We start from the raw sequence: 57,671 nt of genomic DNA on the forward strand, positions 1-57,671 counted from the left end.
GCGTTGGCGCCCAGATTGTGAAAGGCGGGCCCGTCGACGGTGATCGCACGCACGCCGGTGTGCTCGGCCGCCCGCTTGGCGACGGCGACCACGTCCTCGATCCTCGGCGCGGGCCGGCCGCTGTGCGCCGCTGTCAGCGGGTCACCGCCCAGGTCGATCGACACGGTGGCGCGCTGGTCGGGTTCCACCCCGTCGGCCAGCGCCAGCGCCACGTCGCTGGCCGCCGCGTAGTCGGCGCCGGCCTCGAGGATCAGCGGCGCCATGCTCAGGTAGACGCCCTGCAGCGCGTCGGCCAGCTGGTCGGGCGCCACGCCCGACTCCCCGATCCGCAGCACCAGGGCGCTGGCTCCGTTGCCGAGCGCGTCGAGCACCGCGGAGTTGACGTCCTTTGCGTCGACGCCCGGCACCGGGGTGGCCGGGAACGCCTCGGCGACCCGCCAGCCGGTCTTGACGTCGCGCAGCGCGTCGCCGCCCCGCACGTAGGGCCACTCACCGGGCAGCGGCGGTTCGGGCAGCTCGTCGAGGGCGGTGTAGAGCGCGCGGATCGCGATCCCGTCGTACGTCGGGGTTTCCAGCAGCCGCTCCGGCGCGTCCCCCAACTCCTCAGGGTCCTTCCGGGTGCTCTTGGCCAGCACTCCGGCGACCGCACTGCGCCAACGCCCGCGAACCTGTTCTAGGCCGGCGAGCTCGGGTACATCAATGGACACCGATTGCTCCCTTTTCCCAGCATTTGGGCTACCGCTTTGGGGATACCACTTAGCTATTGAGGCTAATTGATGGGAGCTCTGCGCTAAAAACCGCCAGGTGCCGCCAGCGGAGCAGGCTCGGGACGAAACGCCAGGCGCGGGAAACGCCCAATTCATCTGCGCCCCGTAACCTTGGATGCCGTGACGGGTTCCGCCACCAGCAAAATCACCGCGACGCTTCGCGATCTCGGCTGCGCCATCGGCGCGGCGGCGCGCAGCGTGTCTCGGTCGCGGGTCGTCTGGACAGTGGTGGGCATCACAGCGCTGCTGGTGCTGGCGTCGTTGCTTCCGCTGCCCTCGCCGGTTCAGATGCGCGACTGGGCGCAGTCGCTCGGGCCGTGGTTCCCGCTGGCGTTCCTGCTGGCGCACATCGTCGTGACGGTGGTGCCCATCCCGCGTACCGCGTTCACGCTGGCGGCCGGGCTGCTCTTCGGCCCGCTGCTGGGCGTCGCGCTCGCGGTGGTTGCCAGCACCGCGAGCGCGATGATCGCCATGCTGCTGGTGCGCGCGGCCGGGTGGCGGTTGACCCGGCTGGTGCGCCACCGATCGATCCATACGGTGGAGCAACGGCTGCGGCGGCGGGGCTGGCTGGCCATCGTGTCGCTGCGACTGATTCCCGCGGTGCCGTTCTCGGCGCTCAACTATGCCGCCGGTGCGTCGAGCGTGCGGGCGCTGCCGTACGGCCTGGCGACGCTTGCCGGATTGCTACCCGGCACCACCGCCGTCGTCGTCCTCGGCGACGCGCTGGCCGGCCACCCCAACTCGCTGCTGTACCTGGTGTCGGCGATCACCAGCGCGCTTGGCCTGGCGGGCTTGATCATCGAGGTCCGCCAGTTCCGTCGGCACCACCGCCTCGCACACCGCCGCCTCGACGACAAGCCCTCGCCCGAGCCGGCCACGATCAGCTGATCCACCAACTCCGTTGAGAGCGCCGCGCGAGGCGGCAAAGATCGATCTAATGGGGGGCGTGTACGCGCTGGAGTTCGCCAGCTGGGGGTCGCCATATTCGCCGGCTCGTACCGTCGCGCTCCCGCTCAGCGCCGTGGTGTTGGCGGTGCTCGCCGTCTTGGGCTTCCTGCCCAGCCGCGACCAGCGGCGGCGCAAGCCGAAAACCCGCACGCTCGCCGACGTGCTGCCGCGGCGCGCCAAACTCCACACCACGCTGCTCATCCTCGCGGCGGTGTGCAGCACCGCCGCCCTGGTGGCGGCCGTCTGCCTGTACCCCAGGGCCGCCTCCCCGGCGCAGCAGCCTCCCGCACCGCCGCCGCCGACGCTGGCGCCGATCGATCTGCCCGCGGCCAGCGCCATCGGCCCGGGCGCCGGAATTTACGTCCAGTATGGCGACGGATCCGGTGGAATGGGTTGCACCGCAGGGTTTTTGGTGCATACCAGCGACGGCCAGGGCGGGATCCTCACCGCCGGTCACTGCAATCGTCCCGGCGGGCCGAGCAAGGTCACGATGAACCTGGGCGGGGTCCTTCCCTACACGGCGCTGGGCACGTTCACCCAGACGATCAGCGAGGGGGTCCACGGCGAACAGCACGACATCGGTCTGATCACGCTGGACGGTGACAACGTTCCCCAGTCGTCGGCGGTCGCCGCGTCGCTGCCGGTCACCGGCGTCGCCACCAATCTTCAAGTCGGACAACAGTTGTGCAAGTTCGGCATGGGCTCCGGCGCGGACTCCTGCGGGCAGATCGTCGAGATCACCGACAGCAAGGTCGTGTTCCTGGCGAGCGGCCAATGCGGCGATTCGGGCGGCCCGGTATACCTCTACGAACGCGACGGCACCGTCAGCGCCGTCGGCATCCTCATCCGCGGCGGTGACCCCTACACCCCCAAGGCCGGATGCGCGGCCCGCGCCAAATTCTCCGTCGCCGAGTTGGTGCGGCCGTGGCTGGACAAGTGGAACCTGACCGCGATCACCGCGCCGTCGTCGCCGCGCTGAGCACTGTGGCCCCGTCCTTCTTCAGGTCAGCTTCAGGCTGACTTCCTAACCTCGCGGCAAGCGGTGCGAGAAGGACGATTTCGCGTCGCCGGGTAGGGAAACGACGATTGGAAGGATGGATGGGCCGAGTGAAGTTCAAGAAACTCATCGCTGGTTCGTTGCTCGCGGGGACGCTCGGAGCCGCAGTGGCCGGCATCGGTGCCGGGGTGGCGAGTGCGGATCCCCCGCCACCGCCGCCGCCTCCGGGCCAGCCGGGACCGCCTCCGCCGGGTGGACCATTCGGCGGACCACCGCCTGGGCCGGGCGGACCGCTGGGACCGCCGCCGCCGGGACAGGGGCCGGGCGGACCGTTGGGGCCGCAGGGATGGTGAGAGCGGCGATGCGCTAGCCGCGTCGAGGTGTGGCCGTCTCGGTTTCCGGGGCGGCCATCACCGTTTACACCGCACAACGCCCCGCATAACGCCTAAGGACTGTGATAATGCCGGGGATTCGTCGCACGACCTCTTGTAGAACTTCGCGGTTGAGACCGGAGCATCGGCGCCGCGGTCGCCATCAGCCACTTCATCGAGGCTGAAACCGGTTGGAGCATCAAGACATTCGCGCGCACCGCCCACCGATACCGCACCGTCAAGATCAAGGTCGGCAACCAAGACCTGACCACTGCCGAGCCGCTACCCCCAAAGGATCTCCGCGAGGCGATCACCGCGATCCGCTTCGACAATGCCGCTTCTGACCTCCCGCCATCTGCGGTACTCCGAAGGCGTCATTTCCTGCCCCCACGCGGTGCTGATTGGGACGTTTCGGTCCAGATAGTCGGATTCTGCAGCCCTCCATGCCTTTACGTACAGGTAAAAAGGAATCGCAGTATGGATGTGATGAACTACGTGATAGTTCTGATACATCAACAACAGACACAGAGCACGCTCCCAGCCAACCCGAGCGCGGGTGACCCGGAATCGGTCGGTCTTTTTCGCCACGAGGCCGTGATGAGGCAGCCAGTCAAACCACCACGCGAGGATGACCATGCCGATCCGCTGCGGGAGGAAATAGATGAGCACCAGCTCGCGCCCGTAGCCGAGAATCAGGATGGCGGTTACGAAGGCGAGGGCCAGAGTGACGTGTATGGCAAACCCCACCGCTTCCTTGCGGGGGCGCCGGCGCAGGCGCATCAGGTAAAAGCGGCAATACCAGGCATCGATCGTCAACCAGCGCAATGGCAGCTGCCAACGCGGACCCGTGATACTCCACGCATCCGGATCCTCATGGATACCTTCGTTGGTGTTGCGGTGGTGTGCGAGATGCGTATACGCGAGCAGTGGAAATGTTGCGAACAACGAGACGAACGGTATCGACAAGCGACCGAACACCTGGTTGATCCACTTTGGCCGGCCGACGGTGTGGTGAATCGCTTCGTGCAGCACGGAGAACATGGAAAACGTTACGAGACCCTGAACGACGATGGTGACCGCCAACCACCAACCACTCACTCCGCAGAGAACGGCTGCCGTCGCCGCGCACCACGCAACGAGCGACCCAAGCCAGACCAGCACGGTCGGCACCGCAATGGTCGGCCGCACGAACCTGGGAGCTGGGAAGCCTCGCGGGATTGCGGCCGCCTCGCAGGCGCCCGGTGATCTTTGCTCTGTGGCGGCAAGCATTTCGACCCCTGTCACCAAGACCCCCGGCTAGGAACACGCCGCCGACGAACTGCGTAGAAAACCATGTGGCACCACCTTGTTTCGACTTTGCCCGTCATGCTTATTCGCGCAATAAACTATGTGCCGATTTCGTCAACCGGGTGAGCACAATAAATGCGCGGTCATGCGTAAGTCCGCGCGAATCCACGCGGTTAAGCGTGGGTACATTCTCGAACTTCGTGCAGCGCAGATCCAATCGAGTCTCCCCCTGTCCATGGGAAATGTGATGTCGCGGAATGTTCACCTGATAAACCGGAATGTTCACCAGCGTAAATATTTGTTACCTAGTCGCCGAAAAGCAACGTCACCACTGCCGGAAGGCTGCGTTCGTTGTTGTTTTCCAGATGTAGTCGCCCCGCGCTCCCCTCGAGTCGAAGTAAGCTTTCCTGCCCCCAACGTTGATCACTTCAGATAGAGGGGCATTCCCGCCTGTCGTCAGTCCGGGTGCTCGCAAGCTCACGCATTTTGCATTTCCTCCGATATCGCGGGCTCGGGACTCCACGCATGCGCGTAGGTCTTTCCGCTTTTCATGACGACCGTGAGGTCTCCGGCCAAATCGGCTGATACCGATCTGACGGAGGAAAGTCGAACATGATTCATGAGATTCGCCAGGGCAGTCAGCTTATAGTGCGGTTGCAGCTGCGGGTTTATCGCGGCAGGACGTATTTCGATAGGTATCGTTTCGTTATACTTCATGCCCAGCACGAACGCCGACTTGGAATCGGCGCTCACCATGAACGGTTCATCGCCCTTGTCGAGATTCCTGAGCATAAGAAGTGGAATATCGCTCACCCAAAGGGGCTCGACAGGCTTATCGCGATCTGTGTGGGTACCGAGTGGATTTTTCGGATGCGTCCACGCAATCGTCAGACCAGCAGCTATGAGCTCAAGTCTCAATTTCTGCCGCCACACTTCACCCTGGGCGGCGACCGCTTCCAAGAAGTTTTCGACATTCTGGTACGCCACCCCGACAACCAAATAACGATCAGAATGTCTAGCGTGAAATTCACGCATCTCCGCTATAGCCCGGAAAAATTCCTCCTCATCCAGGAGAAAATTACTCGTATCATAGTAGAATTGGCGTTTTCCGAGCATCGTTTCGGTAAATGGGCAATGAGCTTTTCGGCCGTCGCCTCGGACCAGAAAGTCAAGGTATTGTTGGATTACCGGAACGCAGTCGTCCGTGTGGTAGCTGAGTTCAGTGAAGACATAGTCCGATCGTCGGTTCATTGACGCCCCTCCCAATGGCGAAACTCAACACCCACGTCCTACCGGTGCCTGCGCTCCACGTTGATCGCCCGAGATCAGGTGCATCGCCGGCGGTAAATCCCCCGAATCGAAGGGAGTTTAACCGCGGTCCGCCGCGCGCGTTGGCAAAATCGCCGATCCGCGGCGACACTGTTACCTCCCGGCACGGTTGGCAACCGTTAGACCGATCCGGAAACAAGACGCGCGTCGGGCTCTCGGGGCCATGTGGCGCCCAAGTCCGGCCGCCCGATCAGCTGATCGTTCACCCCGCGCCACCGCCAGACGCCTGGCCACGCCAAGGCGCATACCTGTTCGATCACCAGCTCGTGTTCGGCCGGTCCGCGCTTCGGTCTCGATCCCAATTCGCTGGCCCTTCAACCGGATTCACGCATCACGACGGCCGCCTGAGAACCTCGTCCAATGAGGTGTCCCCGCCACTGGGCGCGCGGCCTGTGGCCGGCCGTCGGCGGTGTTCCAGTTGGGTGGCGGATGGTCGCCGCGGGAGCCGACGCGCGCGTGCCTGCATCACATCGAACAAAAATTGGCCGGACATTCGGCCGAAATCTCTGCGCGACGGGCAGACGACGGGCAGGATTTTGACCGATAACCACTCGGGTAAGCGGGGCGAGTGGGTGGAGCTCTGGGGGAGTCGATGGGGCGTGATGGCCTGGCGTTACCGCTGACACGCGGACAACTAGACATCTGGCTCTCGCAGGAATCGGGCCATGCCGGTACAGATTGGCAGCTCGGCCTGTTGATAAAGATCGAGGGCACGACACGCCGTGATGTCCTCGAGCGGGCGATCCGCCAAGCGGTGGCGGAAGCCGAGCCAATCCGGGTTTCATTCTTCGAGATCGATGGGCAGGTCCTCCAAAGGCCGATCGACTGCCCGCACATCGAGCTCGAGTTTCATGACCTGACCGGCTCATTCGATCCCCTGCAGGACGTCCGCCGGAGGGCTTCCTCCATCCAGCGCACGCCGATGGCGTTGAACGGCCAGCTGCTCAGATTCGTCCTGTTCCAGACGCAGGCCGAGGAGTTTTATTTGTTCGGCTGCTGCCACCACATCGTGTTAGACGGATTGGGCATGGCGCTGGTGTCGCGCCGGGTTGCCACCATCTATTCGGCGATCGTGGCTGGAATGCCTGTCCCCGACGCCTATTTCGGCTCGGCGCAAGATTTGGTTGATCTCGAGTCGGGATACGAAGCATCCACCGACTATCTGGAAGACGAAGCGTACTGGCGCAAGAACCTTCCGTCGGAGAGCGGACAGGACTATCAGCTCCCCCAAACCAACGCCGTCAGGGACTCGTGTTCGCCGTCGGCGTCAGTTCAATTTGATGCGACCGCCGTCGGCCGCATGCAAGAGCTGTCCAAGAAGCTGCGCATCCGTCGCTACTCGGTCATCACAGCGGCATGCGCGCTCGTGGTGCATGCATGGTCGGGAAGCGGTTCGGAGGTGGCACTGGATTTCCCGGTCAGCCGGCGGGTACGTCCCGAGTCGAAGACGCTCCCGGGGATGCTCGCCGGAGTTGTGCCCCTGGTCTTGCAGACGTCACCGGAGACAACGGTCGCCGATTTCTGTCAGCACGTTGACATACAGATCCGGGAATTGCTGAAGCATCAGCGGTTTCCGGTGCACCGGCTCGACGGTGAAGACGGCTCTCGCAGCCTGAGAGAGCCAGCGCACAGGGTCGGCGTCAATTTCATCCCGTCTCGATTGACCCTGGAGCTCGGAGGCGCTCCAGCAACCGCCACATACACCAACAACGGCCCCGCCGGGCACTTCGGACTGTTCTTCATCGGGGCCAGTGATCAACTGTTTCTCAGCACGGCGGGCGCCGGACAGCCCTATTCGAGCTTCGGCGTTCCCTACCTGGCGGCACGCCTCCAGCAGGTGCTGATGGAAATGACCGCCGATCCGCAACGGCCGATCTCCTCGATCGAAATCCTCGATGAGGAAGAAAACGGCCGGCTCGATACGTGGTCGCATCGCGCGGCGTTAACCCAGCCGGTCACCGCGCCGGTGTCGATTCCGGTGGTGTTCACCGAGCACGCCGAGCGCACCCCCGAGGCGATAGCGGTGACCTTCGACGGCCGCGCCATGACGTATCGGGAACTCGATGAGGCCGCGAACCGGCTGGCGCATCTTCTGGCCGCTCGTGGGGTTGGCCCAGGGCAGTGTGTAGCGCTGCTATTCCCCCGGTGCACTGACGCGGTCGTGGCGATGCTGGCCGTGCTCAAGGCCGGGGCGGCGTATCTGCCGGTCGACCCGGCGCATGCGTCGGCGCGGTTGGAGTTCGTGCTTGCCGATGCCGCACCGACCGCCGTGATCACCACCGCCGAGCTGCGCTCACGGCTGGACAAATCCGACCTGCCGGTCATCGATGCCCACGATCCCGCCATCGAGGCCCAGCCCGGCACCCCACTTCCGAATCCCGCCCCCGAAAATGTCGCCTACATCATCTACACCTCCGGTACCACCGGAACACCCAAAGGCGTTGCCATCACGCACCACAACGTCACTTGGCTGATCGAGGCGCTCGACGAACGCCTGCCGCCCGGTGGGGTGTGGGCGCAGTGCTACTCCTCGGCCTTCGACTTATCGGTATGGGATATCTGGGGTGCGCTGCTGCGGGGTAGACGGCTGCTGGTGGTGCCGGAGTCAGTCGCCGGCTCCCCGGAAGATCTCCACGCGTTGCTGGTCGCGGAACAAGTCAGCGTGCTGGCGCAGATTCCGTCGTCAGTGGCGCTGCTGTCACCGGAGGGGTTGGAGTCGACGGCGTTGGTGGTGGGCGGTGAGGCCTGCCCGACCGACGTCGTGGATCGTTGGGCGACACCCGGGCGGGTGATGATCAACGCCTACGGCCCAACCGAGGCGACGGTGTGTGCGTCGATGAGTACGCCGCTGACACCGGGACCGGGTCTGGTGCCGATCGGGTCGCCGATACCCGGGGCGGCAATGTTCGTGCTCGACAAGTGGCTGCAGCCGGTGCCGGCCGGGGTGGTCGGTGAGCTGTACCTGGCCGGGCGCGGCGTGGGACTCGGATATGTGCGGCGTGCCGGTTTGACCGCGTCGCGGTTTGTGGCGTGCCCGTTCGGGGCCCCCGGGACACGCATGTATCGCACCGGCGATCTGGTCTCCTGGGGTACGGACGGGCAGCTGCGACACCTGGGCCGCGCCGACGAGCAGGTCAAGATCCGCGGGTACCGCGTCGAAGTCGGCGAAATCCAGGTAGCCCTGGCCGCGCTCGATGGAGTGGACCAGGCGGCGGTCATCGCCCGCGAGGACCGCCCCGGCATCAGGCAGCTGGTGGGTTACATCACCGGCACCGCCGACCCGACCGAGATCCGCGCAGCACTGGCTGAACGCCTCCCCGCCTACATGGTTCCCGCCGCAGTGGTCGTGCTGCCGGCAATCCCGTTGACGGCCAACGGCAAACTCGACAAGCGCGCCTTGCCCGCACCCGAATTCACCGCCGGTGAGTACCGGGCGCCGGCCGACGCGGTCGAGGGAATCCTGGCCGACATCTACGCCCAAGTCCTCGGGATGCAGCGGGTAGGGGTCGATGACTCGTTCTTCGACCTCGGCGGCGACAGCATCCTGTCGATGCAGGTCGTGGCCCGCGCGCGGGCAGCCGGCGTAATGTGCCGCCCGCGTGACGTTTTCGTCGAACAGACGGTGGCGCGACTGGCGCGGGTCGCGACGGTGGCCGATGGCGAAGCCGGCGTCGTCGACGAGGGCATCGGCCCGGTGGTGGCCACCCCGATCATGTGCTGCCTGCGCGGCGTCGAGGGCCCGATCGACGAGTTCAACCAGACCATGGTCGTCGCCGCTCCGGCGGGTGTGACCGAAGCCGACGTGTCGGTTGTCCTTCAGGCGTTGCTCGATCGGCATGCGATGTTGCGGCTGCGCATCGACGATGACGGCGCCGGCGGCTGGTCGCTGGAGGTACCCGAAGCCGGGTCGGTGGACGCGGGCGGATGCCTGCATACCGTCGATGCGTTGTCGAATGAGGCGCTGGCACAGGCCCGGTCGCGGTTGAACCCTGGCGCGGGACTGATGCTCCGCGCGGTGTGGGCGACGTCCACCGGCCAGCTGGCATTGATCGTTCATCACCTGGCCGTGGACGGAGTGTCGTGGCGAATCCTGTTGGAAGACCTCAACATCGCCTGGGCACAGCATCACGGTGGCCGGCCCGTGGCATTGCCCGAAGGCGGGACGTCGTTCGCGCGGTGGTCGGCGCTGCTTGCCGAGCATGCGCGCCGCGCCGAGGTGGTGGCGCAGGCCGAGACGTGGCGACAGGTGGCGGCAACACCGGCCGCGCTCCCGGCGGTGCAACCCGAGGTGGACACCTACCAGTCCGCGGGCCAGCTGTCGGCGTCGCTGGATGTCGAGACAACCCGTCTGCTGCTGGGCGAGGTGCCGGCGGCGTTCCACGCCGGGGTCGGCGATATCTTGCTGATCGCCTTCGGGCTGGCGTTCGCGGAGTTTCTCGGCACCGGCGCGGCCGTGCCGATCGGTGTCGACGTCGAGGGTCACGGGCGCCAGGAGGAGCTGGCTTCCTCTGTGGACCTGTCGCGCACGGTGGGCTGGTTCACCACCAAATATCCGGTCGCGGTGACGACCGGTGGCCTGTCGTGGGCACAGGTGGTCACCGGTGAGGACGCGCTGGGCGCTCTGATCAAGGACGCCAAGGAGCAGCTGCGCGCCCTGCCCGATCCCCTGACCTATGGTCTGCTGCGCTACCTGAACCCTGAGGTTGAGCTCGGTGGGTCTGACCCGACGATCGGGTTCAACTACCTTGGCCGTCTCGGTGCGGGTGCCGACCTGCCCGGCGAGTTGTGGCGGGTCAACGCGGACAGTCTGTCGTTCGCGGGCGTGGCTGCGGCGGTGCCCCTGCCGTTAGAGCACACGGTCGAGCTCAATGCCGGCACCGTCGACACCGAGGCCGGGCCGCAGCTGCAGGCGAACTGGACGTGGGCGCGCTCGGCGCTGAATGACGATCAGGTCAGCCGGCTGAGCCAGTTGTGGTTTGAGGCCCTGGCCGGTATCTGCGCGCACGTCAAAGCCGGGGGCGGCGGCCTTACCCCGTCCGATATCGCTCCTGCCCGCCTCAGCCAGCAGCAGATCGATGAACTCTGCTCGCACGGCGACGTCGTGGACGTGCTGCCGCTGACCCCGGTGCAGCAGGGTCTGCTGTTCCACACCAGCTTCGCGCCCGGTCTGCACGACCTGTACACCGTGCAGCTCGGCATGACGGTCAACGGCCCCCTCGATGCGCACCGCCTGCGCGAGGCCGTTCAGGCGGTGGTCAACCGCCATCCCAACCTGGTGGCCCGGTTCCGCGAAGACTTCGGCGAGCCGGTGCAGGTCATCCCGGCCAACCCGGTGATCGCATGGCAGGACGTCGAGCTGGACCCCGCGGGCGGGATCGCCGATCGGCAGGTCGAACGCCTATGTGCCGCTGAGCGCGCCGCGGTCTGCGACCTGGCTGACAAGCCGACGTTCCGCGCGGCGTTGATCCGCATCGCAGAAGACCAATACCGGTTGGTGCTCACCATTCACCACATCGTGGCGGATGGCTGGTCGCTGCCGATCCTGATGCGGGAGGTGTTCGGGCGCTACTACGGCGAGCGACTGCCCGCGGCCCCGTCGTACCGCAGCTTCGTCAGCTGGCTGGATCGGCAGGATCGCAGTGCCGCGCAGGGGGCTTGGCGCGACGTGATGGCGGGTTTCGAGACCCCGACATTGGTGAGCACGCCCGGCCAGGTAGGGCGCCACGACGTCGCATCCTTCCGGATGTCCGCCGAGACCACCGCCGCCCTGACCGAGTTGGCCCGCGTGTGCCACACCACCGTGAGCACCGTGTTGCAGGGCGCATGGGCGCAGCTGCTGATGTGGCTCACCGGTCAGCATGATGTGGCGTTCGGCACCGCGGTCTCCGGTAGGCCGACCGAGCTGATCGGCTCGGAATCCATTGTGGGCCTGATGATCAACACGGTGCCGGTGCGGGCCAACGCCACCACCCGGACCACAGTCGCCGATCTGCTGGAGCAGCTGCAGCGCGTCCACAACGAAACCCTCGAGTACGAGTATCTGGCTCTCCCTGAGATCCACCGCGCCACCGGCCACGATCAGCTATTCGACACGCTGTTCCTGTACGAGAACTATCCGATCGACGCCAGTGCCCTGTTGGGCGCCGACGACCTGGCCGTTACCGCGTTCGACAGCCGCGAATTCAACCACTATCCGCTTTCGGTGGTGGCGACGCCGGGCCACGAACTGAGTGTTCGCGTCGAATTCGACACGGACGCATTTAGCCGTGCGGCCATCGACACGCTGATCGACCGGCTGCGGCGGGCGCTGGTGGCGATGATCGCCGATCCCGCCCGGCGGTTGTCGTCGATCGACCTGCTCGACCGGGGCGAGCACGACCGCCTCGACGAGTGGGGAAATCGGGCGGTGCTGGCCGAGCCGGAGATGTCCGCGGTCTCGATCCCCGAATTGTTCGCCGCTCAGGCGGCGGTCCGCGACCCGGAGGCGGTGGCGATCAGCTATGGGGATCGGTCATGGACTTACCGCGAGGTGGAGAAGTCCGCTAATCGGTTGGCGCACTTGCTGATTTCGCAGGGTGCGGCCCCGGGAACGGCTGTGGCCCTGTTGCTTCCGCGCACGCCTGAGGCGGTGGTGGCGATGCTGGCTGTGCTCAAAACCGGTGCCGCGTATGTGCCGATCGATCCGACGGTGCCGGCGGCGCGGATGGAGTTCGTGTTGGGCGACTCTGCGCCTATCGCGGTGGTCACCAACGCGGACATGCGGTCACGGCTGGAGGGATCGGGCCTGGCGCTCATCGACATCGACGACCCTGCGGTGAGCGCCCAGCCCGAGACGCCGTTGGCGGCGCCGGCCGCGGACAATATCGCCTACATCATTTACACCTCAGGCACGACCGGAACACCCAAAGGTGTTGCGGTGCCTCATCACAACGTCACCCAGTTGCTGGATTCACTAGACACCCAGTTGACGTTGGGGCAGGTGTGGACACAGTGTCATTCGCTGGCGTTTGACTTCGCGGTGTGGGAGATCTTCGGATCGCTGTTGTACGGCGGGCGGTTGGTGATGGTGCCCGATTCGGTAGTGCGTTCGCCAGAAGAGTTGCACGCCTTGCTGGTTCGTGAACAGGTCAACGTGTTGAGCCAGACGCCGTCCGCGTTTTATGCGCTGCAGACCGCTGATGGGCTCGCCCCGGAGCTGGGTCAACAGCTGAAGTTGCAGGCGGTGGTGTTCGGTGGCGAGGCGCTCGAACCCCAGCGTCTGCAGACATGGCTGAACCACCATCCCGGACTGCCGCGTCTGATCAATCTGTATGGCATCACCGAGACGACCGTGCACGCCTCGTTCCGCGAGATCGTCGACGGCGACGTCGACAGCAATGCCAGCCCCATCGGCCTGCCGTTGACCCACCTTGCCTTCTTCGTACTCGACGGGTGGATGCGTCCGGTCCCCGCCGGTGTGGTCGGCGAGCTGTACGTGGCCGGTGCCGGGTTGGCCGCCGGGTATGTGGGCAGGCCGGGGTTGAGCTCGACGCGGTTTGTGGCGTGCCCGTTCGGGGCGCCGGGGACCCGCATGTATCGCACCGGGGATCTGGTGGCGTGGGGTGCCGATGGTCAACTGCGTTACATCGGTCGCGCTGATGAGCAGGTCAAGATCCGCGGGTACCGCATCGAGCTTGGTGAGATCCGGGCGGCCCTCGCCGGTTTGGACGGGGTCGGTCATGTGGCGGTGGTCGCGCGCGAGGACCGCCCCGGCGACAAGCGGCTGGTGGGCTACATCACCGGGGCCGCCGACCCGGCTGAGATCCGTACTCAATTGGGTGAACGGTTGCCGACCTACATGGTGCCGACCGCGATCGTCGTGCTCGAGGCGCTGCCGTTGACGGTCAACGGCAAACTCGATGCCGGCGCCCTGCCGGCACCCGAATACTCCGATGTCGACCGTTACCGGGCTCCATCCAGCGCGGTCGAGGAAATCCTGGCCGGCATTTATGCCCAGGTGTTGGGTGTGCAACGGGTCGGTGTCGATGACTCGTTCTTCGATCTGGGCGGCGACAGCATCCTGTCAATGCAAGTCGTGTCGCGTGCCCGCGCGGCCGGCGTAATGTGCCGTCCGCGTGACGTTTTCGTCGAACAGACGGCGGCGCGGCTCGCGCAGGTCGCCACGGTGGTGGCCGACGGCGAGGGCGGCGTCGCCGACGAGGGCATCGGGTCGGTGGTCGCCACCCCGATCATGCGCTGGCTGCACAGCGTCGAGGGTCCGGTCGAACAGTTCAACCAGACGATGGTGTTGCAAGCTCCCGCGGGCGTCGCACAGGCCGACGCGACGGTGGTCCTGCAGGCGTTGCTGGACCACCATGCGACGTTGCGGCTGCGCGTCGACGACGACGACGGCGCCGGCGGCTGGTCGTTGTGGGTGCCCGAAGCCGGGACGATAGATGCCGCGGGCTGCGTGGACACCGTCGACGCGCTGTCGGCTGAGGCGTTGGTGACGGCCCGGTCACGCCTGCACCCGGAGACCGGGGCATTGGTGCGCGCGGTGTGGGCCGAGTCGACCAATCAGTTGGCGCTGATCATTCACCACCTGGCCGTCGATGGCGTGTCGTGGCGAATCCTGTTGGAAGACATCAACATTGCGTGGGCCCAGCACCGCAGTGGCCAGCCGGTGGCGCTGCCGGCAACCGGGACGTCGTTTGCCCGGTGGTCGTCGCTGTTGGCTGAGTACGCGCAGTCCGCGGACGTGATGGCCCAGGCCGAGGCGTGGCGTCAGGTGGCGGCGATTCCGGCCGCGCTGCCGCCGGTACAGGCGGAGGACACCTACGTCAGCGCCGGCCAACTGTCGGTGTCGCTGGATGTCGAGACGACGCGCCTGCTGCTCGGTGAGGCCCCGGCGGCGTTTCATGCCGGGGTTCAGGACATCCTGCTGATCGCGTTCGGGCTGGCGTGGACCCAATTCTTGAGCGTCACCGCCCCGATCGGCATCGAGGTGGAGGTCCACGGCCGCCAGGAGGAGCTCGCCCCGCACGTCGACTTGTCGCGGGCGGTGGGCTGGTTCACCGCCAAGTACCCGGTGGCCCTGAACTTCGGGGGTCCGGTCGGCGGCCTGTCCTGGGGACAGGTGATAGCCGGTGAGGATGCACTGGGCGCTGCGATCAAGGACGCCAAGGAGCAGCTGCGCGCCCTGCCCGACGGCGTGACCTACGGCCTGCTGCGCTACCTCACCCCCGAGGTCGATCTGGGTGGGTCCGACCCCGTGATCGGCTTCAACTACCTGGGTCGCCTGGGTGGTGCGGCCGAGCTCTCCAGTGAGCTATGGCGGCTCAGCGAGAACAGTTTCTCGCTGGGCGGCGCCGTGGGCGCAGTGGAGATGCCGCTGGCGCACACCGTGGAGCTCAACGCCTTCACGATGGACACCGAGGCCGGCCCGCAGCTGCAGGCCAACTGGACCTGGGCGCGTTCGGCGCTGCATGACAAGCAGGTCAGCCGGCTCGCCGAGCTGTGGTTCGACGCGCTGGCCGGCATCTGCGCGCACGTGCGCGGCGGTGGGAGCGGCTTGACCCCGTCCGACATCGCGCCAGCCCGTCTCACCCAGCGGGACATCGACAAGCTGGCGCAGCGGTACCGGATCGGCGATGTGTTGCCGCTAACCCCGCTGCAGCAGGGCCTGCTGTACTACGCCGGCAGCGAGCAGGGCAGTGACGTCTTGTATGCGGTGCAGCTCGATATCACCGTCAGTGGTGCCCTTGATCCGCAGCGCTTGCGCGAGGCGGTGCAGGCCGTCGTCGCCCGCCACCCGAACCTGGTGGCCGGTTTCCGCGAAGACTTCGGCGAACCGGTGCAGGTCCTGCCCGCCGATCCGGAGCTGGCCTGGCAGTACGTCGAGCTGAACTCGGGAGGTACCGATGTCGAGGAACAGGTCCAGCAGCTGTGTACCGCCGAACGCGTCGCGGTCTGCGATCTGGCCGGCCAGCCGCCCTTCCGGGCTGCCTTGATCCGCACCGCAGACGATCTGTATAGGTTCGTGCTCACCAACCACCACATCGTGCTCGACGGTTGGTCGAAGCCGATCCTGCTGCAGGAAATCTTCGCCGGCTATTACGGCGTGCGGTTGCCCGCCGCCCCGTCGTATCGCAGCTTCGTCACCTGGCTGTCCGAACAGGATCGTGGCGCGGCTCAGACAGCATGGCGTGAGGTTCTCGACGGGTTCGGCGCTCCCAGCCTGGTGGGACCCCCGGGGCGCCCAGCGCTCGGTGCGCGCGGTGCGGAGTCGTTCCAAGTGTCCGCGGAGACCACGACGGCGTTGGGCGAGCTGGCGCGCTCGTTCCACACCACGGTGAGCACCGTTTTGCAGGCCGCGTGGGCGCTGCTGCTGACGTGGCTGACCGGCCAGCACGACGTGGTGTTCGGCACCGCGGTGTCCGGGCGGCCGACCGACCTGGCCGGCGCGGAATCGATGGTCGGTCTGTTGATCAACACGGTCCCGGTCCGAGCGACCATCGGCGCGGAGACGACCACCGCCAACCTGCTCGAGCAGCTGCAAAGCGCCTACACGAAGACTCTTGACCACCAGCACCTGGCCCTTAGCGAAATACACCGCATAACGGGACACGACCAGTTGTTCGACACGATGTTCGTGTACGAGAACTATCCGATCGACACCGCCGCGCTGTCGGCCGTCGACGAGTTGAAGATCAATGGCTTCACGAACCGCGAATACAACCACTACCCGCTTTCGGTGCAAGTCGCGCCAGGCCACGAACTGGGTCTTCGCGTCGAATTCGATACCGACGTGTTCACCGCGGACAAAATCGAAACGCTGGTCGAACGGTTCAAGCGCGTGCTGGTGGCCATGACCGCAGATGTGAAGGAGCAATCATGACCGTCCGTGCGGGACGATTTGCTCCCAGCATCGGCAAGCCCTGACCAGCTATCCCGAGCGCCGGGCGTTGATCGGCAGGCTGAGCCGGAATTGAGCGCCGCCCTCGTGGGGCAGGCACACCAGTTCGCCGCCGTGGGCGCGGGCCAGCGCCCGCGCGATCGCCAGCCCCAGCCCGGCACCGCCGTGGTCGCGGGCGCGCCCGGCGTCGAGGCGCACCAGTCGCTCGAAGACGCGATCCCGCTCCCCCGCCGGGATGCCCGGGCCGGTGTCGGTGACGGTGACCTCCGCGGCGTCATCGTCGGCGCGCAGGTCGACGGTGATGGCGCCGCCGGCCGGCGTGTACCGGCGGGCGTTGTCGAGCAGGTTGGACACGATCTGCGACAGGCGGGTCGCGTCGGCCTGGAGCGTCAGCGTCGGTAATCCGGTGCGGCGCACCGTGATCTGCGGTGCCAGCATGGCGGCTCGGTCGACTTCGCCAGCCAGCACGGCTGCTACGTCGACGTTCTCGCGCTCGAGCGCGAGCCCGGCGTCGATGCGGCTCAGGTCCAGCATGTCGGACACGAGCCGGCCGGCGCGGCGCGCGTCGGAGAACAGCAGCGTCGCCCGGCGATACTGGCCCTCGTCGTGCTGTTCGGAGGCGCTGTTGGCGAGTTGTTCGGCGGCAACCTGGATGCCGGCGATCGGGGTGCGCAGCTCGTGGGCGGCGTCGACGAGGAATCGCCGGGTCGCCGTCTCCGCGCGCTGTGCGGTGTCGGCGGCGTTCCGGGCCCGGCGCTCGGAGGTTTCCAACGCGTCCAGCATCCCGTCGAAAGCGCTTGCGGCGCGGCCGAGTTCGGTATCGGTGCGCTCGGGATGCAGGCGACGGCCGCGGTCCCCGGTGGTGATGGCGTTGGCCAGCGCCGTGAGCCGATCCAGCGGCCGCAGCGCCGCCCGGCTGACCGCGATCAGCAACAGCGCCGCGATCAGTAGGGTCACCAGGCCCGCCGCGATCAGCAGCCCACGCAGCTGGTGAGTGACCTGCGTCGTCTGCGTGGTGTCGGCGACGAGGATTACCCGGGAGCCGGCGGGCAACGGGTGCACCACGGCCGTCGCGGTGGCATCCGGCGGAGGGCCGGGCCATGGCGGCGGAAATGCATGGGGCGGAGGCGGATACGGCGGGAGCGGAGGCGGAGGCGGTGGATATGGCGGCGGCGGAACGGGCGGCGGATACAGTGGCGGAACGGGCGGCGGTGGCCCGACCGGCCCGGCGGTCAGGTCGGGGGCGATCCCGCGGTCCCCGTAGGCGGCGCCGTCGGCGGTGACGACGAGCGCGCGAATCCCGCCGCCGTTGAGTTCGGCCGCGATCAGACCGGGTGAGGTGTGCGCGGCGCTCAGCGCGTCGGCGCGCGATGTCGCGGCGAGCAGCCGGTCGTGCAGGTTGCGGCGGGTGAGGACGCCCATCGTGACGTCGATGGTCACCCCGAGCACCACCAGCAGGACCGCCAGCAGCGCCAGCACCACGAGCGTCACTCGCCGTTGCAGCGACGGAGTCGGCGTCGTCGATGCGCCCGTCATGACCGCTCGGGTTGCAGGCGGTAGCCGATGCCGCGAACGGTGTGCAGGATCCGCGGCCCGTGCGCCTCGAGCTTGCGCCGCAACCCGCTGACGTGCACCTGCACCAGGTTGGGGTCGTAGGCGTCATAGCCCCACACCCCGTTCAGGATCTGGCCGGCGCTGACGATGCGGCCCCGCTGCTCCACGAGATAGGCCAGCACGCGCAGCTCGGTGGCGGTCAGGTCGAGCCGGTGGCCGTCGCGCGCGGCGACTCCGGCGCCGAGGTCCAGCGTCACGTCGCCGACCTGAACCACCTGCGGCAGGCGCCCGCGCCGGCGCAGCACCGCGCCGACCCGCGAGACCAGCTCGGCCAACTCGAACGGCTTGATGACGTAGTCGTCGGCCCCGCCGTCGAGGCCGCGCAGCCGGTCCGGCAGCCCGTCGCGAGCGGTGATCATGACGATCCCGACGTCGCCCCATTCGCGGATGACGTCGATGAGCGCGAACCCGTCGCGGCCGGGCAGCATCACGTCGAGCACCACCAGGTCGGGCCGCATGCCGTCGAGAATCTCTTCGAGGCCGTCGCCGTCGCAGCGGGCGTCGGTGTGGTAGCCGACCTCGGTGAGCGCCTCGCTGACCATCTCCCGGATGGTCTCGGAGTCTTCGACGACCAGCACCCGCGGCGTGCCGACGCTGAAGTGGCCGCCGTGGCCGGCGGCCGGGCGGAGGCAATCGGTCATGACCACCATTGTCGGCGCCGGTGCTGAAACCAACCTGAAGGCGCGGGCCTGGTCGCTTCCGTCACGGCAGCCTCGTTCGTCACCGCAGGCCGGCGATGTGTTTGTTGCCCACCTCCGAGCGACAATCTCGTGCTCGGCGCGGCATCGTCGCCGTGGTCGCGCAGAGGTGGGCACAACACCACGTCCTTCCGCTGGTGACGGCAGTGGCGGATGGGACTCCTAAGGGGCCGGTTCTTCAGGCCCAGTTCAGATCCGGCTCCTAGCGTCCGTGGCATGACCACGAACGACGACATCGAGACCCCGCCCCCCAATCCGCCACAGCCGCCTCCCGCCCAGCGACCGCACGAGCGACGCCGTCACTCCACCGGCGTGGTGATCGGCGCCGGGGTGGCGGGCGCGCTGGTGGGCGCGTTCGGCACGATCGCGGCCATCGCCTTCGCCTGGATCGTCAGCGTCGGCCCGCCCGGGCCGCCGCCTCCCCCCGGGCCGCCGCCGATGCTGTTCCACGCGCCGCCGATGGCCGGTCCGGGATTCGCGCCGCCGCCCGGCCCGCCCGGCCCGCCGGGACCGCCGCACGCCGCCCCGCCGGGACCGCCACACGAGGGTTTCCCGGCGCCGCCCCCGCCGCCCCCGTCCCCGGCGCAGCCGCCGCGCCCCTGAGTGCAGGATGGGGAGCGTGCCACGCGATCAATCGTCTCCGCTCCCCGCCAAGCTCGCCGCACGGCTGCTGCGGTCGCGCCACCTGATGCGCGCACCGATCTGGATCTACAAGGCCCGGGCGGGCGCGCTGTTCGGCTCGCGCATCCTGTTGCTCGAACACATCGGCCGCAAATCCGGAGCGCCGCGCTACGCGGTGCTGGAGGTCATCGACCATCCGTCCCCCGGCACCTACGTCGTGGCCTCCGAATTTGGGCGAAAAGCCCAGTGGTTCCGCAACATTGCGGCCAACCCGCGGGTGCGGGTGTACGCCGGCAGCCACGGGCCCAGGCCCGCCGCCGCGCGCATCCTCGACCAACACGAGGCCGACCGCACGCTGGCCGACTACCGAACCCGCCACCCCAAAACGTGGGAGCGGATGCGCCCGGTGCTCGAGGACACGCTCGGCGCGCCGATCACCGACACGAACACCCCGCTGCCGCTGGTCGAGTTGACGCTGGACTAACCGCGGTCCGGGCCCTTGACCGTCATCGCCGCGAACAAGGCCAAAAACAGCGCCGCCGGAAGGCCGTTGACGACCTTGTCGCGCACTCGGACGTGCGCGCCGAGCGCCAACACGAAGTACAGCGTCAGCATCGCCGTCGTCAACCTCGCCAGGACGGGGAAACGGGTGACCGACAGCAGGCCGACTGCGGCGGCGGCCTTCACCACCGGCAGCACGGGCCGGATGTTCTCCGGGACGCCCACGTCGTCGAGGGTCTTCCTGATGGGAGCCACCTGCACGCCGCACGCCACCGCGTCGACGGCGTGGAACGCGGCGAGCGCCGCGTAGGTCTTCGGTGAAGTCAACGCACTCATGTCGCAATCCTATTGAGTCAACTCGCCGGGGCCTTCCGCCGGCTGACGGGCGATCGCCTCCGCCTTGGCCACCGCCTGCGCGATCGCGGGGTCGGTTTCGGTGGAGAACCAGTCCGCGACGTCGGCGTCGTCGTCGGCGTGCTTGGGCGCGTCCTCGACGGGCGAGGGCTCGAAGCGGAACACCCCGTCCTGGCCCGGGGTGCCCAGGAGTTTGGTGAATCCCTGCAACGCCGCGTTGAAGTCGCTGGGCACCACCCACACCTTGTTGGCGTCGCCGCGGGCCATCTCCGGCAGCGTCTGCAGGTACTGGTAGGCCAGCATCTCCGGGGTGGGCCGGCCCGCCTTGATCGCGGCGAAGGTCTTCTCGATGGCCTTGGCCTGCCCCTGCGCCTGCAGGTAGGCCGCGGCGCGCTCCCCCTGGGCGCGCAGCATCCGGGACTGCCGCTCCGCCTCGGCGCCCAGGATCGCCGCCTGCTTGGCGCCCTCGGCGGCCAGGATCTGCGCCTGCTTCTGACCCTCGGCCTCCTTGATCGCCGCCTCGCGCATGCCTTCGGCGGTCAGGATCATCGCCCGCTTCTCGCGGTCGGCCTTCATCTGCTTTTCCATCGACGCCTGGATCGACGGCGGCGGGTCGATGCTGCGCAACTCGACCCGGGCGACCCGCAGCCCCCAGCGGTTGGTGGCCTCGTCGAGCACGCCGCGCAGCTGCCCGTTGATCTGGTCGCGCGACGTCAGCGTCTGCTCCAGCGTCATGCCGCCGACCACGTTGCGCAGCGTGGTGGTGGTGAGCTGCTCGACGCCGACGATGTAGTTGCTGATCTCGTAGACGGCCGCCTGGGGAACCGTGACCTGGAAGTAGACGACGGTGTCGATGTTGAGGGTCAGGTTGTCCTCGGTGATCACCGGCTGCGGCGGGAACGACACCACCCGCTCACGCAGGTCCACCCGGGCCCGGATGCGGTCGATGAACGGCACCAACAACGTCAGTTGCCCGCTGACGGTACGGCTGTAGCGGCCCAGCCGCTCGATCACCGCCGCCTCGGCCTGCGGTATCAGCGCCACCGACTTGGCCACCACGACGATGGCGAAAATCACCAGCACCGCCAGCAGCACCAGACCAGCAACCGCACCCTGCATGGGAGTTCCCTTCTTTCGCAGCCGTTCTCGCGGCCCTACAGGCCGGCCCTGAAGACCACCGCGGTGGCGCCGTCGATCTGCATCACGGTGACCGGCTCGCCCGGTTCGTAGACGTCGTTCTCGTCGAGCGGACGCGCGGTCCACACCTGGCCGTCGAGCTTCACCTGGCCGTTGTCCCGGGCCACGCGCTCGAGCACCAGCGCGGTTTTGCCCTCCAGCGCCTCGATTCCCAAGCGCGGCACGTTCGACGGTGTCAGCCGTCGCCGCAGCGGCGGGCGAACCAGCACCAGCAGCAGCACCGAGACGACCAGGAACACCGCGCCGTCCACCCACACCGGAGAATCCAGCAACCAACTGGTGAGCGCCGCGGCCAGCGCGCCGCCACCGAGCATCACCAAAAACATATGACCGGTGAGCGCCTCCGCACCGGCCAGCACCAGCGCGAATATTAGCCAAAGCAGCGCGGCGTGCATGCGGCAAGGATACGCGTGATCGGCCTTTGCGGGGCAAAACAACTACACTGCGTCTGGTGTGGTGTCCCAGTGTTTCGCTGTCCCTGTGGGCCAATGCCTGGCTCGCGGGAAAGGCCGCGCCCGACGACGTCCTGGACGCGTTATCCGTTTGGGCGCCAAAGCAATCGGTGACCGCGTATGATGCCGTCGCGGCGGGTCATACCGGGCTGCCATGGCCCGATGTGAACGACGCCGGGACGGTCACGCTGCTGCAGACTCTGCGCGCCGCGGTGGGTCGCCCGACGTCGACGCCGGGGCTGCCTCCGCCGATGCGCGGGACGATCAACGTGGTTTTGCCGGTACCGGGCGATGTGCGCGGTCTGACCCCGGGGACGCAGTTCGAGCGCGACGCGCTGGCCGCCGGTGAGGCGATCATCATCGCCAATCCCCGCAACCCCGCGACTGCCATCGGCCTGGTCCCCGAATTCTCCTATCAGGACGACGACGACGCGCCCGACGACTACGAGACGGGCCTGGCGGAACTGTGCGCGCTGACGTGGACGGTGTACTCGCTACCCGGCGCGCCGATACTCGACCACTACGAACTCGGCGACGCCGAGTACACGCTGCGGTCCGCCGTGCGCTCGGCCGCCGACGCGCTGGGCACCATCGGGCTGGGATCGGCCGCGGCCGACGTCGACGATCCGCGGGGACTGGTCGAGCAATTGCTGGAATCGGCACGGCAACACCGCATTCCGGATCACGCACCCTCACGCGCGTTGCGGGTGCTGGAAAACGCCGCGCATGTCGACGCCATCATCGCGGTCAGCTCGGGGTTGAGCCGGTCCGACTCACCGGACCGTTTCGCCGCGCCCATCGCGGCCGGCCTCGAACCGCTCGGCACGCAATCGTCTTCGGAGGCCCGCATCGCCAGCGACGCGCTGCGACCGCTGACCGCCGTGGTGCGCTCGGCGCGGATGGCCGCCGTGACCGCGATCCTGCACTCGGCCTGGGCCGACTAGTTCTGATAGCGGGCCGCGCAGTGCGGCGGCCCGCATGGCGCGCCGTCGACGCTCGCGAGGCACCCGGGTACCGGATCGGGACCAGTCACCCGTTCCGGCGCCCGGCCGTAACGCAATTCGTCGATCAGGTCGACGACCATTTGCGCAAAACGCGGGTGCGCGTTGGGCGTTGACGCCCGCACCATGGTCATCCCCGCCGCCTCGGCCTGCAACGCCAACTCGTGGTCGAGGTCCCACACCACTTCGATGTGGTCGGCCACAAACCCGATCGGGCACACGAGGACGGCCGTGGTGCCCGCCTGGGCCAGGTTCGCCAGGTGATCGGCGACGTCGGGCTCAAGCCACGGAACCTGGGGCGGCCCCGACCGCGACTGCCACACCAGGTCGTAGTCGGCGTATCCGGCGGCGGTCGCCACAAGCCTTGCGGCGTAGTCGACTTGGCGGCTGTACAGTCGCGGGCCCAGCCGCTCGTCGGCGGCGACCGGGATCGAATGCGCGGTGAACACCAGCCGCGCGCCGGGAGCCTTTTTGGCCGCGGCGCCGATCGCCCCGGCGAACATCTCGACGAACAGCGGATGGTCGAAATACGGGCGCAGCTTGACCAATTCGGGCGCGCCCGGCCCGGCGGCCCGCCGCGCGCGGGCGATGTCCTCGACGTATTGGGTGCAGCTGGAATAGCCGCTCCACGCCGACGTGGTGAACACCGCCGCCCGGCGAATCCCGTTGTCGCGCATGCTCACGACGGTGTCCTCGACGTAGGGCTCCCAGTTGCGGTTGCCGAAATAGACCGGCACGTCCAGGCCGCGGTTGGCCAGTTCGGCGCGCAACTGCTCGATCAGCGCCAGGTTGATCCGATTGATCGGCGACACCCCGCCGAAATGCAGGTAGTGCTCGGCGACGTCGTCGAGCCGTTCCGGCGGCACGTTTCGGCCCCGGGTGACGTTCTCCAAGAACGGCCGAACCTGCTCGGGACCCTCCGGCCCACCGAAGGACAGCAGCAGGACGGCGTCGAATTCCATTAGGCTTTAAAGCAATTGGGTGCTTGCGCCACCGTCGGCGTAGATGATCGTCCCCGTCGTCGCCGGCAGCCAGTCCGACAGCAGCGCGCACACCGTCTTGGCGACCGGCGTCGGGTCCTTCATGTTCCAGCCGATCGGGGCGCGCTGGTCCCAGCCCTCCTCGAGCAGCTGCATCTGCGCGCCGGCCTCCTCGCCGAGCGCGCCACCGACGATCGCGCTCATGGCCAGGGTCCGGATCGGGCCCGCGGCAACGAGATTGGAGCGCACGCCGAACTTGCCCGCCTCACGCGCGACAAACCGGTTCACCGATTCCAGCGCGCTCTTGGCGACCGTCATCCAGTTGTAGGCGGGCATCGCGCGGCTCGGATCGAAGTCCATGCCGACGATGGAACCGCCCGGGTTCATGATGGGCAGGGCCGCCTTGGCCAGCGAGGCGTACGAATACGCCGAAATGTGAATGCCTTTCGAGACGTCCTCGTAGGGCGCGTCGAAGAACGGGTTGACGCCCATTCCCGTCTGCGGCATGAAGCCGATCGAGTGCACCACGCCGTCGAGCTTGTTGCCCTCGCCGATCTCGGCGGTCACCCGCTCGGCGAGCGAGTTCAGGTGCTCCTCGTTCTGCACGTCGAGCTCGATCAGCGGCGCCTTCTCCGGCAGCCGGTCGGCGATGCGCTGAATCAGGCGCAACCGGTCGAAACCGGTCAGCACCAGCTGCGCCCCGGCCTCCTGGGCCGCCTTGGCGATGTGAAACGCAATCGACGAGTCGGTGATGATCCCCGAGATCAGGATCCTTTTGCCGTCGAGCAGTCCAGCCATGTCCGTCCTTAAAGTCGTTGTGTCGTCGTTGAACTCAGTGGCCCATGCCCATGCCGCCGTCGACCGGGATGACCGCGCCGGCGATGTAGCTGGCATCCTCGGACGCCAGGAAGCTGACCGCCCCGGCGACCTCGGCGGCGGTGCCGACCCGCTTGGCCGGGATGAAGTCGAGCGCACCCTCCTGGATGCGCTCGTCCAAGGCGCGGGTCATCTCGGTGTCGATGTAGCCCGGCGCCACCACATTCGCGGTCACGTTGGCCTTGGACAGCTCCCGGGAGATCGAGCGGGCCATGCCGATCAGGCCGGCCTTGGCGGCCGCGTAGTTGGCCTGGTTGCCGATGCCCCAACTGCCGGACACCGAGCCGATGAAGATGATCCGGCCGAAACGCTTGCGCTGCATGCTGCGAGAGGCGCGCTGGGCCACCCGGAAGGCCCCGGTGAGGTTGGCGTTGATGACCTCCTCGAACCGCTCCTCGGTCATCCGAATGAGGAATGCATCCTTGGATATGCCGGCATTGGACACCAGCACCTCGACCGGGCCCTGGTGCTCCTCGACCTCCTTGAACGCGCGGTCGACGGCCTCGTTGTCGGTGACGTCGCACACGACGCCGAACAACCCCTCGGGCGCCCCGGATCCGCGGTGCGTGATTGCCACCTTGTGCCCGTCGGCGGCCAGCCGCTGCGCGATCGCCAGACCGATGCCCCGGTTTCCTCCGGTAACCAGGACGGAGCGGGCTACGAATGCGGGTCTGCCGTAGTCGGCAGCACTTTCGGTGGTGTTCTCGGTGGCCGTGTCAGTCACCCCGTCAACCTATCGCTTCGGCTCACGCTGGCCGAAACCTCCCCCGTTTCCCACATCCTCCTTTTGCCGACCGGACGTAACGCCAGGGCGAAGAATCGAGCCGAATTCCGCCGTGGCGTTACACGCGCGGTCCAGTGTCGGTGTGACTCAGCACACTCTCGTCATGACCGACCCGTTCCTGGGCAGCGAAGCCCTGGCCGCGCGACTGATGTCGCGGCATGAGCTGCGAAGTCGTTACGTCGCCCTGCATCGCGATGTGTACCTGCCGAAGGATGCCGAACTGACGGCGGTGCTGCGGGCCAAGGCGTGCTGGCTGCGATCGCGCCGACGGGGCATCCTGGCGGGGTTCTCCGCCTCCGCCGTGCATGGTGCTCGGTGGATCGACCCGTCCCGACCCGCCGAGATCATCGATACCAATCGACGTCCGGCCTCGGGCGTGCACGTCTGGGAGGAACGCATCGAACCGGACGAGATCGCGGTCGTGAATCACATGCGCGTCACCACGCCGGCGCGGACGGCGCTCGACCTCGCGAGGCGGTACCCCAAGCGCACCGCGGTCGCCGCGATCGATGCGCTGGTGCAAGCGACTGAGCTGAAGATGGCCGACGTCGAGGTGCTCACGGACCGCTACCGCGGCCGTCACGGTATGAGGGCCGCCAGGGCGGTTCTCGAACTGGTCGACGGCGGTGCCCAGTCCCCGAAGGAAACGTGGCTGCGTCTGTTGCTGATCGATGCCGGCTTCCCGCGGCCGCAGACGCAGATCGCCGTACGCAACGAATGGGGTTGGGCCGAGGCGTATCTGGACTTGGGGTGGGAGGACATCAAGGTCGCCGTCGAGTATGACGGCGACCACCACCGGTCTCTTCGCTCCCAATACGCCAAGGACATCGCCCGGCTCGAGATGCTCGAACGTTACGGATGGATCGTCGTCCGCGTCATTGCCGAGCACCATCCCGCCGACATCATTCGCCGGGTGCGCGACGCCCGAGCCCGCCGCTTGTAACGCCAGGGCGAAGAATCGAGCCTCAAAGTCAAGTGGCTAATGCATTTTTGTTAGGCGGCTTGGTCGAGGAGAGCGGCCAGGCGTTGGGCGGGGGTGTCGAGGTCAAGGGTTGGGCGGGGTCGTCGGTTGAGGGTGTCTTGGATGCGTTTGAGGTCAGCCGGAGTGTGACCGCTGAGGTCGCTGCCCTTCTCGAACCAGAACCGCAGGAGGCGGTTGGTGTTTTCGTTGGTACCGCGTTGCCAGGGCGAGTGCGGATTGCAGAAATAGACCGGGGTGTTGAGCTGCAGCTGAATGTCGCGCCAGCGGGCCATTTCACTGCCCCGGTCCCAGGTAATCGATCGCCGAAGGTGTTCGGGTAACTGGCGCATGGCTTCGATCATCGCGCTGGCCACCGTCTCGGCGGTGTGATCGCTGGGCAAATGCAACAGCATCGTAAAGCGGGTGGACCGCTCGACCAGGGTGCCGATCGCGCTGTTCGGGCCGACGATCAGGTCACCCTCCCAATGGCCGGGCACAGCGCGGTCGGCGGCCTCGGCGGGCCGGTCACTGATGGTGAACACATCGTGGAATTTCCCCCGCCGTTCGGTGTGGCCCCGGGATTTGCGGGCCGTGCGTTTCGTCGACAAGCGCTTGCTCAGATCGGCCCGCAGTTGACCACGAGTTTGGACGTAGAGGCACTGGTAGATGGTTTCGTGGCTCACCCGTGCCAGCCTGTCACCGGGGTGACCGCGCGCCAAGACATCGGCGATCAGTTTTGGACTCCATCCCTGATCCATCCAGTCCTCGATGGCCTCGCATAGCGCGCGGTCTTCGAGCTTGAATGCTTTGGGACGCTTGGCTTTCTGGGCGGCACGGGCATGGGCCAGACCAGCGTGATAATCCCCGTCGAGATTGCGATTGCGCTTGAGCTCACGGGAGATGACGCTGGCATTGCGGTCGAGCTGACCGGCGATCTCAACCTGAGTGAGGCCCTTGTCCAGACCCCGCATAATGACCAGGCGTTCTTCGAAACCGAGCCGATGTCCCCGCGCGCCAGGCCGGGTCAGATCACCCGGTTCGGCCAGGCCGGTATCAGAGCCCGTACCACTTCGTAATTGCATTGATCCAGCGTCATGCCACCAGCTCCATCCGGTCTGGATCGACACACCGACCTGACGGCCGGCTTCACGCAATGATTCCCCGGCACACACCCGATCAAAGAACTCTCGCCGCATCGAACGCGGATAAGCACCTGGCACCTGCAACCTCCCTAAACATGGAAATTGCATTGACCGTATGAATCTGCCAGCGGAATTCCGCCGTGGCGTTACGGGCGAGGGTTTGCAGCGCGGGCGCGGGCTTGGGTCGCGGGCGAAAACTACGTCGGCAGCCTGCGGTTGATGAGCAGCGCCGCCAGCGCGGCCAACGCCAACACCAGCGCTCCGAGCCGCACCCAGCCCACGCTCGCGTCGCCCTTGATCGTCTCGTAGCCGATCTGCTGCTGCAGTGTCGCGTAGACGGATTTCAGCTCCTGCAACGACGCTGCGTTGTAGGCGTTTCCGCCCGAGAGCTGGGCCACCTTCTTGAGCGTCTCGTCGTCGACCGGCACCGGCTGGCGCTGGTCGTTGATCTCGACGAAGCCGTACGGGGTGCCGAACGAGATCGTCGAGATCGGCACGCCCTGGTCCTTGGCGGTGCGCGCGGCGGTGAAGGCACCCTTCGGGTTGTCCGGGTTGGTCGGCATCGTCTCCTTGCCGTCGGAGAACAACACGATGCGCGCCGGCGGCGGCTTGTCGCCGCCGCCGATCACCGCGCCCACCGTCGCGATGGCCTGCAGCGCGGTGAAGATGCCCTCCCCGGTGGCGGTGCGGTCGGCGAACTGCAGCTTGTCCAGCGCAGCCTTGGTCGAGTCCCGGTTGGTCGTCGGCGACACCAGCACCGTCGCGGTCCCGGCATAGGCGATCAGCCCCAGGTTGATGCCCGGGGTCAGCTCGTCGGCGAACTGCTTGGCGGCCTCTTGCGCGGCCGCCATCCGGTTGGGTTGCACGTCGGTGGCGCGCATCGACTGCGACACGTCGATCACCAGCATCACGACCGCACGGTTGCGGGGAATGCGGACGTCGTTCGTCGGGCCCGCCATCGCGATCGTGAACAACACCAGCGACGCGACGAGCAGGAGCGCCGGCACATGCCGCCACGTCGACGGCCGTTTGGGCGCAACGCTTTCCAGCAGCTCCATGTTGGCGAACCGCAGCATGCGCCGCTGCCGCGCCAACTGCATCAGGATGTAGAGCGCGGCCAGCCCGAAGACGACCAACAGGAACAGGAAGAACCACGAATGTTCGAAGCCCGACAACGACATCGGGCCCAGGAGCGGCAAGCTCATATCCGAGTCACTGCCGCCCCGCCATTGCCCCGCGCCGGCGGGATTCCACGAACCGCACGATGTCGGCGATCCAGTCGCGGTCGGTGCGCAGCGTCAGGACCGGAGCGCCGCAGCTGCGGATGGTGCGCGCCACGTCGGCGCGGTGCGCCGCGGCGGCCTTGGCGAAGTCGTCGCGCAGCTGGGCGTCGATGGTGAACTCGCGGGTGACGCCCGACTCGGCGTCCTGCAGCACCACGTCGCCGATGTCGGGCAGTTCGACGTCGCGGGGGTCGAGCACCTCGATGGCCAGCACCTCGTGCCGGGCCGCGACCGCGCGCAACGGGCGCATCCAGTTGATCGGCCCCAGGAAGTCGCTGATGATCACCGCCATGCCGCGGCGGCGTTCCGGGCGGCGCAGCGCGTCGATCGCCGTCGCCAGGTCGCCGCGCACCCCCACCGGCGCGCGGGGCGTGGTGGCGATGGTGCGCAACAGGGTCTGTTCATGCTGGCGCCCCGAGCGGGCGGGCACCCGGGTGATGTTCGCGCCGGTCGAGACGATCGCGCCGAGCCGGTTGCCGCCGCCGCTGTTGAGGAAGGTGATCGCGGCCGCGGCCGCCACCGCCAGGTCCCGCTTCTCGCACACGGTGGTGCCGAAGTCCAGGCTGGCCGACATGTCCACCACCAACCAGGTTTCCAGCTCGCGGTCGGCGATCATCTGCCGAACGTGGGGATGGGTGGTGCGCGCGGTGACGGCCCAGTCCATGCGGCGGACGTCGTCGCCGGGCTGATACTCGCGCGACTCCCCCGGCTCGGAGCCCGGGCCCGGGATCAGCCCGAGGTGATCGCCGTGCAGCACGCCGTCGAGCTTGCGCTTGACGGTGAGCTCGAGGGTGCGCAGCGCCGCCGACAGCTTCGGGTCATCGATCTGCCCGCGCTGCATCGACGGCGGATGGACCACCGCCGGGCGCTTGGGGTCCGTCACCGACCGCTGGCCGCGCCGGCGGGTTGCATCACCGGGGGCACCGAATGCCCTTGCTGCGGAACGGCATTCACCTGAGGCAGGGCAACCGTCTGCAGCACCCGGTTGATGACGATCTCCGGCGAGATCTCGTCGGCCAGCGCGTCATAGGTCAGCACCAGCCGGTGCCGCAGGACGTCGGGAATGACGTCGACGACATCTTGCGGAATCACGTAGTCGCGGCCGCGGACCAGCGCCAGCGACCGGGAGGCGGCGATGATGCCCAGCGAGGCGCGCGGGGACGCACCGAAAGAGATCCACGTCTTGACGTCGTTCATGCCGAGCTGTTCGGGATGACGGGTGGCGGTCACCACGCGCACCACGTAGTCCACCAGCGCGTGGTGTACGAAGACGTTGGCCGCGATGTCCTGCAGCCGCAGCAGGTCCCCGGTGTTGAGGATCTGCTTGGGCTCCGGCGGCCGCACGCCCATCCGGTAGATGATCTCGCGCTCCTCTTCCGGCGACGGGTAGCCGACGTTGATCTTGAACAGGAAGCGGTCGCGCTGCGCCTCGGGCAGCGGGTACACGCCCTCGTGCTCGATCGGGTTTTGGGTGGCCATCACCAGGAACGGGTTGGGCAGCGAGAAGGTCTTGCCGCCGATGGACACGTGGCGTTCCTGCATGACCTCCAGCAGCGCCGACTGCACCTTGGCGGGCGCGCGGTTGATCTCGTCGGCGAGCAGGAAGTTGACCACCACCGGGCCGAGTTCGGTGTCGAACTCCTCCTTGCCCTGACGGTAGATGCGGGTACCGATGATGTCGGTGGGCACCAGGTCGGGCGTGAACTGGATGCGCGCGAACGTCCCGCCGACCACCTTGGCGAACGTCTCGACGGCCAGCGTCTTGGCCACGCCGGGCACGCCCTCGAGCAGCACGTGGCCCTTGGACAACAGCCCGACCAGCATCCGCTCCACCAGCTGGTCCTGGCCGACGATGATGCGCTTGACCTCGAAGATGGCCCGCTCCAGGGTCTGGACCTCGGCGGCGAGCCCGTTACCCCCACCCGTCGGCGCTTCGTGAGCCGGCGAACCTGATTGCCCGCCCGGGCCCGAGTAACCACTGGCGCCTGGCGGCGGCCCACCTGCTGCTGTCATCAAGAACCCTCCACGCTCAAACGGACACGACTGCCGGGCAGCGACGTGCCCTCGTCCAACTATTCCAGGCCCGCCGAATTCCGTCGACGGCGCGGGTTCGCCGGCCTGCGATCAGTACTCGATGATCCTGGTCAAAAACGGCGTCATGCCGGGCTTACGAACGGGGCTGACCGTCACCTTTCCGGCGCTGCCGGAGGCCTCCAGCATCTGGCCGTTGCCCAGGTACATGGTCACGTGCTGGCCGCCGTTCGGGCCGTAGAAGATCAGGTCGCCGCGCCGGGCCTGATCCGGCGGGATGTGGCGCCCGGCGTTGTACTGGTCACCGGAGAACCGCGGGATCAGCACCCCGACGCCGGCGAAGCCGTAGCGCATCAGCCCTGAGCAGTCGAAGCCGGTGATGTTGGCGCCGTCGCCGACGCCCTTGCTGGGGCCGTCCAGCGAGCCGCCGCCCCACGAGTAGGGCACGCCCATCTGCGACCCCATGCGCTTGATGACGTACTCGATGGCCTGCCGGCCGTAGACCCGCGGGATCTTGCCGCCGGGGTTCGACGGGGTCGCCGCGCTGGGAGGGGGATCGCCGCCGATGTTGATCCCGAGCCCGCCCAGGAACTGCTTGCCCAAGTTGAACGTGGTCTGGGTGGCCTGGGCGGTGGCCTGCAGCGAGGCGTTGGCGACGGCGAGCGGATCGCCCGGGGCGCCGGCGCTGATCTGGGCCGGCAGGGTGGGATCCCACGCGCCGGGGTCGGCCGTGGCCACCGGAGCCGGGGCGGCCACAGAAAGCAACAGCCCGGTCACCACGGCGGTGATCCAGGCGAAGTTGATGAGACGAAACCGCTTGCGGCGCATGACTTCCCGTTCAGTTCTCACTCGATCACCATTCGATGTAGCGGACCACGTAGGGGGTCATGCCGCTGGTGCGGACCGGGGCGACGCGAACCTTCAACCCGATGTCGGGAGCCTCGAGCATCTGGCCGTCGCCGAGGTAGATCGTCACGTGCTGGCTGCCGCCCGGGCCGTAGAAGATGACGTCGCCGCGGCGCATCTGCGAGGACGGGATCTTTCGGCCCAGGTTGTACTGCGAGCCCGAGTAGTGCGGCAGCTTGATGCCCACCCCGGCGAACGAATACAGAACCAGACCCGAACAGTCGAAGCCGGTGATGCCGGCCCCGGAGTCGATTCCCTTGCTCGGGCCGGCCGCGTTGCCGCCACCCCAGGAGTAGGGCACACCGATCTGCGACATGCCGCGCCGGATCACGTACTCGGTGGCCTGCCGCCCGTAGACCCGGGGGATCCGCCCCCCGACCCCGCCCGGCGTCGCGTTGGTGATGCCGGTGTCGTCGGGCTTGAGGATGCCCATCTGCTGCAGGAAATTGCGGCCGAGGCCGGCGGTGACCTGTGTCGAGGTGGCCGAGATGCCCAGCACCTGGTTGATCACCGCGATCGGGTCGCCGGGGATGTTGGCGCTCGGGACCATCGGCAACGTGGGGTCCCAGGCGCCGTCCCACTTGCGGGCCCCGCCCGACGGCGCCGCCGCGCCGGGCGTTCCCGTCTCCCACCGATCGCCCGACGCGCCCGGGCCGGTCGACCCTTGCCGGGCGGCGGCCTCGCGCTTGGCCGCCTCGAGCTTGGCCTGCGCCTGGTTCCGCTCGGCGGCCAGCCGCATCATGTCCTCGCGCTGCTCGTCGAACTTCTGCCTGGAGTTGGTCAGCGCCGCGACGGCGGCATCCTGGCTGGACTTGGCGTCGGCGGCGGCCTTGTCGGCGTTCTGCTTGGCCAGCCGCGCCGCCGATTCCTTGTTCAGCTGCTCGGTGCGGGCCTGCTGCAGCTTGGCCATCACGGTCTGCGAACTGGCGGTCAGGTTCTTGGCCGCGGCTTCGGTGGCGATGATGTCGTCGGGGCTGCTGGCGGTCAGGTAGCTGCTCGACGGTCCATTCATATAGGTGGCCGCGGCGAAGGTGTTGAAGCGCTGCTGCGCCCCGGCGATCGCCGCGTTGGCGTCCTTGACCGCCTGCTGGCTGGTCTCCAGATCGTGTTGGGCGGTGGCCGCATTGTCCCGCGCGGTCTCCACGTCGACCAAGGCCTTGTTGACGCTTTCCTGCTCGGTCTGGATTTCGGCACTCAGGTTCTGCAGGCGCTGGTTGGCCTTGGCGACGTTCGCGATCAGCGAGGCCAGGTTGTCGGCGGTGGGATCGGCCTGCGCCAGTCCCGGGGTGCACACCAAGAAGGCCACGCTCAGCACCGATGGAACGAGAGGCCGCATCAGCCTTGCGGCCGGTCGCGCGGAAGACCCCCAGCGTGTGCGTCTCATTCGACTCAGGTCTCCTACGGCTCGACGCGACGGGCGGCGCCGGCCACAGCATTCTCGTAAGGCGCCAAAGACAACACCAGCATCATTTGCACCGTACGTCACATGGGTGGGCGCGCAAACGCTCCACCGAAATCGCACTCTCTACGTGCGTTTAATGTGACCGAACGGTGACCTGCCCCGTTTGCCGAATTAGCCGCGAGTCGTCAGGACCCGGTATTGGCCTCGACGTCCTCAGCGGTCGCGGTGTCGTCCGAGGTTGCTGAGCGCGTGCTGCGCACCTGCAGCAAGCGGGTGCCGACGGCGGCGGCGAAGACCGCGATCAGCAGGAAGATCGTCAGGCCGGTCCAGGGAAACTCGGGCGTGTCCAGCTCGTGCAGGAAATGCTGCGCCGAGACCACCGGGTTGCCCGTCTTGGCGATGTCCTCGCCGGCCTCCAGGGTGACGCGCGGGAACTGCGTGCTGTAGCTGCCGACGTAACTCGGGCTCAGCGTCAGGACGGTGGCGTCGTGGTAGTCGGCGCCGACCACCGTCGAGATGTCGCGCAGCGGGGTGTCGTTCGGGGGGTTGTGGTCGAGCAGCACGATCTTGAGGTTGATGCCCTCGGCGTGCGCCTGGTTGACCACCTCGAGGAGTCCGGGCATGGCCGCCGGCGGCGCGCTGACCCCGGTGGCGGCGACCTGGGCCTTGACCATCGTCATGTCGACGTCCACCGGAATATAGGTCGGGAGGACCGGAACCGTTTGCGGCAGCGGTCCGAGAGAGTCTTGCCCGGTCATCTGCGCCTCCTGCCGTAGTGCTAGAGGCACCGTACGCGACGCGAGGGTGCCGCTTCGCGCCCGGCGGCGCCGCCCCGCGATCCAACTCGACGAGATTGGCGCGTTCGCGGAGGTTTAAACCGGTGGCCACCGCGATAAGACTGCAATCAGGACTGCCGTCGTAATGCAGGACAAGCGTACTGTTAAAGTTGCATGATCGTTTTGGACGATCCGCCGACACCAGCCCGTCGGCGGGAGAACTAAATCCTTGGGAGTTGAAGTGACTGATTCTGTGAACTCGTTCGGAGCCCGCAACACCCTCGAGGTCGGCGACAAGAGTTACCAGATCTATCGCCTCGACGCCGTCCCCAATACCGAGAAGCTCCCCTACAGCCTCAAAGTGCTGGCCGAGAACCTGCTGCGCAACGAGGACGGCAGCAACATCACCAAAGACCACATCGAGGCCATCGCGAACTGGGATCCCAAGGCGGAGCCCAGCATTGAGATCCAGTACACCCCGGCCCGCGTCGTGATGCAGGACTTCACCGGCGTGCCGTGCATCGTCGACCTGGCCACCATGCGCGAGGCCATCGGCGAGCTCGGCGGCAACCCGGAAAAGGTCAACCCGCTCGCGCCGGCCGACCTGGTGATCGACCACTCCGTGATCGCCGACCTGTTCGGCACGGCCAACGCGTTCGAGCGCAACGTCGAGATCGAGTACGAGCGCAACGGGGAGCGCTACCAGTTCCTGCGCTGGGGGCAAGGCGCATTCCAGGACTTCAAGGTGGTGCCCCCGGGCACCGGCATCGTGCATCAGGTCAACATCGAATACCTGGCCAGCGTCGTGATGGAACGCGACGGCGTGGCCTACCCCGACACCTGCGTGGGGACCGACTCGCACACCACGATGGTCAACGGCCTCGGCGTGCTCGGCTGGGGCGTGGGAGGCATCGAGGCCGAGGCCGCGATGCTCGGTCAGCCGGTGTCGATGCTGATCCCCCGCGTGGTCGGCTTCAAGCTGACCGGCGAGATCCAGCCCGGCGTGACGGCGACCGACGTCGTGCTGACCGTGACCGAGATGCTGCGCAAGCACGGAGTGGTCGGCAAGTTCGTCGAGTTCTACGGCGAGGGCGTGGCCGAGGTGCCGCTGGCCAACCGCGCGACCCTGGGCAACATGAGCCCCGAATTCGGTTCCACCGCAGCCATTTTCCCGGTCGATGAGGAGACGATCTCTTATCTGAAGTTCACCGGCCGCAACGACGAGCAGCTGGCGCTGGTCGAGGCCTACGCCAAGGAACAGGGCATGTGGCACAACCCGAAGCACGAGCCCGAGTACTCCGAATACATCGAACTCGACCTGTCCGACGTGGTGCCGTCCATCGCCGGCCCCAAGCGTCCGCAGGACCGGATCGCGCTGTCCGACGCGAAATCCACGTTCCGCGAGCAGATTTGCGACTACGTCGGTGACGACCCCGACAAGAAAGAATACTCCAAGCTCGACGAGGTCGTCGATGAGTCGTTCCCGGCCAGTGACCCGGGGCAGGCGACCAACGGCCACGCCGACGACCACAAGGTGCAGTCGGCCGCCGCGCACTCCAAGGGCCGCGTGAGCAGCCCGGTGACGGTGAAGTCCGACGAACTCGGCGAGTTCGTGCTCGACCACGGCGCGGTGGTGATCGCCGCCGTCACGTCGTGCACCAACACCTCCAACCCCGAGGTGATGCTGGGCGCGGCGCTGCTGGCGCGCAACGCCGTCGAAAAGGGCTTGGTCTCGAAGCCATGGGTGAAAACCACCATGGCCCCGGGCTCCCAGGTGGTCCACGACTATTACGACAAGGCCGGCCTGTGGCCGTATCTGGAGAAGCTGGGCTTCTATCTGGTCGGCTACGGCTGCACCACGTGCATCGGTAACTCCGGCCCGCTGCCCGAGGACATTTCGAAGGCGATCAACGACAACGACCTTTCGGTGGCCGCCGTCCTGTCGGGCAACCGCAACTTCGAGGGCCGCATCAACCCCGACGTGAAGATGAACTACCTGGCGTCGCCGCCGCTGGTGATCGCCTACGCGCTCGCCGGCACCATGGACTTCGACTTCGACGAGCAGCCGCTCGGCAAGGACAAGGACGGCAATGACGTCTTCCTCAAAGACATCTGGCCGTCGCAGAAGGACGTCTCCGACACCATCGCCTCGGCGATCAACCAGGAGATGTTCACCAAAAACTACGCCGACGTCTTCAAGGGCGACGAGCGCTGGCGCAACCTGCCCACGCCGAGCGGCAACACCTTTGAGTGGAACTCGGATTCGACGTACGTGCGCAAGCCCCCGTACTTCGACGGGATGCCCGCCGAGCCCGAGCCGGTCGCCGACATCACCGGCGCGCGGGTGCTGGCGCTGCTCGGTGATTCGGTGACCACCGACCACATCTCCCCCGCCAGCAGCATCAAGCCGGGCACCCCGGCGGCGCAGTATCTCGACGAGCACGGCGTGGAGCGCAAGGACTACAACTCCTTCGGCTCGCGGCGCGGCAACCACGAGGTGATGATTCGCGGCACCTTCGCCAACATCCGGCTGCGCAACCTGTTGCTCGACGACGTGTCCGGCGGCTACACCCGCGACTTCACCCAGGACCCCGTAGATGGGAAGGCCCCGCAGGCGTTCATCTACGACGCGGCGCAAAACTATGCGGCGCAAGACATTCCGCTGGTGGTGCTGGGCGGCAAGGAGTACGGGTCAGGGTCGTCACGCGACTGGGCGGCCAAGGGAACCCGGCTGCTGGGAGTGCGCGCGGTGATCGCCGAGTCGTTCGAACGGATTCACCGCTCCAACCTCATCGGCATGGGCGTGATCCCGTTGCAGTTCCCGGACGGCAAGTCGGCCAAGGACCTGGGCCTGGATGGCACCGAGGTGTTCGACATCACCGGCATCGAAGAGCTGAACAACGGCAAGACGCCCAAGACGGTGAAGGTCAAGGCCGCCAAAGATGGCGACAAGGCAGTCGAATTCGACGCGGTGGTGCGCATCGACACCCCGGGTGAGGCCGACTACTACCGCAACGGCGGCATCTTGCAGTACGTGCTGCGCAACATGCTCAAGTCGGGCCAGAAGTCCGACTAGCGCGAGCCGGCCCAGCCACTCGTGCCCAAGGTCAGCGAGGACCATCTGGCGGCCCGCCGCCGCCAGATCCTCGACGGCGCCCGCCGCTGCTTTGCCGAATTCGGCTACGACAAGGCCACGGTGCGCCGGCTGGAGAAGGCGATCGGGATGTCGCGCGGCGCGATCTTCCACCATTTCCGGGACAAGGACGCGCTGTTTTTCGCCCTCGCCCACGAGGACGCCGAGCGGATGGCCGACGTGGCCTCCCGCGCCGGACTGATTCAGGTGATGCGAGACATGCTCGCCGCGCCCGACCAGTTCGATTGGCTGGCCACCAGATTGGAGATCGCCCGCAAGCTGCGCAACGATCCCGAGTTCAGCCGCGGGTGGGCCGAGCGTTCGGCCGAGGTGGCGGCGGCGACCAGCGATCGGTTGCGCAGGCAGACGGAGGCACACCGGGTGCGCGACGACGTGCCCGGCGACGTGCTGCGGTGCTATCTGGAGTTGGTGCTCGACGGCCTGGTGGCCCGGTTGGCGTCCGGCGAGGATCCGCAACGCCTGGCCTCGGTGCTCGACCTGGTGGAGAACTCGATGCGGCGCACTTAAGCCGCGCCGAATGTGAATCTCACGACGCGACACGCCGATTCATTGTCGCGGGGTTCACGCTCGGCGGATTCACCGCGCGTGCGCGACCTTCGCGGTCCGGTTGGGCCCGCCGCGGCTGCGCATCGTGGTGCCCGACTCCCGCAGCAGGCTGTGGATCGACCCGTACGACCTGCCGGTCGTGGCAACCAGGCTGCGGATACTGGCCCCGCCTTCGTAGGCGTGGCGTAGCTCGTCCAACAACTGGTCGCGCGCCTTGGTCGACCTATGCATTGTTCTTCTCATGGCTCCTCCGACGCCGGGACACGACCGCAAGAACTTAGAGTAAGAAGCCGTTGTCGGCCGCGGGCGGATTTCGCCAAATCGCCAGCGGGTCGCCACCATCAAAGTCAGGCGAGCTCGATGAGATCCCGGTATTCGTCGGACCAGTAGTCCTCGGTGCCGTCGGGCAGCAGCACCACCCGTTGCGGGTCGAGGGCCTCGGCGGCGCCGGGGTCGTGCGTCACCAGCACCACCGCACCCTGGTAACTGCGCAGCGCGTCGAGCACTTGCTCGCGCGATGCCGGGTCGAGGTTGTTCGTCGGTTCGTCGAGCAACAAGACGTTGGCGGTCGACGCCACCAAACCGGCCAGCGCGAGGCGGGTTTTCTCACCGCCGGACAGCGTGCCCGCCAACTGGTCGAGCTGCGGACCGCTGAACATGAACGCGCCCAGCAGGCCGCGCAGGTCCTGCTCGCCGGAATCCGGTGCGGCGTGCCGGATGTTCTCCCAGACGCTCGCATCGTTGTCGAGGGTGTCGTGCTCCTGCGCGAAGTAGCCGATCCGCAGGCCGTGTCCGGGCTCGAGCCCTCCGGTGTCGGGGGCCTCGGTGCCGGCCAGCAGTCTCAGCAGTGTGGTCTTGCCGGCGCCGTTGAGCCCGAGCACCACCACCCGCGAGCCGCGGTCGATCGCCAGGTCGACACCGGTGAACACCTCCAGCGACCCGTACGACTTGCTCAGCCCCTTGGCGACCAGCGGGGTGCGCCCGCACGCCGCCGGCGTCGGGAACTTGATGCGGGCCACCTTGTCGGCGACGCGCTCGGCGTCGAGCGCGGCCATCATCCGGTCGGCGCGGCGCAACATGTTCTGGGCGGCAACGGCTTTGGTGGCCTTGGCGCCGAGCTTCGCGGCCTGGGTGCGCAGCGCGGCGGCCTTGCGTTCGGCGTTGGTGCGCTCCCGGCGACGACGCTGCTCGTCGGTGGAGCGGGCGTCGAGGTACTTCTGCCAGCCCATGTTGTAGACGTCGGCCTCGCCGCGCACGGCGTCCAGGAACCACACCCGGTTGACGACGTCGGCGAGCAGTTCGACGTTGTGGCTGATGATCACCAGCCCGCCGGTGTGGGCCCGCAGGAAATCCCGCAACCAGCCGATGGAATCGGCGTCCAGGTGGTTGGTGGGCTCGTCGAGGAGCAGCGTGGTCTCCGAGCCCGAGGTCCCCGCTCCGCCCTCCGAGGCGGCGAACAGGATGCGCGCCAACTCCACCCGGCGGCGCTGCCCACCGGACAGGGTGCGCAGCTGCTGCGTCAGCACCCGTTCCGGCAGGCCGAGGCTGGCGCAGATGCGACTGGCTTCACTTTCCGCGCCGTAGCCACCCAGGGCCACGAAACGCTCCTCGAGCTGCCCGTACCGACGGATCGCGCGGTCGCGCGCGTCGTCGTCGGCGACCTCGGCCATCAACGCCTGCTGCTTTTCCAAATCGGTGAGCAACGCGTCCAACCCGCGGGCCGACAGCACCCGGTCGCGGGCCAGCACATCGAGGTCGCCCTCTTTGGGATCCTGTGGCAGATAACCGATTTCGCCCGTGCGGGCGATCGACCCGGCATAGGGCTCGGTCTCCCCCGCCAGGATGCGCAGGGTGGTGGTCTTACCCGCGCCGTTGCGGCCGACCAGGCCGATGCGGTCGCCGGGCTGCACCCGCAGGTCGGGGCCGTCGGATGAGAGCAGGATGCGCGCGCCAGCGCGGACCTCGAGGTCCGTGGCCGTGATCACGATCGCTCTCCTGAGTTGAAAAGACGCCTATTTGTCGTCGGTGAACACCGCTGGTCGTCGTTCTGCGCGCGCGGCAACCGCTTCTTCGAAGTTGGCGGTGAGCAGGCGGACGAAAAGCTGTCCCAAGCCTTCGGCTTGCATGTGCCCTTCCAGGCTACCGGCGTCCAGTCCACTCCACAGCGTGCGCTTGGTCAACTCGACGCCCGGCCGCGAGAACGCCGCGATCCGCGCGGCGATCGCGTAGCACGTGTCCAGCAGCTGCTTGTCGGGCACCTGGCAGGACACCAGCCCGATGCGCTCGGCCTCCTCGGCGGTGATGTCGCGGCCGGTCAGCATGATCTCGAACGCCCGCGACGACCCGATGGCCCGCGGCAGCAGGTACGACAGGCCCAGTTCGCTGGCCGTCAGCCCGTTGTTGATGCCGGCGGCGCGGAAGTACGCGCTGGTGGAGGCCACGCGGATGTCGGCGGCCAGCGCCAGGCACAGGCCGCCGCCGATGGCGGGGCCGTTGACCGCGGCGATCACCGGCTGGTGCAGCCGGCGCAAACCCAGGATGACCTCGTCGAGAATCTCCATCGACCGCAGCGCATAGGTGGGGCGGGTCAGCCCCTCGACGTGGGGCACCGAGCCCGCGGACTTGTGATCGGCGCCCGAGGAAAAGCCCCGGCCGGCCCCGGTCAGCACGACCACGCGCACCGAGTTGTCGTAGCGGACCTTCTCCAGCGCCTCCTTGAGCGGCACCATGACGTCGAACGCCATGGAATTCATCCGCTCGGGCCGGTTGAGGGTTATCAGCGCGACGCCGGGCCGCGGGTGGTCTACCAGTACCAAACTCACCCAAGCAACCTAGCGCGTGGCCGTCGGCCGCGCCGTGTCGCGCTTATTCGGCCGGCCCGGCTTCGGCCGCGTCCACGTCAAACGCCCGCACCTGCTGGACCAGGTCCTCCAGGGCCGCCGGCGGCAGCGCCCCGGGCTGGTTGAACAGCAGTTTGCCCTTCTTGAAGGCCATCAGCGTGGGGATGGACCGGATCTGGGCGGCCGCGGCCAGCTGTTGTTCGGCCTCGGTATCGACCTTGGCGTGCACGATGTCGGGGTGTTTGTCCGATGAGGCCTGGAAAGTGGGGCCGAACTGCCGGCATGGACCACACCAGGACGCCCAGAAGTCGACGAGCACGATGTCGTTGCCCTCGATGGTTTCGTTGAACTTCTCAGCGGTGAGATCGAGTGTTGTCACATTTGCCGTAACGCCCGGCGCCGACGCGGTGTTCCCGCCCCGCGGCACCGCACCCCGCCCTGGTTACGGTTGCGTACGTTTTCCCGCGTCCGACAGACTGGGCCTGACCATCCGCCGCCTCAATGAACCAGCGAGGGAATCGCGTTGGGCCACTACATCGCAAACGTCCGTGACCTCGAGTTCAACCTCTTCGAAGTCCTCGACATCGGCGCCGTCCTGGGGACCGGAGGCTACAGCGAACTCGACGAGGAAACGGTCCGCACAATATTGGCCGAAGCAGCCCGCCTCGCCGAAGGCCCCGTCGCCGAATCCTTTGCCTTCGCCGACCGCAACCCGCCGGAATTCGATCCCGCCGAGCACACCATCAGCGTCCCCGAAGAGCTGGCCAAGACGGTGCAGGCGATCAAGGAGGCCGGTTGGTGGCGGCTGATGCTGGCCGAAGAGATCGGCGGCATGGCCGCGCCCCCGCCGCTGGCGTGGGGGGTCAACGAGATGATCATCTGCGCCAACCCGTCGGCGAACTTCTTCTGCCTCGGCCCGTTGATGGCCCAGGCGCTGTACATCGAGGGCAACGAGCAGCAGCGGCACTGGGCCGCCGAGGGCGTCGAGCGCGGCTGGGCGGCCACGATGGTGCTCACCGAGCCCGACGCGGGTTCCGACGTCGGCGCCGGGCGCGCCAAGGCCTTCGAACAACCCGACGGCACCTGGCACATCGAGGGCGTCAAGCGCTTCATCTCCGGCGGCGACGTGGGCGACACCGCCGAGAACATCTTCCACCTGGTGCTGGCCCGCCCCGAGGGCGCCGGTCCGGGCACCAAGGGCCTGAGCCTGTTCTATGTGCCCAACTACCTATTCGACCCGGACACCTTCGAACTCGGTGCGCGCAACGGGGTTTTCGTCACCGGCCTGGAACACAAGATGGGCATCAAGTCCTCGCCGACATGCGAATTGACCTTTGGCGCAACGGATGAGCCCGCCGTCGGCTACTTGGTGGGCGACGTGCACCGGGGTATCGCGCAGATGTTCACCGTGATCGAGCACGCGCGCATGACGATTGGCGTCAAAGCCGCCGGCACGTTGTCCACGGGTTACCTGAACGCGCTGGCTTTCGCCAAGGAGCGGGTGCAGGGCGCGGACCTGACGCAGATGTCCGACAAGACCGCGCCGCGGGTCACGATCATCCACCACCCCGACGTGCGCCGCAGCCTGATGACCCAGAAGGCCTACGCCGAGGGCTTGCGGGCGCTCTACATGTATGCCGCCGCTCACCAGGATGACGCAGTGGCCCAACGTGTTTCGGGCGCCGATCACGACATGGCGCACCGGATCGACGATCTGCTGCTGCCGATCGTCAAGGGGGTGAGCTCGGAGCGGGCCTATGAGGTGCTGACCGAGGCGCTGCAGACGCTGGGCGGCTCGGGGTTCCTGGCCGACTACCCGCTCGAGCAGTACATCCGTGATTCTAAGATCGACTCGCTCTACGAGGGCACCACCGCCATCCAGGCGCTCGATTTCTTCTTCCGCAAGATCGTGCGTGATCGCGGCCAGGCCCTGCAGTTCCTGACGACTCAGATCGTGGCGACCATCGACGAGTGCGACGAGGCCCTCAAGCCGGTCGCCCAACTCCTGCAGACCGCGTACGACGACGTGACGGCGATGACGGGCGCGCTGACCGGCTACCTGATGTCCGCCGCCCAACAGCCCACCGACATCTACAAGGTGGGGCTGGCGTCGGTGCGGTTTCTGCTCGCGGTGGGCGATCTGCTGATCGGCTGGAGGTTGCTGGTGCAGGCCGGCGTCGCGCACCGCGCGCTGACCGACGGCGCGGCGGGAGATGACGAACCGTTCTATCAGGGCAAGGTCGCGACCGCGACGTTCTTCGCCAAGAACATGTTGCCGAAGCTGACGGCCCTGCGCGGCGTCATCGAAGCGATCGACGACGAGATCATGAAGGTGCCCGAAGAGGCGTTCTGAGAACTTACAGGTTACAGACAGCTCCAACGGGTAAACCATGACGTTCGCTCTCACCGACGAATGGAGAAACGTTGATGTCTGCCAGCTGTGCCGTGCCCCGGCTCACGCGCTTCGCGGTATTCGCGGTCGCGGGGGCCACCGCCCTGTCCCTGTCCGCCTGCGGCTCGTCGAACAAATCCAGCTCCACCTCGACCTCGACGTCGACCTCGACGGCGACCGTCACCTCGGCGGCCCCCTCGTCCACACCTAACGCCGAAGCGAAGGTCAGCGGCCTGATCGCGTCGGTGGCAGGCAACTCCATCCAGGTCACCAAGCAGGACAACGCCACGGCCGCGGTGAACTTCACCTCGACCACCAAGATCACCGAGGCCGTTCCGGCCGGCCTGCCCGACGTCACCCAGGGCAGCTGCGTCAGCGTGAAGCCCACCGAGGGATCCGCGCCCGGGCAGCCGGTCACCGCGGCGAAGGTCAAGATCAGCGAGTCCGTCAACGGCACCTGCCCCAAACCGCACGAGACCGCCCCCGGCGGGTCCAGCAGCACGCCACCGCCCGGCTCGCCGTCGCCGGCACCCGCCAAGCCGGCCTGGATGCGGGGCTCGGTGGCCTCGGTCTCGGGTAACACCATCAACCTGACCGGCACGGATGCCAGCGGCAACACCACGCAGACGACCGTGACGGTCGACGACAAGACCAAATACACCAAGCAGACGACCGCGAACACCGACGCGATCGCACCGGGTAAATGCCTGTCCGCGCGCGGCACCACGGACAGCGGCGGCGCGCTGCAGGCGACGAGCATCAACCTACGACAGGCTGTCGACGGCAAATGCGGCAAGCCCAAGCAGCCCGGCCAGGGTGGATGACCCCGGCTCGAGCTAGCTGAGATTGCCGTCACCGCCGGCGGGCGCGAGCGAAAACCGCGCCCGCCGGGGGTGATTGGCCACGACGGCGAACATGTGATGGAGAAGAGTCTGTGCGTGCCGCTTCGTTGAAACCCCGGCCGACGCACATCGCGATCGCCGCGGTGATCGCTTTCATCGCGTTGTGTGTGGCCATGTGCGACTCCCCGCGCAACACGTCGAGCAGTAACGCGCCGCCCACCGTCACAGCCGTCCCACCCAGCGCCGCACCGAGCGCGGTGCCACCGCCGGCGCCGCCCCCGCCGCCGCCGGTCGGCAAGGATTACGTCGAGGGCATGGTGCAGTCGGTGTCGGGCGGCACGATCGCGCTGCGGACGCGAACCGGCTCCGCGACCGTGGATTACACGCCCGAGACGAGGGTCGTACAGGTCACCCCGGCGAAGCTGGCCGACGTGACGCCCGGCAGCTGCGTGAACGTCCGCGCCACCCCGCAGAGCGCGCCGTCCCCCGGCGCGATCACCGCGCAATCGGTGACGGTCACCGCGTCCGCGGACGGCAAGTGCCCACCGCCGGCCGGGTTCTACGGGACAGTCGCGTCGGTGTCGGGCAACACCATTGCCGTCACCGGGCTGGGCCCCGGCGGCCCGACCACCGTGACCGTCGCGGACTCGACCTCATATCAACGGCAGACGCCGTCGGATGCCCAAGCGATCACCAACGGTAAGTGCTTGGGGGCGAACGGAACTCAAGACGGCGGCGTGCTGCACGCGGCGATGATCAGCTTGGAGACGTGCCCGCCCATGGGGCACCCGCACCACCACCTGCATCTGCCGCACCTCCCGTTCCACCTTTAGCGGTTGAGCTGCACTGGCGGCGTCGACCGTCCGACCCGCCCGGTTTGCTGAACGGCGGTGACGGCGGAATCGAAAGCGACCGAGTTGGCTTCAGGCGGCAGTTAATTCGTTAGCGAAATAAAGTTACTCTGAATTAGCCCGCCGTCCGTTTTGCGAAAACGGAGATTGGTCGTTAGCGATCTAAAACGAGCACCGATTTGGGGCCGAGGCGCGTATCCTGACCCGTATGGTCAAGACCAAGACCTGCGTACATTGTGGCCACACGTTCGATCCGAAGGCCCGATGGCGTGACCTATCTGATCCGGAATGGCTTCCGGCCGCATCGGTCTATTGTTCGCATGAATGCAGTGACCGCTACCATTGCGATATTGGCCATTGCTGCTCGACCCACGCGAAAGAGAAGGCTCAGCGCGAATCCGCCATGGCGGCGCACCGCCAAACGTAGACCGAGCCTCGGCCGTAAACCATCACCTTCCCACCCAGTTCATCCGGCGTCCTGACCGAACCCGGCGCCCCTGGGCGGCGCGTGCTGCGCCGCATGCTAGGTCTGCGGATCCGACGGGACCCCGCGCTGCGGGTGATACAGCAGTGCACGAACCAACGGGCGAGGCCCGACGGACCGAAGCATCTGGCTGGCCGGGCGGACCCGTACCCGCTTCGGCCACCAGAACCAGCGTCCCATCACCGTCATGATCGACGGCGTGATGAGCGATCGGACGACGAACGTGTCGAACAACAGGCCGATGCCGATCGTCGTACCGAATTGGCCGATCGCCCGGAGATCGCTGGTGATCATCGTGCCCATCGTGACGGCGAACACCACACCGGCGGCAGTCACCACCGGACCGGTCACACCCATGCCGCGGATGAGTCCCGTTTTCAGGCCGGCTCCGATCTCCTCCTCGATTCTCGACACCAGCATCAGGTTGTAATCGGATCCCACCGCCAAGAGCACGATCAACGCGAATTCTGTTGCCACCCAGTGCAGCTGGAAATTACCGAGGTGTTGCCAGATCAGTGTCGAGAATCCGAAGGCGGCCCCTAGCGACATCACGATGGTGCCGACGATGACACCGGCCGCGACCAGAGCGCGGGTGACGATCACCATGATGATGAAGATGAGCACGATCGAGGCCACGCCGGCGATCATCAGGTCGTACTTGGCGCCATTGGCGATGTCGTAAAACGTTGCGGCCGTACCGCCGAGGTAGATGTCGGCATTCTCCAGGGAGGTGAGTTTCAGCGCCTCCTTGGCAGCTTGGCGCTCCTGATCGACGGACGCGATTCCCTGCGACGTTGCCGGATCCACGGTGTGAGTGATGATGAAGCGCGCGGCCTTGCCGTCCGGCGACACCATCAGGCTCAACCCCAACTGGAAGTCTGAGTTCTGGAAAATCTCGGGTGGCAGGTAGAACAGGCTCTCCACTTGGGCGTCGTTGAAGGACTTGCCCATCACGGCGTTCGTGTCGGTCAGCCGGTCGAACTGATCGATCAGACTGTCGAACGAGCTGTAGATGGTCAGCGTCGTATCCCGGATCGACTTCGAGACGGCGATGTTCTCGGGGATGATCGCCAGCAGTTCGCGCGTGGCCTTGGCCGTGTTGGTGAGGTCGCTGGTGAGGGCGTGGAACTTTTCGGCCAGCTGATCGAACCCGTCCAGCGCGTCGAAGAGCGACCGTAGCGACCAGCAGATCGGGATGTCGAAACAGTGCTTCTCCCAATAGAAGTAACTGCGAATCGGTCTCCAGAAGTCGTCGAAATCCGCGAGATGGTTGCGGATCTCGTCCGTGATGGCCGCCGTCTCCCCCGTGGTTTTCGAGCTGTCATCCGCGGCGTTCGCGAGCTTCTGGGTCACCGCGTACTGGCGCTCCAACAGCGCGATCTGGGTGTCGAGGAAACCGGTGATCTTCTTGATGTCGGCGACGCGGTCCTTCAGGTAGTTCAGGTTGCTGCGGATCGGTGCGCTTTGCACGCTGAGCTGGAACGGAATGGATCCGTCTTGGATCGGCGGGCCGAGGGGTCTGGTGATGCTCTGCACCCGTTCGATGCCGGGAACCCGGAAGATGGCGCCGGCGATCTTGTCCAGGACCAGCATGTCTCTGGGATTGCGCAGATCGTGGTCCGATTCGATCATCAGCAGGTCAGGATTCAAACGGGCCTGGGTGAAGTGTTGATCGGCCGCGGTGTACGCCTTCACCGACGACGCGCTCTGCGGCAGGTAGTACAGGTCGTTGTAGCGCGGAGTGAAACCCATCAAGCCAATTGCGCCGACGATCGCCAGGATGACGGAGGTGGCGAGGATGGGTGCCGGCCACCGCACGATGGCCGTCGCCAAGCGGCGCCACCGCGTGTAGTTGAACTCGCGCTTCGGGTCGAAAAGGCCGAAGCCGCTTGCGAAGGCGATCAGCGCCGGCGTCAGCGTGACCCCCGCGGCCACCACCACCAGCAGACCCACCGCGCACGGAAACGCCAGCGAACTGAAGTACGGCAGCCGGGTGAATTTCAGACAGGCCAGCGCCCCGACGATCGTCAAACCCGAGCCCAGCACGACCTTGGTGACACCGGCGAAGGTGTCGTAGTAGGCGGCTTCGCGGTCCAGCCCTCGCTCGCGGCCCTCCTGGTAGCGGCCGACCATGAATATCGCGTAGTCGGTACCGGCGGCGATGGCCAACGCCGTCAGCAAGTTGACGGCGAACGTCGAGAGACCCATGATGCCGGTTTCGCCCAGCAGCGCTACGACGCCGCGGCCGGTGGCCAGTCCGACGAACAGGACGACCATCGTCAGCAGCACCGTGCCGATGGATCGATATACGAACATCAGCATGATCGCGATGATGATGATGGTGATGATCGTCATCTTGGCCAGGCTCGCGTCGCCGACGACGATCGTGTCGGCGGTCAGGGCACCCTGACCGGCGACGTAGGCCTTCACCCCCGCCGGAGGCTTCGAGTCCGCGACGATTTTGCGAACCGCCGCAACCGATTTGTCGCCGATGGCTCCGCCCTGGTCGCCGCGCAGGTTGACCTGAACGTAGGCGGCCTTGTGGTCGTAGCTCTCGACGCCCGACGACGTGAATCGCTGCCCCCAGAAGTTCAGCGCATGCTCGACGTGTTCGTGGTCCTGCTGCAGCTTCTTGACCAGATCGTCGTAATACCGGTGAGCATCCTCGCCGAGGGGTTTGTCACCGACCAGGGTCACCAGGACGAGGTTGTCGGAGTCGTACTCCTTGAATTTCTCCCCGATGTGCTTCATCCCGGTCACCGAAGGCGCGTCGGATGGCGAAAGCGGCACCGAGACTTCCTCGGCGACCTTTTCCAGCTGTGGGACGAAGATGTTGACGCCGATCGCGATCAGCAACCAGACCACGATGATCGGCAGCGCCAGGACGCGGATGGTGCGGGCCAGACGTGGTTTGCGCTCGACTGGGGTGCGCTGCGCGACGGGGATTTCGGCTGTGTCGTCAGCGTCGCTCGTGTCGTCGGTCACGCGGACTTGTCCAAGCAGGAAACCTGCGCGTTCCGGTTGTTGGCCTGTTGTTGATCGACCAACTTTCCGTCGACGGTGATGCGGCAGCCGATGGAAGGACTGTCACCTTGGGCGACGACGTAAGCGAAGATGCCGGGCATCTCGGCAACGATCGTCTTCGACCACGGCAAGGTGGTGAAGCTGGCCTTCTGCGGTAGTGACTCCGCATCCATCCAGTTGACGACGCCGGTAGTGCCGGGCGGCCCCAGGATTTCGTAGATCGCGGTCTTGGCCGCATACGGCGGGGTGGCATCCCGGGGATCGGGCTTGGGCAGACCGGGTCCTGGGAAAATGCCATTGAGGCGGATCACCGCAACGCCGCCGATGATCAGCGCCACCGCCACGACCAGCGGAACCCATGCCCGCTTGAGAAGCCTCATCACCGTGCCCCCCGATTCGGAATGCTCGATGGGCCGATATTAAGGCATCTCGTCGTGTGCGCCACGGCTAGCCGAACGCCATAGCGGTCGAGTTGATTCCCGGGGGTGGCCGCGCGTCGGCGCGGCGTGCGAAAAGGCCGGCTAGACCGTGAAGCCCAAGGCGCGCAGTTGCTCGCGCCCGTCGTCGGTGATCTTGTCCGGACCCCACGGCGGGTTCCACACCCAGTTGATCTTCAGCTCGTCGACCAAGCCGGCACCGACCAGCGCGCTGCGCGACTGGTCTTCGATGACGTCTTGCAACGGGCAGGCCGCCGAGGTGAGCGTCATGTCGATCAGCGCCACCGGACCCATCTCACCGTGCTCGACCTCCAAGCCGTACACCAGGCCCAAATCCATGACGTTGATGCCGAGTTCGGGGTCGACGACGTCATGCATCGCCTCCTCGACGTCGGCGAGCAACTCGTCATGCGGTGTGGTGGTCTCGCTCATCTGTAACCTCCTCGAGGGCTGCATATTTTTCCGAGTACGCCTGTGCCAGTGCGTCTTTGCACGCCATCCAGCCCAGCAGCGCGCATTTCACCCGGGCGGGGTATTTGGCCACTCCGGCGAACGCGATCCCGTCGCCCAGCACGTCCTCGTCGCCCTCGACGGTGCCGCGGGAGGACACCATCTCGGTGAACGCGGTGATGGTCTTGAGCGCATCGCCGACACTTTGACCGATTACCTGCTGGGTGAGGACCGAGGTGGCCGCCTGGCTGATCGAGCAGCCCTGCCCGTCATACGACACGTCGGTGACGGTTTCGCCGTCGTCGGACAGCGCAACGCGCAAGGTGATTTCGTCACCGCAGACCGGGTTGACGTGAAAGACCTCGGCGCCGAACGGCTCCCGCAGCCCGCGGTGCTGCGGGTGCTTGTAGTGATCGAGGATCACGTCCTGATACATCTGTTCGAGGCGCAAGGTCATTCTCTCCCAACCCATGGCGACGACCCGCTGCGCCCGGCTTCGCCGCGCTTGCGATCGCCGACGAAGAAATCCAGCGCGCGGCGCACGCCCGTCACCAACCGCTCGACCTCCTCGGCGGTGTTGTACACCGCGAAGGACGCCCGGGCGGTGGCCGCCAGACCGAACCGGCGATGCAGCGGCAGCGCGCAGTGGTGTCCCACGCGCACCGCGACGCCGTCATCGTCGAGCACCTGCCCGACGTCGTGCGCGTGCACGCCGTCGACGACGAATGACACCGGAGAACCACGGTTTTCCAGTGTGGTGGGCCCGATGATCCGCACGCCCTCGATCCCGGACAGGCCCTCGATGGCGGCGGCGACCAGCTCACGTTCGTGTGCCTCGACGGCGTCCATGCCGATGCCGTCCAGATAACGGGCGGCCGCGGCCAGCCCGACCACCTGGGAGGTCATCGGGGTGCCGGCCTCGAAACGCTGCGGGGGCGCGGCGTAAGTCGAGGCGTCCATGGCGACGTTCTCGATCATCGAGCCGCCGGTGAGGAATGGCGGCATCGCCGACAACAACTCCCCGCGTCCGTACAGCACGCCGATCCCGTTGGGGCCCAGCATTTTATGCCCGGAGAAGGCGGCGAAGTCGACATCGAGCTCGTGGAAGTCGACCGGGCGGTGCGGCACCGACTGGCAGGCGTCCAGCACGGTGAGCGCGCCGACGGCTTTGGCGCGGGAGACCAGTTCGCCCACCGGCGCGAGCGCTCCGGTGACGTTCGAGTGGTGGCTGAAGGCAACCACTTTGACGCGTTCGTCGAGCTTCAGCGAGTCCAGGTCGATGCGGCCCGCATCTCTTTCTCCGCCGGAGATCCCGTACCATTGCAGCGTGGCACCGGTGCGGCGGGCCAGTTCCTGCCAGGGCACCAGGTTGGCGTGGTGCTCGAGCTCGGTGGTGACGATGACGTCGCCGGGGCCAACCGCACGCTCGAACCGGTTGTCGCCCAGCACATAGGAGACCAGGTTGAGCGCCTCGGTGGCGTTCTTGGTGAAAATCAGCTCCTCGGAGCCGGCGCCGACGAAAGCCGCGACATCGGCGCGGCCCTGCTCGTAAGCGTCGGTCGCCTCCTCCATCAGCTGATGCGCCCCGCGATGCACGCCGCCGTTGGACGTGAGCAGGAACTCGCGTTCGGCGTCGAGCACCTGCAGCGGACGCTGGGCCGTCGCCCCGGAATCCAGATACGCCAACTGATTTCCGCCGCGCATGACGCGCTTGAGGATCGGGAAGTCGGCACGGATCGCCGCGAGATCGAGAGCGGAAGCCGCCGCATCACGCCGAGTCATGTCAGGCCTTCGCAGACGCCGCCTGCACGAAGCGCTCGTAGCCGTGCTCCTCGAGCTGGTCGGCCAATTCGGGGCCGCCGGCTTCGACGATGCGCCCGCCGACGAACACGTGGACGAACTGCGGCTGGATGTAGCGCAGGATGCGGGTGTAGTGGGTGATCAGCAGGACGCCGCCATGCTCGGCTTCGGCGTAGCGGTTCACACCCTCACTGACCACCCGCAGCGCGTCGACGTCCAAGCCGGAGTCGGTCTCGTCCAAGATGGCGATCTTGGGCTTGAGCAGCGACAGCTGAAGAATCTCGTGGCGCTTCTTCTCACCACCGGAAAAGCCTTCGTTCACACTGCGTTCGGAGAACGCCGGATCGATCCCCAGGTCGTCCATCGCGGCCTTGACTTCCTTGACCCAGTGCCGCAGCTTCGGTGCCTCACCGCGCACCGCGGTGGCGGCCGAGCGCAGGAAGTTCGACATGGACACCCCGGTCACCTCGATCGGGTACTGCATCGCGAGGAACAGGCCGGCCCGGGCGCGTTCGTCGACGCTCATCGCCAGCACGTCCTGGCCGTCCAGCGTGATCGAACCGGACGTCACCTCGTACTTCGGGTGCCCGGCGATGGCATAGGACAGCGTGGACTTGCCCGACCCGTTGGGACCCATCAACGCATGCGTCTCCCCCGACTTCACCGTGAGGTCGACGCCCTTGAGGATTCCGATGGCGTCGGCTTCGTTGGTCCGCGCGACGCTGACGTGTAAGTCCTTGATTTCGAGTGTGGTCATCAGTTCTTGTTTCCTTCGGTCAGCTCAAGCTCGTGTTCGATGGCCTCGGCCAGGCGCTCACGCACGGCGGGCACGGCGATCTTCTGGATGATCTCGGCGAAGAAGCCGCGCACGATCAACCGCCGGGCCTGGTCTTCGGGGATGCCGCGAGCCCGTAGGTAGAACACCTGCTCGTCGTCGAATCGCCCTGTGGCACTGGCGTGTCCGGCGCCGACGATCTCACCGGTCTCGATCTCGAGGTTGGGCACCGAATCGGCGCGGGCACCGTCGGTGAGGATCAGATTGCGGTTGGTTTCGAAGGTGTCGGTGCCGGTCGCCTCGGCGCGGATCAGCACGTCGCCCACCCAGACGGCGTGTGCGTCCGGACGGTCGGATTCCGGATCCGCTTGCAGCGCACCCTTGTACAGCACGTCCGAGCGGCAATTGGGGTGCGCGTGGTCGACGAGCAGCCGGGATTCGATGTGCTGGCCGTCATCGGCGAAATAGGTGCCGAGCAGTTGAGCGTCGCCGCCGGCGGCGGTGAACCGCACCGTCGTCGACGTGCGCACCAGGTCTCCCCCGAGCGTCACGTTGACGTGGCCGAGCACCGAATCCTTGCCCAGCCGTGCGTGATGCGCGCTGACGTTGACCATGTCGTCGGCCCAGTCGGCGATCCAGATCACCCCGAGCGCCGCCGAGTCCCCGACGATGACCTCGACGTTGTCGGCATACGTCCCACTGCCGCGCAGGTCGACGACCACGATGGCCCGCGCGAGTTCTTCGACGCGGATCTGCAGATGCCCGTAGGCGATCGCGCCCTCGCCCGGCCCGTTCACGACGATCTCGATGGGCTTGGCGACCTCGGTGTCACGCGCCACGGTCACCACCGTCGCGGAGTTGAACGACGAGAAGGCCTGGGCCGCAACGCGATCGGCGGGAACGCCGCCCTGGCCCAGCCGCTCGTCGCCCCGGCCGACGGTTTCGGTGCGCACACCCGGCTGGTTGGTGACGGTGATCTGCGCCTTGCCGGTGGCATGCGCCGAACCGTCGTGCAGGCCGCGCAGCCGGCGCAACGGGGTGAAGCGCCAGATTTCGTCGCGGCCGTGCGGGACCTCGAACGCGTCCACGTCGAAGGAGGAGAACAGCTCCCCCTTGTTCAACGCGGTAAGGGTCGATCCCTCAACCGCTTCGGTCAGATTCGTCACTAGCCGACCGCGCCTTCCATCTGGAGTTCGATCAGGCGGTTGAGCTCCAGCGCGTACTCCATCGGCAGCTCTTTGGCGATCGGTTCGACGAAGCCGCGCACCACCATCGCCATCGCCTCGTCCTCGGTCAGGCCGCGGCTCATCAGGTAGAAGAGCTGGTCCTCGCTGACCTTGGACACGGTGGCCTCGTGCCCCATCGTGACGTCGTCCTCGCGGATGTCGACGTACGGGTAGGTGTCGCTGCGGCTGATCGTATCGACCAGCAGCGCATCGCATTTCACGCTCGAACGCGATCCGTGGGCGCCCTTGTTCACCTGCACGAGGCCGCGATACGAGGCGCGGCCCCCGCCGCGCGCCACCGACTTGGACACGATGTTGCTCGACGTGTTGGGCGCCAGGTGCAGCATCTTGGCGCCGGTGTCCTGGTGCTGGTCTTCGCCGGCGAACGCCACCGAGAGCACCTCGCCCTTGGCGTACTCGCCGGTCATCCAGACCGCCGGGTACTTCATGGTGACCTTGGATCCGATGTTGCCGTCGACCCACTCCATCGTCGCGCCGGCCTCGGCGCGGGCGCGCTTGGTGACCAGGTTGTACACGTTGTTCGACCAGTTCTGAATGGTGGTGTAGCGAACGCGCGCATGCGGTTTCACGACGATCTCGACGACGGCCGAGTGCAGCGAGTCCGATTTGTAGATCGGCGCGGTGCAGCCCTCGACGTAGTGCACGTACGAACCTTCGTCGGCGATGATCAGCGTCCGCTCGAACTGGCCCATGTTCTCGGTGTTGATGCGGAAGTAGGCCTGCAGCGGGATGTCGACGTGCACGCCCGGCGGGACGTAGATGAACGAGCCGCCGCTCCACACCGCGGTGTTGAGTGCGGAGAACTTGTTGTCCCCCGCCGGGATCACGGTGCCGAAGTACTCCTGGAAGATCTCGGGGTGCTCGCGCAGACCGGTGTCGGTGTCGACGAAGATGACGCCCTGGGCCTCGAGGTCTTCGCGGATCTGGTGGTAGACGACCTCGGACTCGTACTGCGCCGCCACGCCGCCGACCAGGCGCTGCTTCTCCGCCTCGGGGATGCCCAGCCGGTCGTAGGTGTTGCGGATGTCCTCGGGCAGGTCGTCCCACGTCGCGGCCTGCTTTTCGGTGGAGCGCACGAAGTACTTGATGTTCTCGAAGTCGATGCCGTCGAGGTTCGAGCCCCACGTCGGCATCGGCTTGCGCTCGAAGATGCGCAGCGCCTTGAGCCGGGCCTGCAGCATCCACTCGGGCTCGCTCTTCTTCGCGGAGATGTCGCGGACCACCGCCTCGGACAGCCCGCGCTGGGCGCTGGCGCCTGCGACGTCGGAGTCGGCCCAGCCGTAGCCGTACCGCCCCAGGGAGGCGATCGCCTCTTCCTGGGTCAGCGGCGCGGTAGCCGTCTTGCTGGCCTCGGGTGTGAGTGTCATCGAGACGCTCCTTTGATGCTCGTGGTGTCGGTCATGTGGCGCGGGCTGGGCGCCGTGCTTGAAGCCTGGCTCTGCGTCAGGGGGACGTGCGTGGTGCAGGCGCAGTCGCCGTTGACGATCGTCGCCAAACGCTGGACATGGGTGCCCAGCACCTCGGCCATCGCCTGCTGTTCGGCCTCGCACAACTCGGGGAATTCCTCGGCGACGTGGGAGACCGGGCAGTGGTGCTGGCAGATCTGCACGCCGTGAATCGGCCCGCCGACCTGTGTGGTGCTGGCGACGTAGCCGGCCTTGGTCAACGCGGTGGCGATCCGTTCCGCGGCCGCCTCGACGTCGTCGTCCGCCGTGCTGTCGGCCGCGGTGACTTCGGTCAAGATGGCGTCGATCCGCTGCCGGGCGAACGCCTGAACCGCCTCTTCGCCGCCGATCTCGCGAAGCTGCCGCATCGCCGCCGCCGCCAAGTCGTCGTAGGCGTGGTCGAGCTTGGCCCGCCCGCCGGCGGTCAACCGGTACCGCTTCGCGGGACGCCCGCGTCCCGACTGCTGCCATGCCGCGGGCGCCGTGGCCTCGGCATCGCCCGCCTCGATCAGGGCGTCGAGGTGCCGGCGCACCCCGGCGGCCGCCAGGCCCAGCCGGTCACCGATCTCGCCGGCGGTGATCGTTCCGGATTCCAGCAGCAGGCGCACGATGGCGCGGCGGGTGTGACGATCCGCTGTGAGACCCGTGGCAGCGCCGACGTCGGGCGCGGCGGCACCATCGGGGCTGGTTCGGATTTTCACAACACCAGTGTGACGCAATTCCGACGATCGGTCTAGCAAGGGTCCCCTGTCTTAGGGTCGTGCTGGTCACACGAGCGATCGCCGCGGGTTCGGACCCGGCGGCTACGCTGCTGAAGATGTCAGCCCGCCACCACACGCTGAGCTCGTCGATCGCGAGTCTGCACGGCGACGAGCAAGCGGTGGGTTCGCCGCTGAACGATACCGAGCTCAGCGCGCTGCGACGCATCCGCCTGTTCGGCGCCAGCGGCACGATGCTGATGGCGATCGGCGCGCTGGGCGCCGGCGCCCGGCCCGTCGTGCAGGACCCGACGTTCGGGGTGCGGCTGCTCAACCTGCCGTCGCGCATCCAGACGGTGTCGTTGACGATGACGACGACGGGCGCGGTCATGATGGCGCTGGCCTGGCTGATGCTCGGCCGATTCGCGCTGGGCAACCGGCGGATGTCGCGCGGCGACCTGGACCGCACCCTGCTGCTGTGGGTGCTGCCGCTGCTGATCGCCCCCCCGATGTACAGCAAGGACGTCTACTCCTATCTGGCGCAGAGCCAGATCTCCCTGGAGGGACTCGACCCGTACCGGGTCGGCCCGGCCTCGGGCCTGGGCCTGTCCCACATCTTCACCCTCTCGGTGCCGACCCTGTGGCGCGAGACGCCCGCCCCCTACGGCCCGCTGTTTCTGTGGATGGGGCGCGGCATTTCGGCGATCACCGGGGAGAACATCGTCGCCGCGGTGCTGTGTCACCGGCTGGTGGAGCTGCTCGGCGTCGGACTGATCGTGTGGGCGACACCGCGGCTGGCCCGGCGCTGCGGCGTCGCCGAGGTCAGCGCGCTGTGGCTGGGCGCGGCCAACCCGCTGCTGATCATGCATCTGGTGGCCGGCGTGCACAACGAGGCGCTGATGCTGGGCCTGATGCTGGCCGGGGCCGAATTCGCGCTGCGCGGCGTCTCAGACGTCAAAGCCCCGCGCCTGCTGCCCCACTCCTTGAAGCCGGGTCCCGACTGGGAACCGCTGGGCATGCTGCTGGTCGGCGCCGTCCTGATCACGCTGTCGTCGCAGGTGAAGCTGCCGTCGCTGCTGGCGCTGGGCTTCGTCACGGTCGCGCTGGCCTACCGGCGGGGAGGAAACCTGCGTGCCCTGCTGTTGACGGGCGGCGGCATGGCGGCGCTGTCGCTGGCGGTGATGGCCGTCGTCGGCTGGGCCAGCGGGCTCGGCTTCGGCTGGATCTACACGCTGGGCACCGCCAACGTGGTGCGCAGCTGGATGTCGCCGCCGACGCTGCTGGCGCTCGGCACCGGGCAGGTGGGCATCCTGCTGGGCCTGGGCGATCACACCACCGCGGTGCTGGGGCTGACCCGTGCGATCGGCGTGCTGATCATCACGGTCATGGTGACGTGGCTGCTGCTGGCCGTCTTCCGCGGCAGGCTGCACCCGATCGGCGGCCTCGGCGTCGCGCTGGGCATCTGCGTGCTGCTGTTTCCCGTCGTGCAGCCCTGGTATCTGCTGTGGGCGATCATCCCGCTGGCCTGCTGGGCCACCCGCACCGGCTTCCGGCTGGCGGCGATCGTCATCAGTCTCGTCGTCGGCATCTTCGGCCCGACCGCCAACGGCGACCGGTTCGCGCTGTTCCAGATCGTGGACGCCACGTTGGCCAGCACCGTCATCGTGGTGTTGCTCATCGCGGTGACCTACACCCGGTTGCCGTGGCGGAGCCCGCCGGCGCAGCCGCGGGAACCCGTCGGCGCAGAGCCCGTCGACCCGGCGTCGCCCGCGCAGCCTGCCGAGACCCCGCGACCGGCGCCGGCCCATGACGCCTACGCTGATTCCACGTGAGCCGCGCCGACGACCCAGCCGCGCGCCGCATGAGCGGCGCCTATGAGCAGGGGCGGCGCCCGTGAACTCGGACGTTCCTGAAGTAGTCGTGCGACTGCGCGGCGTGAGCAAGCACTACGGATCCGGCGGGGCTGTCGTGGAGGCCGTCTCCGATCTCGACCTGGAAGTGCACGCCGCCGAGGTGCTGGCCCTGCTCGGCCCCAACGGCGCCGGTAAGACCACGACGGTCGAGATGTGCGAGGGCTTCGTGCGCCCGGACGCCGGCACCATCGAGGTGCTCGGCCTGGACCCGATCGCGGACAACGCGCGGCTGCGCGCGCGGATAGGCGTGATGCTGCAGGGCGGCGGCGGCTACCCCGCGGCCCGCGCCGGCGAGATGCTCGACCTGGTGGCCGCCTACGCCGCCGACCCGCTGGACCCGGCGTGGCTGCTGGACACGCTGGGCCTCACCGACGCCGCGCGCACCACCTACCGGCGGCTCTCCGGCGGGCAGCAGCAACGGCTCGCGCTGGCGTGCGCGCTGGTCGGGCGGCCCGAACTGGTGTTCCTCGACGAGCCCACCGCGGGCATGGACGCCCACGCCAGGCTGCTGGTGTGGGAGCTGATCGACGCGCTGCGCCGCGACGGCGTGACGGTGGTGCTGACCACCCACCAGCTCAAGGAGGCCGAGGAGCTCGCCGAC

The 57,671-nt window shown here is 67.3% G+C and carries 43 protein-coding genes and 3 pseudogenes (2 of these 46 cut by a window edge); 15 read left to right on the plus strand and 31 right to left on the minus strand.

The features are described from left to right. Nucleotides 1-707: the 5' portion of a methylmalonyl-CoA mutase small subunit gene (mutA, locus tag AC0KTM_RS14455; RefSeq protein WP_472415959.1), read on the minus strand. The gene continues 1,171 nt to the left of window position 1, outside the view; only the first 707 of its 1,878 coding nucleotides appear in the window; its start codon is at nt 705-707; its stop codon lies beyond the left edge, outside the window. Nucleotides 708-887: 180 nt separating this feature from the next. Here mutA and AC0KTM_RS14460 point away from each other — a divergent pair, with 180 nt between their 5' ends. The 3 genes and pseudogenes from AC0KTM_RS14460 to AC0KTM_RS14470 form a co-directional block, all read left to right on the plus strand. Next, entirely contained in the window at nt 888-1,655 is a 768-nt protein-coding gene (locus AC0KTM_RS14460) for a TVP38/TMEM64 family protein (RefSeq protein ID WP_472415961.1), read from the plus strand. A gap of 49 nt (nt 1,656-1,704) precedes the next feature. Continuing rightward, nucleotides 1,705-2,694, plus strand: a complete 990-nt coding sequence (locus tag AC0KTM_RS14465; RefSeq protein ID WP_472415963.1) for a S1 family peptidase — start codon at nt 1,705-1,707, stop codon at nt 2,692-2,694. Nucleotides 2,695-3,233: 539 nt separating this feature from the next. After that, a pseudogene (locus AC0KTM_RS14470) lies at nt 3,234-3,419 on the plus strand (IS1634 family transposase); the annotation flags it as partial. On the opposite strand, the gene AC0KTM_RS14475 reads toward AC0KTM_RS14470, so the two are convergent. Both AC0KTM_RS14475 and AC0KTM_RS14480 read right to left on the minus strand, forming a co-directional pair. Beyond that, nucleotides 3,366-4,253 carry a fatty acid desaturase gene (locus AC0KTM_RS14475; RefSeq protein ID WP_472415965.1) on the minus strand — a complete coding sequence of 296 codons (888 nt, stop codon included), beginning with the start codon at nt 4,251-4,253 and terminating at the stop codon, nt 3,366-3,368. The pseudogene AC0KTM_RS14470 and the gene AC0KTM_RS14475 overlap by 54 nt on opposite strands. A gap of 594 nt (nt 4,254-4,847) precedes the next feature. Then, entirely contained in the window at nt 4,848-5,621 is a 774-nt protein-coding gene (locus tag AC0KTM_RS14480; RefSeq protein ID WP_472415967.1) for a 1-aminocyclopropane-1-carboxylate synthase, read from the minus strand. A gap of 670 nt (nt 5,622-6,291) precedes the next feature. Here AC0KTM_RS14480 and AC0KTM_RS14485 point away from each other — a divergent pair. Continuing rightward, on the plus strand, nt 6,292-16,575 hold the full coding sequence (locus AC0KTM_RS14485; RefSeq protein ID WP_472417484.1) for an amino acid adenylation domain-containing protein: 10,284 nt from the start codon (nt 6,292-6,294) through the stop codon (nt 16,573-16,575). A gap of 48 nt (nt 16,576-16,623) precedes the next feature. On the opposite strand, the gene AC0KTM_RS14490 is transcribed toward AC0KTM_RS14485, so the two are convergent. Together AC0KTM_RS14490 and AC0KTM_RS14495 are read right to left on the minus strand one after the other, a co-directional pair. Beyond that, entirely contained in the window at nt 16,624-18,129 is a 1,506-nt protein-coding gene (locus AC0KTM_RS14490; protein WP_472415969.1) for a sensor histidine kinase, read from the minus strand. Beyond that, nucleotides 18,126-18,857 (minus strand): response regulator transcription factor, encoded by a 732-nt coding sequence (locus AC0KTM_RS14495; RefSeq protein ID WP_472415971.1) that lies wholly within the window; start codon nt 18,855-18,857, stop codon nt 18,126-18,128. Before AC0KTM_RS14495 ends, AC0KTM_RS14490 begins: the two co-directional genes overlap by 4 nt. Before the next feature lie 264 nt (nt 18,858-19,121). Between AC0KTM_RS14495 and AC0KTM_RS14500 the strand changes: the two genes are divergently transcribed. Both AC0KTM_RS14500 and AC0KTM_RS14505 read left to right on the plus strand, forming a co-directional pair. Then, nucleotides 19,122-19,508, plus strand: a complete 387-nt coding sequence (locus tag AC0KTM_RS14500; protein WP_472415973.1) for a hypothetical protein — start codon at nt 19,122-19,124, stop codon at nt 19,506-19,508. Between the two features lie 7 nt (nt 19,509-19,515). After that, the gene (locus tag AC0KTM_RS14505; protein WP_472415975.1) at nt 19,516-20,010 is read left to right on the plus strand and encodes a nitroreductase family deazaflavin-dependent oxidoreductase; all 495 of its coding nucleotides are present in this window, start codon (nt 19,516-19,518) and stop codon (nt 20,008-20,010) included. Here AC0KTM_RS14505 and AC0KTM_RS14510 read toward each other — a convergent pair. The 3 genes from AC0KTM_RS14510 to AC0KTM_RS14520 are packed head-to-tail and all read right to left on the minus strand — an operon-like array spanning nt 20,007 to nt 21,973. After that, nucleotides 20,007-20,363 carry a DoxX family protein gene (locus AC0KTM_RS14510; protein WP_225328655.1) on the minus strand — a complete coding sequence of 119 codons (357 nt, stop codon included), beginning with the start codon at nt 20,361-20,363 and terminating at the stop codon, nt 20,007-20,009. The two genes, AC0KTM_RS14505 and AC0KTM_RS14510, sit on opposite strands and share 4 nt — an antisense overlap. Nucleotides 20,364-20,372: 9 nt before the next feature. Next, a complete protein-coding gene (locus tag AC0KTM_RS14515; RefSeq protein WP_472415977.1) occupies nt 20,373-21,500 on the minus strand; it encodes an SPFH domain-containing protein in 1,128 nt (375 codons plus the stop codon). A 35-nt stretch (nt 21,501-21,535) separates the two neighbouring features. Further along, nucleotides 21,536-21,973, minus strand: coding sequence for an NfeD family protein (locus AC0KTM_RS14520; protein WP_225328653.1), 438 nt, complete (start codon nt 21,971-21,973; stop codon nt 21,536-21,538). 56 nt (nt 21,974-22,029) lie between these two features. Between AC0KTM_RS14520 and AC0KTM_RS14525 the strand changes: the two genes are divergently transcribed. Next, complete coding sequence (locus tag AC0KTM_RS14525; protein ID WP_225328652.1) at nt 22,030-22,974, plus strand: hypothetical protein; 945 nt, start codon at nt 22,030-22,032, stop codon at nt 22,972-22,974. On the opposite strand, the pseudogene AC0KTM_RS14530 reads toward AC0KTM_RS14525, so the two are convergent. The 3 genes and pseudogenes from AC0KTM_RS14530 to fabG1 all read right to left on the minus strand — a co-directional run. Further along, nucleotides 22,943-23,993 (minus strand): annotated as a pseudogene (locus AC0KTM_RS14530) (ferrochelatase); the annotation flags it as partial. The gene AC0KTM_RS14525 and the pseudogene AC0KTM_RS14530 overlap by 32 nt on opposite strands. A gap of 6 nt (nt 23,994-23,999) precedes the next feature. Beyond that, on the minus strand, nt 24,000-24,809 hold the full coding sequence (inhA, locus tag AC0KTM_RS14535) for an NADH-dependent enoyl-ACP reductase InhA (protein ID WP_225328651.1): 810 nt from the start codon (nt 24,807-24,809) through the stop codon (nt 24,000-24,002). A 34-nt stretch (nt 24,810-24,843) separates the two neighbouring features. Beyond that, the gene (fabG1, locus tag AC0KTM_RS14540) at nt 24,844-25,611 is read right to left on the minus strand and encodes a 3-oxoacyl-ACP reductase FabG1 (protein ID WP_472415979.1); all 768 of its coding nucleotides are present in this window, start codon (nt 25,609-25,611) and stop codon (nt 24,844-24,846) included. Nucleotides 25,612-25,774: 163 nt separating this feature from the next. On the opposite strand from fabG1, the gene AC0KTM_RS14545 reads away from it, so the two are divergent. Next, nucleotides 25,775-26,614, plus strand: coding sequence for a hypothetical protein (locus AC0KTM_RS14545; RefSeq protein ID WP_238956237.1), 840 nt, complete (start codon nt 25,775-25,777; stop codon nt 26,612-26,614). 50 nt (nt 26,615-26,664) lie between these two features. Here the strand turns inward: AC0KTM_RS14545 and AC0KTM_RS14550 are convergent, their stop codons facing one another. The 7 genes from AC0KTM_RS14550 to AC0KTM_RS14580 form a co-directional block, all read right to left on the minus strand. Further along, on the minus strand, nt 26,665-27,852 hold the full coding sequence (locus AC0KTM_RS14550) for an IS30 family transposase (RefSeq protein ID WP_425326320.1): 1,188 nt from the start codon (nt 27,850-27,852) through the stop codon (nt 26,665-26,667). Between the two features lie 119 nt (nt 27,853-27,971). Next, entirely contained in the window at nt 27,972-28,979 is a 1,008-nt protein-coding gene (locus AC0KTM_RS14555) for a VWA domain-containing protein (protein ID WP_472415981.1), read from the minus strand. Between the two features lie 7 nt (nt 28,980-28,986). Next, the gene (locus AC0KTM_RS14560) at nt 28,987-29,940 is read right to left on the minus strand and encodes a DUF58 domain-containing protein (protein WP_225328648.1); all 954 of its coding nucleotides are present in this window, start codon (nt 29,938-29,940) and stop codon (nt 28,987-28,989) included. Further along, entirely contained in the window at nt 29,937-31,070 is a 1,134-nt protein-coding gene (gene moxR1, locus AC0KTM_RS14565) for a chaperone MoxR1 (protein ID WP_225328647.1), read from the minus strand. The genes AC0KTM_RS14560 and moxR1 overlap by 4 nt, the downstream gene beginning before the upstream one ends. 111 nt (nt 31,071-31,181) lie before the next feature. After that, a complete protein-coding gene (ripB, locus tag AC0KTM_RS14570) occupies nt 31,182-31,916 on the minus strand; it encodes an NlpC/P60 family peptidoglycan endopeptidase RipB (RefSeq protein WP_225328659.1) in 735 nt (244 codons plus the stop codon). Between the two features lie 25 nt (nt 31,917-31,941). Beyond that, nucleotides 31,942-33,378: an NlpC/P60 family peptidoglycan endopeptidase RipA gene (ripA, locus tag AC0KTM_RS14575; RefSeq protein ID WP_225328646.1), complete on the minus strand. Its 1,437-nt coding sequence runs from the start codon at nt 33,376-33,378 to the stop codon at nt 31,942-31,944. A gap of 203 nt (nt 33,379-33,581) precedes the next feature. Continuing rightward, complete coding sequence (locus AC0KTM_RS14580; RefSeq protein WP_225328645.1) at nt 33,582-34,154, minus strand: Rv1476 family membrane protein; 573 nt, start codon at nt 34,152-34,154, stop codon at nt 33,582-33,584. Nucleotides 34,155-34,413: 259 nt separating this feature from the next. On the opposite strand from AC0KTM_RS14580, the gene acnA reads away from it, so the two are divergent. Together acnA and AC0KTM_RS14590 are read left to right on the plus strand one after the other, a co-directional pair. Beyond that, nucleotides 34,414-37,248: an aconitate hydratase AcnA gene (gene acnA / locus AC0KTM_RS14585; protein ID WP_238956241.1), complete on the plus strand. Its 2,835-nt coding sequence runs from the start codon at nt 34,414-34,416 to the stop codon at nt 37,246-37,248. 21 nt (nt 37,249-37,269) lie between these two features. Next, a complete protein-coding gene (locus AC0KTM_RS14590) occupies nt 37,270-37,833 on the plus strand; it encodes a TetR/AcrR family transcriptional regulator (RefSeq protein WP_238956242.1) in 564 nt (187 codons plus the stop codon). Between the two features lie 69 nt (nt 37,834-37,902). On the opposite strand, the gene AC0KTM_RS14595 is transcribed toward AC0KTM_RS14590, so the two are convergent. From AC0KTM_RS14595 to trxA, 4 genes are all read right to left on the minus strand, one after another. Next, nucleotides 37,903-38,103: a helix-turn-helix domain-containing protein gene (locus tag AC0KTM_RS14595; protein WP_225328642.1), complete on the minus strand. Its 201-nt coding sequence runs from the start codon at nt 38,101-38,103 to the stop codon at nt 37,903-37,905. Nucleotides 38,104-38,219: 116 nt separating this feature from the next. Next, nucleotides 38,220-39,857, minus strand: coding sequence for an ABC-F family ATP-binding cassette domain-containing protein (locus AC0KTM_RS14600; protein ID WP_238956243.1), 1,638 nt, complete (start codon nt 39,855-39,857; stop codon nt 38,220-38,222). Between the two features lie 27 nt (nt 39,858-39,884). Next, entirely contained in the window at nt 39,885-40,694 is an 810-nt protein-coding gene (locus AC0KTM_RS14605) for an enoyl-CoA hydratase (RefSeq protein ID WP_238956244.1), read from the minus strand. Nucleotides 40,695-40,737: 43 nt separating this feature from the next. Then, nucleotides 40,738-41,091: a thioredoxin gene (gene trxA / locus AC0KTM_RS14610; RefSeq protein WP_225328639.1), complete on the minus strand. Its 354-nt coding sequence runs from the start codon at nt 41,089-41,091 to the stop codon at nt 40,738-40,740. A gap of 144 nt (nt 41,092-41,235) precedes the next feature. Between trxA and AC0KTM_RS14615 the strand changes: the two genes are divergently transcribed. The 3 genes from AC0KTM_RS14615 (at nt 41,236) to AC0KTM_RS14625 (ending at nt 44,779) form a co-directional block, all read left to right on the plus strand. After that, nucleotides 41,236-43,065 carry an acyl-CoA dehydrogenase gene (locus AC0KTM_RS14615; protein WP_238956245.1) on the plus strand — a complete coding sequence of 610 codons (1,830 nt, stop codon included), beginning with the start codon at nt 41,236-41,238 and terminating at the stop codon, nt 43,063-43,065. A 74-nt stretch (nt 43,066-43,139) separates the two neighbouring features. Next, entirely contained in the window at nt 43,140-43,928 is a 789-nt protein-coding gene (locus AC0KTM_RS14620) for a DUF5666 domain-containing protein (protein WP_238956246.1), read from the plus strand. A gap of 125 nt (nt 43,929-44,053) precedes the next feature. Next, nucleotides 44,054-44,779, plus strand: a complete 726-nt coding sequence (locus tag AC0KTM_RS14625; RefSeq protein ID WP_238957315.1) for a DUF5666 domain-containing protein — start codon at nt 44,054-44,056, stop codon at nt 44,777-44,779. Nucleotides 44,780-45,320: 541 nt separating this feature from the next. Here the strand turns inward: AC0KTM_RS14625 and AC0KTM_RS14630 are convergent. From AC0KTM_RS14630 to AC0KTM_RS14670, 9 genes and pseudogenes are all read right to left on the minus strand, one after another. After that, on the minus strand, nt 45,321-48,266 hold the full coding sequence (locus tag AC0KTM_RS14630) for an MMPL/RND family transporter (RefSeq protein ID WP_472415984.1): 2,946 nt from the start codon (nt 48,264-48,266) through the stop codon (nt 45,321-45,323). Beyond that, nucleotides 48,263-48,685, minus strand: a complete 423-nt coding sequence (locus AC0KTM_RS14635) for an MmpS family transport accessory protein (RefSeq protein WP_225328636.1) — start codon at nt 48,683-48,685, stop codon at nt 48,263-48,265. The genes AC0KTM_RS14630 and AC0KTM_RS14635 overlap by 4 nt, the downstream gene beginning before the upstream one ends. A gap of 141 nt (nt 48,686-48,826) precedes the next feature. Further along, on the minus strand, nt 48,827-49,174 hold the full coding sequence (locus AC0KTM_RS14640; protein WP_008258091.1) for a metal-sulfur cluster assembly factor: 348 nt from the start codon (nt 49,172-49,174) through the stop codon (nt 48,827-48,829). Further along, a complete protein-coding gene (gene sufU / locus AC0KTM_RS14645) occupies nt 49,149-49,649 on the minus strand; it encodes a Fe-S cluster assembly sulfur transfer protein SufU (RefSeq protein ID WP_225328635.1) in 501 nt (166 codons plus the stop codon). Before sufU ends, AC0KTM_RS14640 begins: the two co-directional genes overlap by 26 nt. After that, entirely contained in the window at nt 49,646-50,974 is a 1,329-nt protein-coding gene (locus AC0KTM_RS14650; RefSeq protein WP_225328634.1) for a cysteine desulfurase, read from the minus strand. Before AC0KTM_RS14650 ends, sufU begins: the two co-directional genes overlap by 4 nt. A 1-nt stretch (nt 50,975) precedes the next feature. Then, entirely contained in the window at nt 50,976-51,749 is a 774-nt protein-coding gene (gene sufC, locus AC0KTM_RS14655; protein WP_008258094.1) for a Fe-S cluster assembly ATPase SufC, read from the minus strand. Then, entirely contained in the window at nt 51,749-52,933 is a 1,185-nt protein-coding gene (gene sufD / locus AC0KTM_RS14660; protein WP_472415986.1) for a Fe-S cluster assembly protein SufD, read from the minus strand. The genes sufC and sufD overlap by 1 nt, the downstream gene beginning before the upstream one ends. Next, complete coding sequence (sufB, locus tag AC0KTM_RS14665) at nt 52,933-54,381, minus strand: Fe-S cluster assembly protein SufB (RefSeq protein WP_225328631.1); 1,449 nt, start codon at nt 54,379-54,381, stop codon at nt 52,933-52,935. The genes sufD and sufB overlap by 1 nt, the downstream gene beginning before the upstream one ends. Then, nucleotides 54,378-55,230: pseudogene (locus tag AC0KTM_RS14670) on the minus strand (helix-turn-helix transcriptional regulator). The gene sufB and the pseudogene AC0KTM_RS14670 overlap by 4 nt, the downstream one beginning before the upstream one ends. 46 nt (nt 55,231-55,276) lie before the next feature. Here AC0KTM_RS14670 and mptB point away from each other — a divergent pair. Both mptB and AC0KTM_RS14680 read left to right on the plus strand, forming a co-directional pair. Further along, complete coding sequence (gene mptB / locus AC0KTM_RS14675) at nt 55,277-56,989, plus strand: polyprenol phosphomannose-dependent alpha 1,6 mannosyltransferase MptB (protein WP_374109698.1); 1,713 nt, start codon at nt 55,277-55,279, stop codon at nt 56,987-56,989. A 61-nt stretch (nt 56,990-57,050) separates the two neighbouring features. Then, nucleotides 57,051-57,671 carry the 5' portion of an ABC transporter ATP-binding protein gene (locus tag AC0KTM_RS14680; protein ID WP_225328629.1) on the plus strand. The gene runs 327 nt beyond the window's last position, so the window shows 621 of its 948 coding nt (coding positions 1-621); its start codon is at nt 57,051-57,053; its stop codon lies off the right edge, out of view.

The sequence above is a fragment of the Mycobacterium sp. NTMscope_Eco_3 genome (assembly GCF_976985685.1).

Coding starts and splice junctions, on each gene's coding strand:
- AC0KTM_RS14465 (WP_472415963.1), top strand. CDS start 1,705: ATGGGGGGCGTGTACGCGCTGGAGTTCGCCAGCTGGGGGTCGCCATAT.
- AC0KTM_RS14480 (WP_472415967.1), bottom strand. CDS start 5,621: ATGAACCGACGATCGGACTATGTCTTCACTGAACTCAGCTACCACACG.
- AC0KTM_RS14485 (WP_472417484.1), top strand. CDS start 6,292: ATGGGGCGTGATGGCCTGGCGTTACCGCTGACACGCGGACAACTAGAC.
- AC0KTM_RS14490 (WP_472415969.1), bottom strand. CDS start 18,129: ATGACGGGCGCATCGACGACGCCGACTCCGTCGCTGCAACGGCGAGTG.
- AC0KTM_RS14495 (WP_472415971.1), bottom strand. CDS start 18,857: ATGGTGGTCATGACCGATTGCCTCCGCCCGGCCGCCGGCCACGGCGGC.
- AC0KTM_RS14500 (WP_472415973.1), top strand. CDS start 19,122: ATGACCACGAACGACGACATCGAGACCCCGCCCCCCAATCCGCCACAG.
- AC0KTM_RS14505 (WP_472415975.1), top strand. CDS start 19,516: ATGGGGAGCGTGCCACGCGATCAATCGTCTCCGCTCCCCGCCAAGCTC.
- AC0KTM_RS14510 (WP_225328655.1), bottom strand. CDS start 20,363: ATGAGTGCGTTGACTTCACCGAAGACCTACGCGGCGCTCGCCGCGTTC.
- AC0KTM_RS14515 (WP_472415977.1), bottom strand. CDS start 21,500: ATGCAGGGTGCGGTTGCTGGTCTGGTGCTGCTGGCGGTGCTGGTGATT.
- AC0KTM_RS14520 (WP_225328653.1), bottom strand. CDS start 21,973: ATGCACGCCGCGCTGCTTTGGCTAATATTCGCGCTGGTGCTGGCCGGT.
- inhA (WP_225328651.1), bottom strand. CDS start 24,809: ATGGCTGGACTGCTCGACGGCAAAAGGATCCTGATCTCGGGGATCATC.
- AC0KTM_RS14545 (WP_238956237.1), top strand. CDS start 25,775: ATGACCGACCCGTTCCTGGGCAGCGAAGCCCTGGCCGCGCGACTGATG.
- AC0KTM_RS14555 (WP_472415981.1), bottom strand. CDS start 28,979: ATGAGCTTGCCGCTCCTGGGCCCGATGTCGTTGTCGGGCTTCGAACAT.
- moxR1 (WP_225328647.1), bottom strand. CDS start 31,070: ATGACAGCAGCAGGTGGGCCGCCGCCAGGCGCCAGTGGTTACTCGGGC.
- ripB (WP_225328659.1), bottom strand. CDS start 31,916: ATGCGCCGCAAGCGGTTTCGTCTCATCAACTTCGCCTGGATCACCGCC.
- ripA (WP_225328646.1), bottom strand. CDS start 33,378: ATGAGACGCACACGCTGGGGGTCTTCCGCGCGACCGGCCGCAAGGCTG.
- AC0KTM_RS14580 (WP_225328645.1), bottom strand. CDS start 34,154: ATGACCGGGCAAGACTCTCTCGGACCGCTGCCGCAAACGGTTCCGGTC.
- AC0KTM_RS14595 (WP_225328642.1), bottom strand. CDS start 38,103: ATGCATAGGTCGACCAAGGCGCGCGACCAGTTGTTGGACGAGCTACGC.
- AC0KTM_RS14620 (WP_238956246.1), top strand. CDS start 43,140: ATGTCTGCCAGCTGTGCCGTGCCCCGGCTCACGCGCTTCGCGGTATTC.
- AC0KTM_RS14635 (WP_225328636.1), bottom strand. CDS start 48,685: ATGAGGCTTCTCAAGCGGGCATGGGTTCCGCTGGTCGTGGCGGTGGCG.
- AC0KTM_RS14640 (WP_008258091.1), bottom strand. CDS start 49,174: ATGAGCGAGACCACCACACCGCATGACGAGTTGCTCGCCGACGTCGAG.
- sufU (WP_225328635.1), bottom strand. CDS start 49,649: ATGACCTTGCGCCTCGAACAGATGTATCAGGACGTGATCCTCGATCAC.
- AC0KTM_RS14650 (WP_225328634.1), bottom strand. CDS start 50,974: ATGACTCGGCGTGATGCGGCGGCTTCCGCTCTCGATCTCGCGGCGATC.
- sufC (WP_008258094.1), bottom strand. CDS start 51,749: ATGACCACACTCGAAATCAAGGACTTACACGTCAGCGTCGCGCGGACC.
- sufB (WP_225328631.1), bottom strand. CDS start 54,381: ATGACACTCACACCCGAGGCCAGCAAGACGGCTACCGCGCCGCTGACC.
- mptB (WP_374109698.1), top strand. CDS start 55,277: ATGTCAGCCCGCCACCACACGCTGAGCTCGTCGATCGCGAGTCTGCAC.